This window comes from Bradyrhizobium sp. 139 (assembly GCF_023074175.1).
GTDB lineage: Bacteria > Pseudomonadota > Alphaproteobacteria > Rhizobiales > Xanthobacteraceae > Bradyrhizobium.
The window spans coordinates 330,095-373,457 of the sequence record NZ_JADPKS010000107.1; the positions used below are offsets into that span (position 1 = coordinate 330,095).

Consider the following 43,363-nt stretch of genomic DNA (forward strand, 5'->3'; position numbering starts at 1 on the left):
GCTGGCGCTGAAGCCGGATGGACGCGGTCTCACCGTCGTCGGCGACGATGCGCAGTCGATCTATTCGTTCCGCGCCGCCACCGTCCGCAACATCCTGGATTTTCCGCAAAGCTTTTCGCCCCGCGCGGAGATGATCACGCTCGACCGCAATTACCGCTCGACGCAAACCGTGCTGGCGGCGGCCAACGGCGTCATCGGCCTTGCCCGCGAGCGTTTCACAAAAAATCTCTGGACCGACCGCACCTCGTCGCAGAAGCCGCAGCTCGTCACCGTGCACGGCGAGGCTGATCAGGCCCGCTACATCGTCGAGGAGGTGCTAGCCAATCGCGAGCAAGGCGCGCTGCTCAAGCACCAGGCGGTGCTGTTCCGGACATCCTCGCATTCCGGTCCGCTGGAGATCGAGCTGACCCGCCGCAACATCCCCTTCGTCAAATTCGGCGGACTGAAATTTCTCGATGCTGCGCATGTCAAGGACGTGCTGGCGCTGCTGCGCTTTGCCGAGAATCCGCGCGATCGCGTCGCCGGTTTCCGCATCCTGCACCTGTTGCCGGGCATCGGCCCTGCCACCGCGCAGCGCGTGCTCGACCAGATGGCGGAGAGCACCGATCCGCTCGCCGCGCTCGGCCAGCTTGCGGTGCCGCCGCGCACCGGCGCTGACTGGACCGACTTCGTCCGCACGACCCAGAATTTGCGTTATTCGGAATGGCCGGCCGATCTCGAGCGCGTGCGTCTCTGGTACGAGCCGCATCTCGATCGCATCCACGAAGATTCCGAGACGCGCCGTGCCGATCTCATGCAGCTCGAGCAGATTGCGAGCGGCTATGCCTCGCGCGAAAAATTCCTGACCGAGCTCACGCTCGACCCGCCGGATGCGACCAGCGACAAATCCGGCCCGCCTCTGCGCGATGAGGACTATCTGATCCTCTCCACCATCCATTCCGCCAAGGGCCAGGAGTGGAAGTCCGTGTTCGTGCTCAACGTCGTCGACGGCTGCATGCCGTCCGATCTCGGTGCCGGCACCAGCGCCGAGCTCGAGGAGGAGCGCCGCCTGCTCTATGTGGCGATGACCCGCGCCAAGGACGATTTGCATCTCGTCGTGCCGCAGCGCTTCTTCATCCACGGCCAGCAAGCCAAGGGCGACCGCCACGTCTACGCCTCGCGCACCCGCTTCATCCCGGAGCAGCTGGTCTATCTGTTCGAGCGCACCGCCTGGCCGAAGGCCGCCGCCGGCGCGGCTCGCACCGCCGCGCAGGGGCCGAAGGTCGACATCGGCGCGCGGATGCGGGGGATGTGGCGGTAGGCCCGAAGGCCTGACGCCACGCTCAGAAATTGTAGTTCAGCCCGGCCCGGACGAGATCGATCGTGGCCGTGGAACGCGCGTTGAGAAAGCTCGGCGCGAACGGCGCGCCGGCATAGACGCTGCCGACGATTGGGTAGCTGCTGCTGCCGAGATCGACGTGGAGATACTCGACCTTCAGGCTGAGGTTCTGCGTGAAGCGCTTTTCGCCTCCGATGCCGGCGGCCCAGCCGGTCGCGATGCGGGTCGAGTTGCCGGCGAAGCACGAACTTAATCCGTAGAACGGACCGCAGGCGAAGGCATAGCCGAAATTGCCGATCGAGTTCGACACGCCCGGCGGCAGCGACACGCTGGCCGATTCACTGACGCGGCCATACGCGAAGCCGCCGGTGGCGAAGATCAGGAAATCCGGCGCGGCCAAAAATCCGATACGGCCGCGGACCGTGCCGAACCAGTCGATGTTCCGGCTGACGTCGAACGTCGCGGGCTGCAGCCCAAAAAGCATGAGCGGTGTCGACGCGCTGGATTTGAGGCTCGCCGCAGCGATATCGGCCTCTACGCCGACCACACCGCGCGCGGCGAACTGCCAGTCATAGCCGATCTGGCTGCCGCCGAGCCCGCCGTCGGCGTTGAGAGAGGCGGAGACCGGCGGAACGACAGGCTGACCGAACGACAGGCTCTGCGTAAGCGGATCTCCGGGAAGCGCCGTGACGCCGCCCCTTGCCCAGCCATAGCCGCCGTTGAGGCCGACATGGAATCCCGTCCAGTTGATCTCGCCGGCGTCTGCGGAAACGCATCCGCCGAGAACCAACAGCGCCGCCGCAAGGGCCTTCTTCATACCGCGTCCTCGTTGATGTCGCATCAGCCCGCGCGCTGGCGCGCGCGGCCAGTCCCGGGAGTCGAGCCAATCCTAGAGGATGCCGCGCCATGGTCTCGGCGCTCCGTGCAACCGGCACTGCAATCCCCGCAACGGCGCGAAAATGTTTCCCGTGTTGCGGGCACAGCACACGGACTCCGGCGCCGCGCCTGGTTCGGCGTGACGTCGGTTCGAACCGGGTTCGCGAGGCGAGCGACAAAGGCTACGGATTTTGGCGGGGCTCGATCAGTTTGACGACCAGACGCGCGACGCGTTTCCTGTTCGACACCGACGTTCTGCCGCCGGAGGACAGGCTCGCCGTCTGGATCGAGGATCTCGGGGACCAAGCCATGCGGCTCGAGATCGAGTGCGGCGACGTCCGGACCGATGAGCTGCGCGGGGACGGCAATGGTAAGTTCGCGTTCAGCTGGGTCGGGCAATCCGGCTATCGCATCCTTGGCGAAGCCGGGACGATGCCACGCGACGCGAGCCCCGGCATCCTGCTGCTCTACGGCCCCAAGGGCTCGTCCGTGATCGAGGACCGTGCCCGGCTCACCAACATCCGGCTGGACGGCGCGCTGGTCCGCACCAGGTTGCCCGACATCGACGCGCGGCTGCTCCGTCAATTGCCCGCGGACAGCATCGCGCTTCGCCTGCTCCAGGCCTATGTCGACGCACTCGTCGCAAGCGGCGTTCCCACCGATCGCGGACTCGCCTACGGCATCAACGAGCATATCGTCGATCTGATAGCGGCCTCCCTGCGGCCGGGTGACGACGATCTCGCGCGTGCCGCAGGCGGCGCGATTGCGGTGACGCGCCTTGCCGCGGCGAAGACGGATATCCGCGCCCACCTCGCCGATCCAGCTCTGTCGGCAAGACAGGTCGCACAGCGACTGGACCTGTCCGAACGATCGATCTATCTGCTGTTTGAACGCAGCGGCCTGAGCTTCGCGTCCTTTGTCACGGACGAACGGCTCAAGCGCGCCACCGCGATGTTGCTCGATCCCGGACGATGCCAGCAACGGATCGGCGACATCGCGCTCGCCGCCGGCTTCGGCGACATCTCGACCTTCAACCGGAGCTTCCGCCGCCGCTATGGGCGAACGCCGTCGAGCCTGCGCCGGCCCGGGGTCGATCGTGCGGGTTCACCCGGGACGGATTGAAAAATCGGAAACCGTGCATTTCCGAAAGCCGCCTTGTGACACCGCGGCCATCCATTAAGTCTCGCCCATCTTCCCACAGAGACCTGATCGATGACCGCACCGCTCGAATTCGGACTGGATACCTTTGGCGACGTCACCAGGGATGCCTCCGGCGCCATGCTTGCCCATGCGCAGGTGATCCGCAACGTCGTCGACGAGGCGGTGCTGGCAGACGAACTCGGCCTCGATTTCATCGGCCTTGGCGAGCACCACCGCGCCGACTTCGCGATCTCCTCGCCCGAGACCGTGCTCGCTGCGATCGCGTCGCGCACCAAGCGTATTCATCTCGGCTCGGCCGTGACGGTGCTGAGCTCGGACGATCCCATCCGCGTGTTCCAGCGCTTTGCGACGCTGGATGCGCTCTCCGACGGACGCGCCGAGGTGATCCTCGGCCGCGGCTCGTTCACAGAATCCTTTCCGCTGTTCGGCTTCGATCTGCGCGCCTATGAGGCGCTGTTCGAGGAGAAGCTCGATCTGTTCACAGCGCTGCTGTCACAGAAGCGGGTGACATGGGAAGGCAAGCTGCGTCCACCGCTGAAGGACCAGCTGGTCTATCCGCCGGTCGAGAACGGCACGCTGAAGACATGGATCGGCGTCGGCGGCAGTCCGCAATCGGTGGTGCGTGCCGCGCATTACGACCTGCCCCTGATGCTCGCGATCATCGGCGGCGATCCCGCGCGCTTTGCGCCCTTCACCGATCTCTATCACCGCGCGTTCAAAGAATTCGGTCGCCCGGCAAAACCGATCGGCGTGCACTCGCCCGGCTATGTCGCCGACACCGACGAACAGGCGCGCGAAGAACTGTGGCCCGACTACAAGACGATGCGCGACCGCATCGGCAAGGAGCGCGGCTGGCCGCCGATGGGCCGCGACGAGTTCGTCAGCGAAGCCGAGCACGGCTCGCTCTATGTCGGCTCGCCGGAGACGGTTGCAAGAAAGATCGCCAAGACGGCGAAGGCGCTCGGCATTTCGCGGTTTCAGCTGAAGTATTCGGCAGGGCCGCTGCCGCACGAGAAGCTGATGAAAAGCATCGAGCTTTATGGGCGGAAGGTGGTCCCGATGGTCGGGGAGATGATTGGATAAGCGGTTGGCGACAGCCCATCTACGCCCTTCGGGCTATGGCGTGGCAGCCTTCGCCAGCTTCGCGTGATGGTCATCTTGGCTGGCTTGCCGAGCCGTAGCTCGCGAAGCGAGCGAAGGCTGGTGGGGGAGGCAGGACTCGAACCTGCGAAGCCATAAGGCGGCTGATTTACAGTCAGCTCCCTTTGCCACTCGGGACACTCCCCCGCTCGACGGCAGCACAATCGGGCCGGACCTTGCCGGCGACCGAAGACGGCCATGGAACGTGAAGGCCGCGACAGCCCGGATGGGGGCGCGACCGGGCGCGGTTATCGGCGAAGCGGTGGGGTAAAGTCAACCGAGGCGAACAGCTAAAATCGTCCCCTTGGACGCCCAAATTGCCATATTCCGGGACCCGTGACACAAGCGAGCCCATGAAGGATCGAAAATTCACCTCGAGGGGCCCCCGCGGCGGGTCTAAGCCCTTCAACAGGCCCGGAAAATCGGCCGGCCGGCCGGTCTGGCGCGACCGCGATTCGCAACCCGACGGGCCCGTTATCCTCTATGGCTGGCACACCGTCACCATGGCGCTCGCCAACCCCCAGCGGCAGATCCGCAAGCTGACGCTGACCGAGAACGCCGCAAGGCGTCTGGCGGACGAGAACATCGAAACCCGCATCGCACCTGAGATCGTCCGGCCCCAGGAGATCGACCGGCTGCTGTCGCCCGATGCCGTACACCAGGGGCTGCTCGCCGAGGCCGATCCCCTGCCGTCGCCTGATATCGAGGATTTGGAGCAGGACGGCATGGTGCTGGTGCTCGACCAGATCACCGATCCCCACAATGTCGGCGCGATCCTCCGCTCCGCCGCCGCTTTCGCGGTGAAGGCGATCGTCACCACCGCGCGCCACAGTCCGGAAGCGACCGGCGTGCTGGCCAAGGCCGCCTCCGGCGCGCTGGAGCTGGTGCCGATGGTCACGGTGCAGAACCTCGCGCGCGCGCTGACCGCGTTGAACGAGAACGGCTTCCTGACCGTTGGGCTGGACAGCGAGGGCAGTGAGGATCTGTCAAACGTTACGCTGCGCGAGCCGCTCGCGCTGGTGCTCGGCGCTGAGGGCAAGGGTCTGCGGCAATTGACGCGCGAGACCTGCAGGGTCGTGGCGCGGCTCGACATGCCCGGCGAGATCAAGAGCCTCAACGTGTCGAACGCGGCTGTGCTCTCGCTCTATGTCGGCGCGAGCCGGCTTGGGTTGATGAAACGTTAGACTGCGGCGGCAACGCGGCTGCGCTCCCTCGCCCCGTTTCTACGGGACAGTCTTGCACTGAAAAAACAAAACGCCCGTCCGCATCATGCGAACGGGCGTTCCGAACCGATCAGGCGATCAGTAGTAGCGGCGAAGAACGCGGTGGCCGCCGTAATAGTACGGCGCGGGCGCGCGGCGTTGGGCGTAGCCATAACGCGGGCCGTAGCCGTAGTTGACGCGCGGCAGATAGCCGTGGCGCGGACTATAGCCGTAGCGATACGGGCGATAATACGGGCGGCGATAGGGATAGGCGGCGGGCGCTTCGACGGCGGCAGCGCGATAACCATAGCCATAATTGGCGGGCGCAACGACCGCGTCCTCACGATAAGTCGGATACGGCGCGAAGGCACCCGGGCCGGTATAGGTCGGGCCCTGGTTGACGTAATAATACTGCGTGGTCGGTTCGGCGAGACGCTCATAGGCGCCATAGCCGTACCCATAGCCGCCGCAGCCGGTGTTGCAGCCGGAATAGACCGGCGCAACCGGCTGGCACGGGTTGAAGCCGCAAGCCGCGGCGGGCGCGGCCGCGACGAACATCACGGCAGCCGCCGCGACCAGTCCCGAAATCATCTGACGCACTACTCTCTCCTGTTGATTTTCGTGTTTTGGATTTTGACGTTTCTTAACCCGGCGGCTTGCCGGGCACCTCTGCATGCGGTCGCGGCCGAGGACGCCGCGGGTGGTCGTTGATCTCAGGCGCAAGGATCACCGGCGGCGGATCGACGGGCACGTCCATCTGCGCCGGCAGCGGCGCGGACGACGCCCCCCAGCTCTGGTGATAGCTCTCGGCCGGCTTCGGCAATTTGCGGCTCGCGGGCGGCTCGACCTCGAGCCGGCCGTAGCCGGGCTGCAAGCCCATGCTCGGATAATAATGGCCGACATCGTCAGGCTGGCGCTCGGGGATGTAACGCCCGCCATAGATCGTCGGCTGCACTTGGACGTTCTTGCCCAGGCCCCAGACACCCTCGACGACGCTGTAGGACGCGTCGATGTTGTTGATGATGATGGGCACGCCGGGACGGCCGGGAACGACGATATCGAAGCCGCCGCCGGCAAGCGCCGTCGCGGGCAGTCCGATCAGAAAGGCAGCTAGCGCCAGGGCGCGCATGGAAAGGATCCCGGTTATCCAGTCCACAACCTATCCGATCGTCGGGCCGAGTGGGTTAAGGCATGCCGGCAAAATTCCGGTAAGACTAACGCGCAGGGATCGGAAAGGACTTAAATGCAAGCGGGCGCGCTATCGAAGCGTTAACGCGCCCACGGCGCGGCTAACGCCTCGACGGACGGGTTGCATGGCACAAAATGCACATCCCTTACGGGTTCACGCCGATGTGACCACACTTGCGCTAAATTGCGGAACGACTTGTCGACAACCGCACTTAGCAACGGTCTAACCACATGGAGAGAATGCCATGACGAGTCTGAAACTGATCGGCGCGGCCGCGATCGCTGCGACCGCGTTGGCAAGCCCCGCACTTGGTCAAGCGGCCTTCTCGAATCCCGCCGCTTGCCAATCCATGTTCCCCAGCGCGAATTGCCAGAATGTGGGACGAGGCAGTCCCTACGCCACCAGCCGTCAGGAACGACAATATCGGCGAACAGCCTACCGCGACCAGAACCGCTACAATGACGTCAACAGAGCGAACAACGGCTTCGGGCCGGTGGCTACTGCGGGCGCGGTTGCGGGCGCCGCCGTCGGCACCGCGGCAGCGGTTGCCTCGGCGCCGTTCCGCAGTTGGGACAACTCGTACGCCTATGACAATTCCGGCGACTACGGCAGCTACAACCGCGGCGAACAAGGTTGGTATGGCAATTGGGATACCTACGCGGCTCGCAACGGCATCGTTTGCCGGCCCGGCACCTGGGTCAAGGGCGCCGACGGCCGCCAGCACATCTGCCAATAAGGCGCCACAAGTAGAGCGAGACAGAACAGGCGGTCCTCGGGCCGCCTGTTTCGCGCCCTCGCAACTCGCGCAGGTTCTGGCACTTTCCAACCAAGTCTGATATTGGGACGCGCGGGCGCGGACAGCCCCGGCGCATGCCGGCCCCTGGCCCGCCTTCCAGCGTCGCCGGCTTAGCTCAGCGGTAGAGCAGCGGTTTTGTAAACCGAAGGTCGGGGGTTCAATCCCCTCAGCCGGCACCATGAATCGGCCTGAGTACCAGCGTGCGTTTCTTTCGCCGCTCGGCAAAATCGGCACGAACGGCAACGGCAGCATCGCGAGATGCGTAAAAACAGGATCCGTTGTTCGGCAAGCAGTTCTCCCGGTTGAATTAAATTAGGAGAACCTCAGATGACGCAAATTACAGCACTTGTGGCTCCGTCGGTTGCGGCTCCAAACGGCCTTGGAATTGGCGTCAACATCGCTCCCTTTTGGAGAGCTCCTCTGTTGCCCAGCCGACGCCGGCGGCATGAGTTTGCCGCTGTCTCAGATAGGCTCGAAGGCCGCATGAAGGCAGGTTAGAGGGGCGCGACCGTCGGCGAACCCGCAAGCGCCGAGTGCAATGGCAACGAGCGCCACATCAGCAGCAGTCCTCAACATTCTCAACCGTATTTGCGCGCAACGACAATAAACCGATCCTGCTCTAGCTTCAGGCGGCCGAGCAGATCACCTGGAGCGTTGATGGGCACGGGGACGCCGACGTAACGGCGATCCGCGATCGCCACGATCGGGGCCGTTTCAGGCAGGGCAAATGCCTGCTTCCGATCGGCCGGCACGAAGACCAGCACGCTCATATCGGAACGTGGCCTGATCATCTCGGTGCGCCGGCGAGCCCACGCATTGGTCTCGAAGTCGTAGAGACCGCAATATCGCAGGGCGCGTACCAGCCAGTCGGCACCCGGTCGTTCGCCTCGCTCTGGCGGAATGTAGACCGTAGCGCCCTCAAGCTCTGGAGGAACACTGGTAAACCAGAGGTCCTTCCGCGTCTGTCCAAACCGTTTCAGATCCTGGCCGAGGACGCCAATCCGGCTCCAGTCGATCCGGCCGAGATTCGGCACGAGATACGAAACTTGCCTCGTGATGGAACGATAGTTGGCAGCTTGTGCGAAGATAAGCTCGCGCGCCCGCGTGGGCACGACGTGGCCGGTGCCATCGTCCTTCACCAGTAGCTGCCCGAATGCGTTCTGGATCTGTTGCTGGTTACCGGTCTGGTAGGGCGTCATGATCTGCCGGCTCTCCCGGAAATACCCGGCGTAGCCCGCGTCCGTCAGGGCCGAAATCTCAGCCTGCGCGGCGCCGCGGGCGAGCAACACCGCGACACATACGGCAGCAGCCGAACGGGCAGTTCGCCCGCCCCTCTGCCAGATCATCGCGATCATCATCCCGCAAAGGGCCAGCACCAGCGGCTCGGTAAATATCGCGTCCTGATTGATGATCATGCGATCGAACCAGAGAATAGAAGTCACGACAAGAAGGCCGATGACCGCCAGAGCGCCGAGCGCGCGAACGGTCGCCAGGCGCGGCGACCAGAATGTCAAAACCGCGAACAAGATGAGCGGTGGCAGCAGCAGGGCCGGCGAGCTGCTGACTTGCTCCCAAAATGCGCCATATCCCGGCGAAAGGTTCGGGTCGATCACGCCGAGGAAGCACACCTTCGCGAGCGCCGCAACGAACCGGATGCCGCTCCACGGGCTCGCCATGACAAACCAGAGCGCCAGAAACGACAGCGTGAACCCCAGTGCCATCAGATTGGCGAAGGAGAAAAAGCGATAGAGCACAGACCCTGTCGGCACACATCGTCCCGCAATCCCCGGCGCGGCGATCGCGACAAGTCCGGCCCCGCAAAGCAGGAAGTTCTGGAACGAAACCCGAGTGTGGATGTACGTCGAGGGCATTGGCAGCAAAGACAGAAGCAGCAGAAAAATATAAATTCCCACCGCAGTCAGCGACACGGACCGGTTGAAGTGCCGCGAGACATCGAAAGCCGAAGCAAAGGCCTGATCGCGCCGGACCATCATGAACAGCACAAGAGCGGGCGCGAGAGCTATCGTGGGGACGATCGTCACCTTTGACGTGAAGGCGAAACCGGCGGCAACGCCGGCAGCCATCGCCAGCGCAGTTGCCGCGCGGCCTCGCTGCATCACAGCCGACGCCGCCAATGCGGTCGCCGCAGCTGCGTAGAACAGTGCAAAACTGTCGGTCCTGAAGATCAGGGTATGGAAGGCGAGCGCCCGCGAGGCCGCAATGCATAGAAAGACCGGCACGATCATCCAAGGACCCGTTCCGACCGCCCAGCAGGCCGACACCGCCAACAGAAGGGAACTGGCGATGGCAAGGTACGGCAGATGCGCGCGCAGGAAGTCGATCAACTCTGCTGTGCCGAGCAGCGGATTGGCCCACGTCTCGACCCCATGGAAGTCGCGCAGATGCAGGAGGCCGAAAGCATAGCCGACCCGGTGCGTGAGTGTGAGCAGCACATACATGCCCGCGGTCGGATGCGTGATGTGGTCCGGTGGCACGCCGCCCCTGATCAACAGGACGTCGAGCGCCGTCAGCTGATCCATGTCGTCGAGCGCGTAGTACGGGTAACGATCGACGTTGTGCTGAAAGATCGCCAAGCCGATGAACGCCACGAAAGCGATGGCCACCCACGGCAGCCATTTGCCGTGCAGAATCGAATGTTCTCGCCCCATGCAACCATTAGTTTGCTGGCGGGGGCGGCTGTCAACTCACAATAAGAATGAATCGGCGGCAGCACTTATGCAACCAGACGGCCACGCCCCACGATTTCGATTGCCCGGCGTTTTGTTCCGCCGGGAGTTTGCGTGGCCCCATGCCTCCGAAGCGCGACGGCCGGCTGTGTCTCGCCGTGCATCCTTTGAGACTCGCTGTGCAGCGCCAAAGCACTGCACAGCTCGCACCTCAGAGCGCAACGGGGTGACAGCTTACGACGGCGATGCAAGGATGCGGAGCATTGTCGCATCGCGCCTCCATACCTCGCCCTCACTCCTCCCCCACCTCGAACGCCAGCAGCACGTTGCCGGCGACGCCGTTCCACTGGCCGTAGCCGGAATTGGTGTAGAGCATGCCGCCTACGATGACCGGTCCGGGACCATCGATCGCCCCGCCATGGGCGGGGACGCCGTTGACGGCCTTGTAATCCTGCGCGGTGTCGAACTCCCAGAGCAGTTTGCCGTCGGTGCCGTAGGCGCGCAGGAAGCCGCTGACGCTGCCTGAGAACACGACACCGCGGATCAGGCTCACCGCCGCCGAAAGCGCAGGGCTGCATTGGAGACGATCGCCACAAGCGACCGGAGGCACCTCCATCACAACTATCCCGCTGGCGAGATCGAGGCCGAACAGGCCGCCTCCTTGCGTGGAATCGAGCTGCCGCGTGCCGTCGCGCCTGAAGCGCACGTCGGAGTTCGCGACATAGATGCGGTCCTGGTCGGCGGCCGAACCCCATTCGCTGCCGCCGAGCGCACCGCCCTTCCCGATCCGCGTCTGCCACAGGATCTTGCCGCCATCGTCGGGATCGAACGCGTGCACGACGCCGGATTTCTGCGCGATGGCAAGAACGCGCCTGCCGTCGCGCAAGGTCACCAGGATCGGCGACTGACCGAAATCGTGATCGGGTCCGTGATCCTCGGGACAATTGGTCTTGTCCGCGCTGTAGCACGCCACGACGTACGCGTCCTTCGGCGTGGCCTGCTGTCTCCAGAGCAATTTTCCCGCCGCAAGACCGAACGCGAGAATCGCGTCACTCGTCGCGGACGGTGGATTCGAATAGGAATTGCTGGTCGCGACATAGATCGCGCTGCGCTTCACATCGATCGTCGGCGCCGACCAGATCGCGGCACCGGACGGGCCGAAGAGCTGCGTACCCCTGGCGTTCCTGCCGGTCGGATGCGGCACTTCGGGGATCGTATAGGCTTGCCACACCGGCTTGCCGGTCGCCGCCTCGAGCGCCACCACGCTGCCGCGGAAGGTGCAGCATTCGTAACTGGCTTGCGAGCCAGAGGCTTCCTCGAGCGAGGACACCGGCACGTAGAGAACGCCGGAATGCAGCACCGGCGCGCCGGTGATCCGTGCGCCCGCATGCTCCTCGACCTTGGTCTTCCAGATCAGCGCGCCGGTCAGCGCGTTCACGGCATAGGCGTTGGCACGCAAATCACCGAAGAAGATCGCGAACTGATCGGAGCCGGGAAGCTGTGCAAAGCTGATCGCGGCGCGCACGGCGGCGTCGGTCGCGAGGGTCCACAGCGTGCAGCCGGTTCGCGCATCGAGCGCGTGCACCTTGCGGTCGGCGCCGCCGATGAACAAAAGGCCGCCCATGACCGTCGGCGGCGCAAAGGATACCGAGGCGCCGGGAAACGCGTACGCCCATCTCAGCCGCAGGTGCGGTACCTGCGCCGCGGTCAGGCCCGCCATGTCGGCCGGCTGGAAGCGGCTGTTGTTGAGGTCCACGCCCCACCCGTTCCAGCTTGGACCGTCGAGCGGTTGCGGAAAGCCGCTGATCTGCTGCGTGCAGCGGCCTTCCGCGTCGGCTGCAACGCCGCCAGTCGCGGCCTTGCCGGTAACGAAAGAAGCAATGGCGCGACGTTCGCCGTCGCTGCGCTGTTTCGCCATCGCCGCCATGCTGCCGGAGGTCAGCGTCCCCAGCACGTGATCGAACGACATCGCCTGCATGGCACCGCGCCCGGGCGCGCGGCTCTGGGCGTCGCCGCCATCGTGGCACTGCGCGCAGTGCTTTGCGTAGAGCGCGGCGCCATCCTGCTGCGCCAGGGCCGGCGCGGAGCACCAGATCAACAGGGCGGCCAAGACAGCACTTGCTCTCATGGTGGGCTCCGGCATGATCACCGCGACACGAGATCGCTTCACACAACTCGAAGTCTATCGCCGGGGCGATCACTGAAGCAATGGAAGTTGGGCCCGCACCTGTCATACATCCGTGGCAAAGCGCACACGATCGGGCAGTTCATCCAGCCGCCACAGCCCGAGGCTCTTGTCGCGCCAGCCGCCGTCGCCCTCCTCGCAACGCTCGTTGATCAGCGCACGCGGCAAGGGCCAGTTGAATGGCGCCCTCTCCATGTTCAGCGCGCGCCAGTCGCCATCCTCGCAATCGTGATTTGGATTCCATTCGGGAAATGTCGTCACCAGCAGGAACCGCGCGCCGCTGTCGGCAAAGCGGGAGGCGGCGCGGGCGATGTTGTCGAAGCTCAAATGAACCAGGCAGTCCCGGCACAGAATGACGTCCGCGCGCGGCAGCGCATCGCGCGTGACGTCGGCCAGGAGAAACCGGCCGGACAACTCGCCGCCGTCCACACGCCGGCGATTGGCTTCGATCAGCGACGGCACAATGTCGATGCCGGTGTAGTCGAGATCGAGCTTGAGGCGGCCGATCCAGCCGGCATCGCCGCAGGGTGCATCGAGCAGCGAGCGTGCGCCGAGCCGTTGCAGCAGGGGAGGAAGTTCCTCCCGGATCGCGGTCGTCGCAGGGTTTTCCGAGCCGAGGCCCGAGACCGAGGTGGCCGCACCCCAAAGGTTGGTCTGCTCGATCCGCTCGAACCGCGCGGCGAGATCGAGGTCCGCAAAGTTCTCGCGATCGGCGACGAACCGCTCATGGGCGAGCACGGGTGGGCGATTGGCAATCATCGGATGAGGCTCAAATCAGGATTCCGCCGCAGGCTCACTATACAGGCGAGGCGTTGCGTCCGAAATCGCCAGTCTCTTCCCTCAAGCCGGCTTCTGCCATTCCATGATGTGGAAGAAGGGCACGCGACGATAACGCGCATTCCTGTCGGGGTCGCCGCCATCAGGCTCCGGCTCGACAAACAGGCGCAATTGGAGACCGTGGTCGAGCAACAGCGTCATGTAGGTGCTCAGCGGACGATGCCAGTTCTGAATCCGGATCCCGCGCCAGTCGAGCCAAGTCGGCCGCTCGTCCATGTAGTGATCGATCGAGAAGCGCGAGACGCCCTCATGGTCACGCGTCCAGCCGTCGGGCGGGCCCGCGGTGTTGAAGCTGGTCAGGTTGGCGATCAGGAGCGTGCCGGCCGGCCGCAACGCTGCCACCATCTTCGCGATCGCCGCGCCGAGATCGGGCATGTCGATCAAGCTGAGATAGCTGACGACCAGATCGAACGGCGTTTCGACCTCCATTGTCTCAGCCCGGCCGAGCCGGTAGTCGCCATGCGGGTCCAGCTCCCTGGCGCGCGCCAGCAGGGCTCCGGTCGGATCGAGGCCGGTCGTGCGGATGCCGGCGCGCTGCATGATGCGGCAGAAGCGCCCCTCCCCGCAGCCGACGTCGAGCGCATCGCGAAAGCCGCGCCCTTCGATCCGCGCCCGCATCGGCGCGTCCAGCACGAAGCGGCGGCCATAGTCGCCGTCTTCCCCCTGCTCGGTGATCCAGGCGGCCGCGGACGCGGCCCAGCCGTCGCTGACGTCCTCGTTCATGGGTTGACCTTCGGGAATGGATGCTAGCCGCGCGCATCGCGCGCACCGTTACTGACCACAGATTGGATCGGAGCTCAACATGAGGTAGCTTCCGCATCCGATGCGCCCGACCACCGTCAAAGAGAAGGCCAGGATCGCCGCCGGCGCAGCGACGGCCGTCGTCATGACGGCCGTGCTGTTGGTACTCGCGCTCGGTTTCCTGCTGGCGTGATAGATGGCGCGACGGGCGAATGCCGTCGCGCCAACTTACGCCGCCCGCACGGTCCGCAAGAATTTTCCGACTTCGTCCTTCAGCCGATGCTGTCGGTCGCCAGCATCTTGGCGGTCGAGAGCACCTGCGAGGACGCCGAGCCCGTCTGCGCCGCGCTGCAACCCGCGCGAGCGATAGCGCTCACCTCGGCGATGCCTCCGTGCCCGCCTCGGACCGGCCTTGGGCCCGCGCCAATTCTTCGACGAACGCGATCACCTCCGCCCGCTTGTCGGGCGGCAGCGACAGGAACGCGCGGATGAGCCTCAGGCCCTGCGCTTCGTCCGATCGGTCTGTTTTGGCGTCCATCCCCCACTGTCGGGCGGGCGGGAAAAATATGCAATCCCCACCGAACACCTTCTTGATTCGGCCGGCCAGCTTTGCTGGAATGGCGCCGAGAGAGGTGGACCATGAAGTGGATCAGGGAGCGCGACGCACTGATCGCGCAGACAATGGCCTTCGTCCAATCGGTAACCGGCAAAAAGGATGACTTCCATCCGCCGGAGATCCCGACGGCTGCACCGGACGTGCCGGTGGGGACCGTCACAGTTGAGACGATCGAGACGCGGCAGGTCGTCCCGCCGCCTTCGCCGCTAGTGATCCCGCCAGCACGGACAAGTGGCGATTTCCGCTCCGAGATGCAGGCCCGCATCGCCAATTTCCGCAAGCATCAGGAGCGGTTCGAACGCGAACGGGAGAAATATTGCGCGGCCACCCTGACCAAATTGCGGGCCGCGATCCGCGACGCCTCCCCGCGTCCGCCGGCGCAAAAGTGAGGCGGCTACCGCCTCACAGCCAATACCAGACCAGGTAGAGATTGGCGGCACTGGCGCCGAACAGTGCCAGCGCCAGCGGCAGGAGCATATGCCCGCAGGAGGTTTTGAGGTCGGTCGTCATGGCCGGAAACATCCGCTGATTCCGCCGAACGAGTCCCAGGGATTCTTTTTTTGGGGATTCAGGACTCGTTAAGGACTCAGGCCACGCCTCCTGATCACGGTCCCGTGATCGACCATCCGCCCGGAACCCCTCGCCACGTGAAGCCGTTAACGCGCTTTCCGGGAGCGGGAAGAATGCCCTACGCCCTGTTCTGCAACGACGCCCAAATCAGCAAGGCCTATCCCAGCGATGCCGACGTCTGGAAGCTCGCACAGCGGAGCGGCCTCGTCGTGGATGTCAGCACCGACGACGAGCGCCACGGGCCGCGCCGGATCCTGGACAATGACTACGAGATCAGGCCCTGCCGGGCAGCCCAAGGCGAGGACCCCGCCAGGAACAAGGCCGAGGCCGAACAGCAGTCGAGGATGGAGCTTGCGCTGAATTCTTGAGGCTCGGCCGGAAGCTCAAGGTATCTCTCTGGAAGATATCTCAGGGGGTCGCGGTCGCCAGCGAGGCCTGCTCGCCCGCCAGCACCACGCAGGCCTTCCGGCGGTGCAGCCCGCGGATCGCACCTGTTACCTTCAGCACCTTGCCGGATGGGCAGGAGGCGTCCTTGACGAAGGCCACCTCATAGGGTGCCAGCATCAGAGGCTCGGATTTGAGGATTGTCTGTGCAGCGCACGGCAGCGAGATGAAGCACGAGAGCACTACTGCCGACACCAAGATACGCATGTCCGTCGTCCCACCTGCCCGGTCATTCTCATATAACGCGTTCCGGAGCGCCAGTTCCGTAAGCCGCAAAAATTATTTTTGCTTTACGCCAGTCCCATGACGCGCGTGAGAAGGCGCGCGCCGAACCGTTTGCTTGCAAATGACGCGCCAGATGGTTCACACAAAGCAAACAACAGGCTGGCAAACGCGGACCCGGCAAACGAAAGGCCGGTGTGAGCCGGCCTTTGTCACATCATGGTCGCTGTCGGGCGTCAGTAGCGCGGGGCTGCCGGACCGTCCCAGCCGAAGCGGTAGTTCACACCGACTTTGACGGTATGTTCGTCCTCCCGGCCCCGTACGCCGACGATGTCGGCCGGACCGGAGGTGAAGGTCGTGCTGCCAAAGTTGTAGTACTGGTACTCGGCCTTGGCCGACCAGTTCGGTGCGAACATGTATTCGAGGCCGGCACCGACCGTATAGCCGTCCTTGTTGTTGCCGGTGGTGGTGAAGGCCTGCGGCACGCCGGCGATATTGACGCCGAGCCCGTTGTTGCGCCAGGCGTAGCCGCCCTTGGCGTAGAGCAGGGCCGGTCCCCAGGTGTAGCCGATGCGGCCGGTCACCGACCCCAACTGGTCGGTGTTGGACGTCACCTGCGTACCCAGCGGGAACGTCACACCGTTGTTGTTGGTGGGGAGCCAGGAGTACTGGGCCTCGATACCCACCACCCAGTTGGGTGCGAACTGATAGTCGAAGCCGCCCTGCACGCCGCCCAGGAAGCGGGCGTCGCTGGACTGGAAGCCGCTGTCGCCAGCAAAGGCGCCGCCGACGTGGCCGCCGATGTAGAAGCCGGTCCAGTTGTAGATCACCTGCGGCGGCGTATAGGCCGGAGCCTTGGTGTAGGTACGCGGCTGCATGTCGGCCGCAGCGGCCGGCGCAGCCAGGGCAAGCAGAGCGACGGCGCCCAGCAAAATCGTCTTCATGGCCATCCCCGTTCTTTCACTTACGACACTCAGCAAACAACGTGGCGTGAATTGGGTTGCTTCGCGGCGATGCCGGAACGTTGATTGTTCGTTACAGTGACGGGGCGGCAACAACGCGATTTTGTTCCGTCACGTCTGCTTGCGCCGACAGATTTTGTCGTTTGCACAAAGCCTGCCGTAACGATTGTCGCAAGGTAAAACCGCCCGTTCAAAGCTCGCCAAAATGTGATCCCGCGGCTCCGGCAGCTTCTGTCTACCACCGGGCGATGAAGGCGGGCTTTGTGTTACCGCGTCATCTTTTCCAGTTCCGGAAAGGGTACGTAAACCGCGCCGGCGCAAAGCTCGTTGGCGCGATCGACGACGCGGTCCGCCCTCCCGTTGACGTAGACAACGGCCCGCTCGCGCATAGCCTTGTAGCCGCCGTCGGTCTCGCGGGGCGTGAAGCGCAGGCAGCTGACATAGAACCGCCGGCCGCCGAGCTCACGCAGCACTGGCTCGGCCATGCTGGCCTCGCGCACGCCGACCGGATTGTTCAGATAGGTGCGCATCAGGGCCAGCGTGTCGCTGCGGAAATTGTCGGGAAACGGCTGCGGACCTCCGGCCTGGGTCCCTTCCATCAATGTTGGACGGTCACCATCGCTGCCGAAACATGCCGCGAGCGCCAACGGCAATGCCAGGATCACCCAACGTTTCGCCAATCGTCCCACAGGTCACGCTCTCCGCTCGATCAGACTCGGAGATGTTCTAGCCCCAAGGTTGCACGAAGGGAATTCGCTTGCGGCATGGCGCACCGGCCCATCGCCGACACATCGGGCTTTCGCACAAGGCCTGACGAACGGGCCGGGCCTGAATTCCGCGCGCGGCGGCGGGGCAATGCAGGAATGCCGCCGCGCGGGATCAGTCGTTTAGCTGCGCTTGTCGGTGGTCGCCGGCTTGGTCACGTCCGGCTGCGCCTTCAGCGACTTCCTGGCCGACAGATGCTTGTGGTGGCGATGCGTGCGCACGGTCTTGTGCTCGTCGGGCGTGACCGCGGCGTTGGCGTTCATCGCCTTCGCCTTGGTATTCACCTTGGCGTCCGACTTGACGTCGGTGGCCTTGGTGTCGGCCTTCACGGCAGCGTCCGGCTTGGCGGCGGTGGTCGACGCCTTGGTCTGGCTCTGGTCCGCCTTGATCACCGGCGCGGTCGTAATGGTCTTGCCGGCCTCGGCCGCGAAGGCCGGGGCTGCAATCACGGAAGCTGCGAGCAAGGCTGCGGAAATGGTCTTCAACATGGTTGGTCTCCTCTGGAAAGGATCTCGAGGCGGCGCCCTCTCGCCAACTCTTCGATCGTAGGTGGGAGTCTAGGGCGCGCACACTGAACCCAGTCTGAAGCCCGTTGCAGGCTCCCGTTCATCTCGATGACAAGCTTGTCATCTGCGGAAGGGCGAATAGGCCGGACCAGCCGGGAATGTTTTTACCCGCCGGGTGTTCCGGTCTTCGGGCAATCGTGTAGGATCGCCACGTTCCATACGGGAGAAGATAGATGCGCAAATTTTCCATGCTTCTGGTGCCGGGACTTGTCTCGATGGCGCTGGCCGCCGGACCGGTGCTGACCAGCGCCTATGCCGCGGGCAGCGACGAGCCCTCGCCGCCGAAATCGGACACCTCGACCAAGAAAGAAAAGAAGAAGAAGAGCTCTTCTGTCAGCGATCCCAAATTCCTCGCGGCCTATCGCACCGCCTACACCACGATCTACGACGGTCACGACTACGCGAGCGCAATCGACCAGCTGAAGACGCTCAAGCGCGACGACATCGCCGACGTCGCCAATTTGATCGGCTACTCCTATCGCAAGCTCGGCGATTACCAGGCGTCGAAAGTTTATTACGAGCTGGCACTGAAGGACGATCCGAACCACGTCCGCACCTGGCAGTATTACGGCCTCTGGCAGCTCGAGCAGGGCAACCGCGAACAGGCGCAATATCACCTCAACAAGATCGCCTCGCTCGCCGGCACCGGCAGCTCCGAGTATCGCTCGCTTGCCGCCGCGCTCGACAAGCCGACCGGTGCGACGCTCGTCTACTGAGACATCGCATCTTCGAACGAAACGAACGGGCACAACCGCGGGGTTGTGCCCGTTCTGCTTTCGCGGTTAGCTTCTCGCATCAAATCTTCCCCTCACAAATTGGTGCGCAATGGACAATTGGCTGCGATCCGCGATCGACTACATCGGCTCCTGGATCGAATTCCAACAGACGACAATCCAGCAGCCGGGCGTCCTTGTCGCATTCGTCCATCGCGGCGAGGTCGTCGCCGAGCATGCGTTCGGTCTTGCCAATCTCGACGCCGGTGAAAAACTCACCCCGCGCCACCGCTTCCGCATCGCCTCGCATTCGAAGAGCTTTACCTCCGCCGGCATCATGAAGCTGCGGGAGCAGCGCAAGCTCCGGCTCGACGACCTCATCGGCCAATATGTCGGCGGCCTGCATCCGCGCGTCGCCGAGACGACGATTGCGCAGGTGCTCTCGCACAGCGCGGGGCTGACGCGCGACGGCGTCGATTCCGGCCAGTTCATCGACAGCCGGCCCTATCTCAACGCCAAGGAGCTGCTCGCGGAGCTGAAACTGCCGACCGCGATCGAGCCCGGCACACGATTCAAATATTCCAACCACGGTTTTGGCCTGATCGGCCTCATCATCGAAGCCGTGACGAAAGAGCCTTATCAGGCCTGGATCAAGCGCGAGATCATCGAGCCGGCGGGTTTGCGCGAGACCGAGCCGAACACGCCGCTTCTCAAGGGCGCGCCGTTCGCGCGCGGCCACACCCGCAAGCTGCCGCTGGGCGAGCGATGCGTGATCCCCGGCGACAATCCCGCTTACGCGATGGCATCGGCCGCGGGCTTCGTCGCCACCGCTGCCGACACGGCGCGCTTCTTCGCGCAGCTTGCGCCGAACGCCAAGAAGAGCGTGCTGTCGGTCGCGAGCCGCCGCGAGATGACGCGACACCATTGGCGCATCCCGCAAAGCTTCGAGGGGTATTACGGCCTCGGCGTCAACGCCGGCAAGACCGACGGCTGGGACTGGTTCGGCCACGGCGGCGGCTTTCAGGGTTACATCTCGCGGACCTGTTCCATCCCTTCTTGCGAGCTCGCGATCAGCATCCTCAGCAATTCCATCGATGGCGCGGCGCCGTTCTGGATGGATGGCGCGATGCAGATCCTGCGCGTGTTCAGGACTCGCGGCGCGCCTGACCGCCGCGTGCGCGACTGGACCGGCCGCTGGTGGACGATCTGGGGCGCGAGCGATCTTGTGCCGGTCGGCAATCGCGTACTCGTCGCCAATCCGCAGTTCAACAATCCGTTCATGGATGCCGCCGAGATCGAGGTCACCGGCCGCGACACCGGCAAGCTCGCCTGGGCTGCAGGCTACTCCAGCCACGGCGAGCCGGTGCGCCGTGTCCGCGACAAGCGCGGCAAGGTCAGCGACATCTGGATCGCCGGCGCCAACATCAAGCCTGCGAACATCGTGGCACGCGAGATCGCGCGTCGGTATCCGCCACGCAAGCGGCGGCCTACTCCCGCATAAGAGCCTCGACCTCGCTCCGCAATGCTTGCCGAGAGCTGTCGCGCGAGTAAAACATGTGGCCGCCGGGATAGACGACGAACTTCACACGCGACGTCGCAAAGGCCGGCAGCTGATCGAGCACCCGCTTCGAGCCGAAATAGGGCGTGGCGAGATCGAACAGTCCGTGTGCGACCAGCACGTTCAGTTTCGCGTCGGTGGCGAGGATCTGGCGCAGCTCCGACACCGACTGCGGCGGGTTGATGCCCCGACCGAAATCCCAGTGGCCTTCGACGGCGCCGTTCAGGACCTCGTAGGAGCCATCGGGCCGCCAGTTGAGCTTGCGCGTCAGGACATCGACCGCGGCGCTCGTCAGCGGCGCCTGGAGCGCATCGCCTGAGGGATCACCGAACCGCGAGCTGCTCGAATCCGGATAGGGATCGAAGCCGCGCACCGACGCGTCGTAGCGCCCCGTCACCTTGCCGTTCTTGCGGTCGAACTCGCGACGGAATTCACCGACATCGAAGCGGCCGGCAAGCCTGCGGCTCACGGCCTGATCGATGCCGGTGAGTTCGGCGACCTTGTCGGCAAGTCGATTGGTCGCCTCCTTGTCCGCCTCGCCCTTGACGAGGTCAGCCAGAAACTCGCCGCGCGCGTAAGCCTCGACGTCGGCGAGATCGGCGCGCTTGACCGCTCCCTTGACTTCGCGCGCCACCGCGACATAGCTCGGCAGCGTCGCAACATATTGCAGGAGGCTGGTGCCGGTGAATTCGCGGAAGTCCAGCAGCGGCGACACCAGGATCAGCCCTCTGACGCCGACGCCATGCTGGAGCTGCAACTGGCGCACGACTTTCGGCCCGCGAATGCCGCCATAGCTCTCGCCTGCGACATATTTCGGCGAAGTCAACCGGTCGTGCTTCTCCAGCCAGCGGCGGGCCACGAGTGCAATCGAATTGACGTCGCCGTCGACGGAGTAGAAGGACTTGCGCGCGTCCTCGCCGCTTGCAACGAAGCGGCTGTAGCCGGTGCTGACGGGATCAATGAAGACGAGGTCGGTGAAGTCGAGCCAGGTCTCCGCGTTCGGCTTCACCTCGGGCGAGGCGGACGGCGACAAGGCTTCGCCATCGAGCGGCAGCCGCCACGGACCCGCAGCGCCAAACTGAAGCCATGCCGAGGACGCTCCGGGCCCGCCGTTGAACAGGAACGTGACCGGACGGGTGGCGCGGTCTGCAACGTCGAGCTCATAGGACGTATAGGCGATGTCGGCCAGCGGCTCGCCCTTGCCGTCGAACACGCGGACCGAACCCGCAGTCGCGGTGAAGTTGAGGGCACGGCCCGGCAGATCGAGCGCCTGCTTCGTGGTCGAATCCGACGGGAGACGGTGCGGCTCGGCAGCGGACGATGAAGTCTGTGACGCGCCTGGCGCGTTGCCGCCGCGCCCCCCCTTCTGTCCGGCTGGTGCCGTCGTCTCGGCGCGCGGCTGCGGCGGATCGTCCGCGCGCGCAAATCCCGCGAGCGCGAAAGTCGATACCGCCAGCACCAGGGTCGCACGGCGGAGCGCCGGCAAACGCATGACCATGATCGTTCTCCTTGTCCGGCTGTGCGAGCCGGCGCGTCTCGAAAGACTAGCGAGAAATTGCGACGGTTTGGGGGATTACCGGCCCAGCGGCGCCTGAAGAAGCCGGGCGGGCACAAATCGACCCGGTTTCTGTCCTGAATGCGAGATGGACCGTCGTCCGTTTGCTTTGATAGGCGGTCATCCTCGACAATCGAGGCCCAGGTCGTATAGACGAGCCCGGCGGAACTTTCTCCAGCCAGCGGCCCTGCCCGGAAGCCATGATCAAGCCAGCGCGATATAACCGGATCGCCTTCGTCGCCAGCCCGAGCAGCGAGGCGCAGGCCGCCTTCAGCCAGCTCACCCGGGACTATGGCAATTGCGAGCCGAAGGACGCCGACGTCGTGGTCGCGCTCGGCGGCGACGGGCTCATGCTCCAGACGCTGCATCAGCACATGCACACGGGAAAGCCGATCTACGGCATGCACCGCGGCACGGTCGGCTTCCTGATGAACGAGTACTCGACTCACGATCTGCGCGCCCGTCTCGAGGCGGCGCTTGAATCCGAGATCAACCCGCTGCTGATGCGCGCGACCGACATCAACGACCGCGTCCACCTGCACCACGCCATCAACGAGGTTGCCCTGTTCCGGCAGACCCACCAGGCCGCGCGACTGCGGATCCTCATCGACGAGCGCGAGCGCATGACCGAGCTGATCGCCGACGGCATCATGGTGGCGACGCCGGCCGGCTCCACCGCCTACAATCTGTCCGCGCAGGGACCGATCCTGCCGATCAACGCCGCGCTGCTGGCGCTGACGCCGATCAGCGCCTTCCGGCCGCGCCGCTGGCGCGGCGCGCTCCTGCCCAACACGGCTTACGTCGTGATCGAGGTGCTGGAGGGCGACAAGCGGCCGGTGGCGGCGGTCGCCGACCATGACGAGGTGCGCGATGTCCGCCGCGTCGAGGTCCTGTCCGACAAGACCATCTCGATGCGCATGCTGTTCGATCCCGGCCACAGCCTGGAAGAGCGTATCCTGCGCGAGCAATTCGGCTCCTAAGCGCCTCGCCAGGCCGCCGATCGCAACCCTTCGTTAACTCCCGGCGCGATATGGTTAACGAAAGTTGACCGCTTCGGCCTGGGCGCCATGTTCCGCATCGATTTCAACAAGCTGCGCTTCCTCGTCTGCGACGACAATCCGCACATGCGCCGCATCCTGCGGACGCTGCTGCATTCCTTCGGCGCGCGCGAGGTCTATGAAGCCGAGGACGGCGCGACTGCGCTGGAAATGTACAGCCATTACGTGCCTGACATCGTCATCACCGACTGGGCGATGCCGATCTTCGACGGGCTCGAGCTCGCGCAGATGATCCGGCAGCCGGAATCCAAGGGCAATCCTTACGCGCCGATCATCATGCTGACCGGTCATTCCGAGAAGCGCCGCGTCACGGTGGCGCGCGATGCCGGCGTCACCGAATTCCTGGCCAAGCCGATCTCGGCCAAGGGACTCTACCAGCGCATCCTCAACGTGGTCGCCAGTCCCCGCCCCTTCATCAAGACCAAGACCTATTTCGGACCTGACCGGCGTCGCAACACCAGCTCCGCCTATATGGGTCCCGAGCGCCGCGTCGGCGAAAAGCACGAGGTGCTCCAGCAGCCCTCGCTGCTCGACAAGGCGCGGTCCTCCATCTAGCGCAACGTCTCACAAGAGGCAGGTATCATGGCGAAGAACAGCGCAAGGGACATCGAGGTCACGGCCTTCGCCACGCATCATGTCATCACGCAGCCTAATCCGCTGCGCAAGGTTCTGCGCCGTGTCGAAGGAAAAGACCTGGACGATCCGGTCGGCCGCGCCGAGCAGGCGCTGGCAGGCCTCTCCGGCGAGTTCAAGGACTGGATGGTCACCGAGGTCAACCGGCTGTCCGCCGCCTACGTCGCGATCCGCAATGACGGCTTCGCCAAGGACAGGCGGGACGAGCTGTTCCGCGCCGCGCACGACATCAAAGGCGACGCAGCGACGTTCGGCTATCCGGCGGCGGCGGGAATTGCGGAGAGCCTGTGCCGCGTCATCGAGCACGCGCCCGATCTCGAAAAGGTGCCAGCCGAGCTGTTCACGCACCACATCAACGCCATCCTCGCCATCGTGCATGAAAACACCAAGCTCGACAGCATCAGCGTCTCCGCCGAGCTCAGCCGCCGCCTGCGCAAGGTCGCCGACGACTATCTCGCCCACGTCAACCGCGACCGCCCCGAGCATCTCGAGGTGATTTTGGCACCGGGCATCGTGCCGGTGGAGTAGTTCTTTCCTCTCGTCATTGCGAGCGCAGTCGTAGGCTGGATTAGCACAGCGTAACCCACCTCTTTTATTTCCGTGGAGACAGACGTGGTGGGTTACGCCTGGCGGATTGCGCTTCGCGCAGCCGCAGAGCTAACCCACCCTACGGCATCTCATTACGCAGCGATCAGATCGTCATAGACCGGATCGATCGCCTCGTCCGCGATAAGCTCGTCGCAGAACAGCCGCGCCTCTTCGCGCGCCGACTCCGTGGCGAAGCGGCGCAGCAGGACCATCAGCGGCTCCGTGGCATCGCGGTCGGTCTCGCAATGGGTGAGCACGCGCTCGACCATGCGCCGGCGCAGCCGCGCCGCATTGTCATCGGTATCGATAAAACCCTGCTCGTGGCAGGCATCGAGCGCGACCTGGAACGCCGCGAAGGTCGCCTCGGGAAGTCCGGCGCGGCGAAGCAGCGCGTGCAGGCTATTGCCGCCACGGTCGTGCAGCAGCGAGGAGACGCGTGCCAGCGGCAGGTCGGCGAGTTCGGCGAGCGCCGCGTCGAACAGATCGAGATTGCTCGACAGCAGCGCACGCAGGATCAGGCCGGCGGTAAGCTGGCCCGTGATGCGCAGGTGGCGCACGAGGCCCTGCATGTCCTCGCCGCGCGAGCGCGCGGCGATGTTCATGGTCGAGCGGTCGCGCGCCTCGGTCGCAATGCGCTCGGCACGATCGGCGCTCAGCCAGTTCCGCGCCACGACGAATTGCGCAAGGGTCTCGGAGAGCTTGGCCACCAGAGCGGCACGCGTCGCGGCCGGCAGGTCCTCCAGCACCAGCATCGCCTCGCGGATCGCAGCGAGATGACCGTGACGCTCGACGATGCGGTCCCAGGAGAACGGCGCGAGCTCGGCATGAGGGTTCTCGATCAGTTCGAGGGCCGCCGCCGCACAGCCGACTTCGGCAATGGCGGCGCAGACGGAGGTCGGCAGCGCGATGCGGCGGGCGATCGCGCACTGCACTTGGTCGTTGCCGGTCGCGACGATGTCGACGAGATCGGCGTCGATCAGGAGCGGAGAATGTTCGAGCACCGGCAGCGCAACGCTCGGCTGGTCCGCCGACAGCGCCCGCACGATCGACGCTGGCGCATCGGTGCTGCGCGCGAAGGCCTCGGCCATGGCCTGCCGAACCAGCGGCGAGGAATCGTCGAGCAGCATCAGAAGCGCGCCTTCGGCGGCGACGCGGTCATCATGAGAGAGGTCCGAGATCAGCCAAGCCCGGGCCAACGCCCGCGTTGCCTCGGCCCGCTCGCCTGCGGGCGCCGTCCTGATCCAATTGATGAACTGCCGAACGATCATGGTGCTTCCGGCTTACGCAACGAAGACGAAGCGGTGACGGCTCGTCACCTGCAACACAAAATAAACCACGACGCTTAATAAAGCGTTCACCATAAGCGGCTGGTTTTATTGACGTTTTGTTAAGGGAACAAAGGCGGCGTATTCACACGCCGGGCTCTGCGCAGCGGCGTTTCACGCTGCGACGCGCCGGGGACACGGGAGCACGCATTAGCTGCTGAATGTGCCGCTGCGATCGCTGAACAGATCGAGCGGCTGCGGCGGACGGACGTCTGGCGTCGCTGAGGCGACGGACGTCGGCGAGGCGTTGTTGCCCCACAATTTCTGCACCGTCGTCGAGACCGGCTGCGTGGCATCGCCGGGCTGATAGATCGAGCGAAACACCGGCGTGCTTGGCGCGTTGTCCGCGACGGCCGTTGGCGCCGTCGCGCTCACCGGCGCGCGCGTGTTCGGGAAGGTCTGGAGATAGGTGGCATTGTCGATCACCGGCGCGGTGGGCTGCACACCATTGGCGCTCGCGACCTGCGTGGTCGACGGCGTGCCGCCATACATCGCTATCGCACTGCGGGTCGTCTTCGAATTTGCCGCGCTGGCGTAACGCGCGTCGAGCACCGAATAGACTTCGGAGACACTGCGGGCGCGGCCGTCTTTGGCGTAAAAGATCGAGCGGTTGGCAGATGCCGCATTCGGAAACAGCCGCGCGCCGACTGCTTGCGGATTGTCCTCGGCATTGGCGATCAGTTTCGCCGCGCCGCCGACGCCCATGAAATGCGCCATATAGAGTTCGCTGTCGCTCGGCCTGCGGCCGAGCAGCCCGGTGAGCTTGAAACTGTTCGACTGCGTCAGCGCCGCCGCCATACTGGAGGCGGCCTCCGGATCGTCGCGCAGTTTCATGATCGACCGCTTCATCGCGGGATCATCGACGCTGTAAGCGCCCGACGAGGTCCTGGTGATGGCGTCGGAATAATTGCCGTAGCCGAGTTGGGTGCCCGCCTCCTTCACCGTACCGAGCCAGGTCTGATCGATGAACTGGTAGAGCCCGTGCGCCGACGATGTGGTGGCTCCCGCCGTGGGATCGAAATCCGATTCCATCTTGGCGGTGGTCAGCATGTACTGGAAGCTGACGCCGGTAATGTTCGAGGCCTGCTTGATCGCACCGGCGACGCGCGCCCGCGACGGATCGAGAACCGCCGTCTGAGAGGCACTGGAATTGTCGACCGACATGATGAAGTGCCCGCCCCGTGCGGCATTGAGCAGCGCCGGCAATTTGGCGCCCCGTCGTCTCACCGTGGGACAGCTATGGTTAACGCGGGGTTAATTCGGGGCTCGCCGTCATTCCGGGGCGCACCGCCGGTGCGAGCCCGGAATCCATTGAGCCGCACGTGATGCCTTGCAATGGATTCCGGGCTCGCGCGTCGCGCGCCCCGGAATGACAGCTCGCTACTTCTTGTAGACCGCGCTGGGATCGAACAGCTGCTCCGCATCGGCGAAGACGAGCTTGGCGCCGCCCCCCGCGGCCTCGACCTTGCGGTAGAAGCAGGACCGGCGGCCGGTGTGGCAGGCCGCGCCGATCTGCTCGACGCGGATCCAGACCGCGTCCTGGTCGCAATCGGTGCGGATCTCGACCACGCGCTGGGTCTGACCCGAGATCTCACCTTTTCGCCACAAGGCATTGCGCGAGCGGCTGAAGTACCAAGCCTCGCCGGTCGCAATGGTCTTGCGCAGCGCCTCGTCGTTCATGTGGGCGACCATCAGCACGTCGCCGGTGGCGACGTCCGTCGCGACGACCGTCATGAGGCCGCTCGCATCGAACCGCGGCTGGAAGGAAAGCCCTTCCTCGATCTCGTGGGAGTGAGCGGACACTATAACCTCGCAAGAGCATGACCCGGAAAACTGTGCAGCGGTTTTCCAGAAAGGTCATGCCCAAACAACAAATCCTCGAGAGATCAGCGCTGCGCGCCTCGCACCAGGGACAGGAAACGGGCCTGCTCCGCCGGATTGTCGCGGAACATGCCGGTGAAGCGGCTGGTGAAGGTGGAGGCACCATGCTTGGCGACGCCGCGCACCGACATGCAGGTATGCTCGGCCTCGATCAGCACGGCAACGCCGCGAGGCTTGAGGATCTCGTCGATGGCCGCCGCGATCTGCGCCGTCATGTGCTCCTGGGTTTGGAGCCTGCGGGCGAAGATGTCGGTCAGGCGCGCAAGCTTCGACAGGCCGACGACGCGTTCCACCGGCGTATAGGCGATGTGCGCCCTGCCGTAGAACGGCATCATGTGATGCTCGCACTGCGAGGTGAACTCGATGTCGCGCACCAGCACGAAGTCGTCATAGCCCGCCGTCTCGCCGAACGTGCGGTCGAGCACCTCGGCCGGGCACTGGTGGTAGCCCTGATAGAGCTCGTCGAAGGCCTCGACCACACGGCGCGGCGTGTCCAAAAGACCTTCACGTTGGGTGTTCTCGCCGATATAGGCGAGCAGCGTCTTCACTGCCTGCTCGGCCTCGGCGCGCGCCGGGCGGGGCTGGTCGGCGCGGACGGCCGCCGCGAGGAATTCGGCAGGATCGAGCTCCGCCGGGCGGCTCTCGGGCTGCCGGTCAGAAGGCTTGTTGGGGCGGATGGATTTGATTGCAGCGTCCATATCGACTCCGTTCGACGGCCTCGCGGCCGGAGTGTCACCGGCAGACGGGGCGGCCAAGCCGCCGGACGCCTGAAGAAAACAGTTTGACGAAAAAAGGTCCCCGGGTCATCACGCCGGCAGCGCAGATCAGGATCACCACTGCCGCACCGTTGGACTATTTTTCCGCCAGTTCCGCCCCTATATAGGACCGTGGACGGCGCCCGCCAAGGCCGATCCGGTGCGGAAGTGTTGGACACCATCACATGCTGAACGACATCTATAACAAGCGGATCATCGAGCTGGCCGGGAATATTCCGCGCCTCGGGCGGCTATCGGACCCCGATGCCACCGCCACCGCCCACTCCAAATTGTGCGGCTCGACCGTGAAGATCGACCTCAAGATGGACGGAGACAAGGTCACCGACTTCGCCCATGACGTGAAGGCCTGTGCGCTGGGACAAGCCTCTTCATCCATCATGGCAAGTCGCGTCGTCGGCTCGACCGCGAGCGAACTCCGTGAGTTACGCGAAACCGTTCGCAAGATGCTCAAGGAGAACGGTGCGCCTCCTGAAGGCAAATGGGAAGAGATCAAGTTCCTCGAGCCGGTTCGCGACTACAAGGCGCGCCACGCCTCGACCCTTCTGACCTTCGATGCCGTAGTCGATGCCATCGGCCAGATCGAAGCGAAGGCCAAGCAGCCGGCTGCGGCGCAGGGCTGAGCTCTCTCCGTCATTCCGGGGCGTTGCCCACCGGATCCGGCCTAATCGGCCGGCCCGACGACAGGCTCCGCGACCAACCCGGAATCCAGAGATTGCGGATCGAGATTCCGGTTCGCGCCAGCGCGCCCGGGATGACCATCGGTTACTTCTGCGAGCCCGCGCTCGGCGCCGCGCCCGTCGGCACCGCGGCCTCCGCCGTCTTGGTCGACTTGGCGGGCTGTTGTTCGGCTTCCGCGCCGAACTTCGCCTGTGTCTTCGGCGCAAGTTCCGCCACTGCGGGCGCCGCGACGTCCACGTGCGGCAGCACGTCGGCCACCAAGTTGGTGGTCACGAGATTGGTGAGCTTCAGTTCGCCAGCATCGAGCTCGTGCAGATCTTCCCACGGCGGCACGCTGAGCGCGAGCGAGAGCAAGTCGCCGGTACCGCCCATGTCGAACGTGTATTTGGCGAGCCGGCCGATGTCGCGTTCCACGATCATCAGGTCCTGCGCGCTATAGCTCGCCGCCTTCGCGTCATCGGCGCGGTCGCCCATCCAGATCTGATGGACCCGCACATGAGCCGCCTCCGGCACGAAGCGCGTCTTCCCTGCCAGCAGCAGAAACACGCACATGGATTCGCAATAGGCTTCGGGGGCGACCGCCGGACGGACGCCCTGCCCGCCGCGGTTCTGGAGGCTGATGCCAACCGTCGTCAGCAGGCCGAGATTGCGGAAACGCCGGCCGAGCGTGATTGCGTCGTTGACGGAACCGCCGCTGGAGTCGAGCACCACGGTGGCGCCGCCGAGCTGGCGCCCGCGGGAAAACTCCTCGAAATCCTTGGGCGTATCGGCGGTGATGATGCCGACCGCGCTGACCCAGCCACGACAATTCGGCTCGCAGGCAACCCAGTTGAACTTCATCGGCAGCTTGCGCTCTTCGAGGGTGCCACCGGCGCGGGCGGTCGACCCGACGGTCGCGACGGTGCCAGCCGATACGACCCCACAAGCGGCGGCTGCCACCAGCAACCAGCCGCGAAGATTAAGCGACTTCAGAAGTTTCAAACTGGTCCCTTCCCCAAACCCCATTAGCGCGATTATCCCCGCTTCGCGCTCGATGAGTCCATCATACAGACGTATGTTTCCACGAGTGTCACAGAAATGGTATCCGGGGGAATACAGCTCGTCCATACGGACTTGCTGCACTGCTCCCTAAAAACATGCAAAATATGGCGCACGCGCAACAAGCTGTCGTTCCCTGCGCAGGAACCGCGCAAGTCGAGGCAAGGGTTTGTAGCAGGGCGCACATGAAGCATTCAGTCTCCGGAGTCGGTTCCACAATTGCTACTTCACTGCTGCGGCAGCCACGTAATCTCGGCCGCGCGCTGATCTGGCTTTATCGGCACACGCTGTCGCCGCTGGTCGGCTACAACTGCCGTCACGTGCCGACCTGCTCCGTCTATGGCGACGAGGCAATCGAGCGGTTCGGGCTATGGGCTGGCGGCTGGATGACCCTGGCGCGCCTACTCCGCTGCAACCCGTTCGGCACGTCGGGCATCGACAACGTGCCCCTCACCGCACCGCAAGGCGCGCGCTGGTACTTGCCCTGGCGTTACGCCCGCTGGCGCGGCGTCAACGCTTCCTGAGCATGCTGACCAGGAACGTTACGGTGCTTGGCGCATGGCTGTCTTGAGTGGAACCTGAACTATCCGCTCGCATTGTTTTGATGCTCCCACGGGAGGAAATAAACAATGCGCTGGAAAATCAGCCCTCATTTCCACTTCAGGCTTGGGTCATATCCTGGTTCCAAAGGCCCTCACGACCCCAGAACCATCGACATGCTCGCCATCATCGCGCTGCTGGCCCTCGTGGCCGGCTCCGGATGGTATCTCGCAACGAGCTTTGCCACGCCGCCGAGCACGACGGCCTTCATCGTGCCGAGCCAGAGCGTGCACTGGTAGTGCAGGGCTTCCAGCACCAGCCTATCTGCGTCCGATCCGGCGACACAGATCATGAGATAGCGGTCGCGTTCATGCGTGCTTGACGTCAGCAAGGCCGCAGCCGTCGGGGCCAACATCCGCCAGGCGCGGATCGCCAAGGGCCTGACGCTGGACCAACTCGCCAGACAAAGCGATCTCACGCGCGGCTACATTTCCCTGGCCGAGCGCAACCTGAAAATCCCTTCGCTCGCCGCCCTGCTGCGGACGGCCGCCGCCCTCGAGGTCAATGTCGCGAACTTCTTCGACCCCAACGCCGAGCCCGCGCCGCGCTACACCCTGTTCCGCCGCGAAGGCGGCAACGTGCCGCTGTTCCAGGACACCTTTGGCCTAGTCCCGCTGGCAACCGGGCGCACGCGCAAGATGATGGAGCCGTTCCTGCTGAGCCCGCCGCACAAATCTGCGACGCGCGCCTCGCACGCGGGCGAGGAGTTGCTGTTCGTCGTCAACGGCAAGATCGCGATCAAGCTCGACGGCGAAGAACTCGTGCTCGGCAAGGGCGACTGCCTGTATTTTTCAGGCGAGACACCGCACGAGGTCAGGAGCCTCGGCCGGCACAAGGCGGAGGTGCTGGTCGTCGTCGCCCAGAGTCCGGCGGGGTAGGACCATCCTAGCGGAACCAGAAAAAGCGTCCGGGCGGCGGCGAGATCGGCTCGGGCGGACGCGGCCGTTTCGGGCGCGCTGGCTTTGGCGGCGGTTCGGCGGATGACGTGGTCTCCCCAACCGGTGCCGTTTCGCTTCCCGGCACCCTCACCGACAGCAGCAAATTCGATTCATGCATCTGCCAGCGATAGCCGACGCCGAAATCGATCGGCTGGGCGCGCGTGAACAGTTCGGCGTAACGCTCCTGATAGCGACCGGGGAATTCGCCGATCGGTCCGAGATAACGCCCGAACGGGAAGAACCGCCATTGCCGCGCATTGTAGTTCGCAAGCGGAATGCCGGAATCGTCCTGGAGGATGGTCGCGCTGTTGGCAAGCAGCCAGTCGCGCGCGACGGTGAAGTTGCCGGAGTGCAGCAAATAGGATGCGCTTTTGATCAGGCTGTTGCCGGGGCCGAGCGTCTCGCAGAACTTCAGGAAGCCGGCTGCGCGTGCACCGGAATTGGAAAGATCGGTCGCGAAATAATACAGCGTGCGAACCTCGCCGTCTGCGCCGGCAAAGGTGATGCGAGCGCCGCGCGTTGCGTTCGATCCCGGATTGTCGTTGCCGACGTGCATCCCGCCCTTGTCGTCGAGCGCGACCATCTCGACGTTGCGGATCGTCTTGCCGGAGCGCGCGAGGAAGACATAGAGGATCGGCAACGTGCCGTTGACCTGGTTGGGGTGCAGGTCGAGCTTCATCTGTTTGGTGATGAAGAAGGAGAAACTCAGGATCGAGCCGAGCGAACGCTCGACATTGTAGAGCGCGGCACCGACCGAGCCGCGCGGCAGCCGCGTCAGGTCAGGCACCGCGCCGACCGGTTCCAATGCTGCGAGCACATAGGTGCTGGCCTTGGAATAAAAGGCATTGGCGTAGAGGAAATCCGGGCCGCTGAACAAGTAGAACATGGTCGGCCGGGGTGCAGCCAGGTTGACGTCGGCCCAATTGCGGATCTTCGAGAGCTGCCGCTGCTCGAGCTGGGCGAAGGCGCCGTCGAAGAATTCTGCGTGGCGCTGCCAGCCCGGATCCTTCGTGAGCGGCACCAGCGGCGAATCCGCCGAAGGCTGCATGCCCGCAAGGAAGCGCGCGGTATCATCGAAGGTGACATCGGCGGCACGTGCAGACGAAACGGCCGCAGCCCACAGTGCAAGAGCGACGGCCGCAATTCTCATGGGTCGAAACATGTCTATTCGCGGTGCGATGACGTGCCAGCGGCGACCGGCCGCCTGCGGAAAACAGCATAGATCAACAGGCCCGTGAGCATGACGAGCATCCCCGACAGCGACTGCAGCGGCCGCTCGGTCAACAGATAGTACATCATGAACGCGGTCACGAGCAGGAAAACCAGCGGCGTGAACGGGTATCCCCAGGCGCGATAGGGCCGCGGCAGGTCGGGATCGGTGATGCGCAGCTTGATGACGCCGGCGACCGTGAAGAACGAGCAGAACAGCAGCGCGAACTGGATGAAGTCTAGCACCGCCTCGAAGCTGCGCGTGAACAGCAACAGGTTGGCGACGGCAAGCTGAAACAGGATGGCATAGGCCGGCGCGCCGCTCACCGATCGCTTCGAGAACACGCGCAGGGCCGGAATGTCCTCGCCCATCGTCATCATCACGCGCGGGCCGATCCACATCATCGCGCTGATCGAGGAGATCAGGCCGACGCAGATCATCGCACCGACGATCCGGCCACCGAGACTGCCGAAGATCGCGCTGCCGGCGACGCTGGCAACATCGAGCTGGCCGGCGAGCGCGCCGACCGGCGTCGAATAGAGAAACACCGCATTCAGCGCGACGTACAGGACGAGCACGATCAGCGTGCCCGCGAGCAGCGCACGCGGCAGGCTCTGCTGCGGTGTGTTCATCTCGCCGATGATGTAGGTCGCAGCATTCCAGCCCGAGAACGAGTACATCACGAAGACGAGCCCGATCGCGAAGGGCGCGCTGACGATGTGCGCGAGATCGCCCGGCTGCGGCGTGAAGGCGATCGGCTGCGGCACGCCGATGACGAAGCCGGCAACCAGGAAGGCGACGATCAGCACGACTTTCAAAATGGTCGAGATCAATTGGAAGGTCGATGAGTGCCTGACGCCGGTCAATTGCACGATCGACACCAGCCACACCACGGCGAGGGCAAGCGGGATCGGCGGCACCCCGGAATAGACCGATTTCGCGTATTCGCCGAACGCCATCGCCGCAAGCGCGACGGGCGCTGCGAAGCCAACCGTCGCCGAGACCCAGCCGGCGAGAAAGCCGAAAGCGGGATGATAGGCGCGGCCGAGGAAATTGTACTCGCCGCTCGAGCGCGGAAACATCGCGCCCAGTTCGCTATAGGAGAACACCCCGCACAACGCGACGATCCCGCCGATGGTCCACAACGAGAGGATCGAGAAGCCGGACGGGATGTCTTTGACCTGGAAACCGAGGCTGGTGAAGACGCCGACCCCGATCATGTCGGCAACGACGATGGCGGTTGCCACGAGAACGGAGATCCCGGACCCGCTACCGGTCACCCGGGCCGTCCAAGGCGCGGCTCCCGCATCTGATGCCGTCATCGGGGTCCTTAACCTCTGGCGTCGCGCCTCGTGGGAAGCATCGAGCAGGTTGGTGCAGTCAATTCAAGCAGGGTTAACAAGGGTTAAATGTGGCGGGACGAAGAGGTAGATTAGCACCTCTTACGTGCATCCTTGGGCAACAAAGCTGCGCAAGCGCGCCGAAATCCGCTTTTCACCCCCACAATCACGACACGATTACGTGGTCACTTTGAGCGTTCCGGATGTGGGGAAGTTTGTCCGGACACTTAACGTCGCCTAAACGCCCGTCGGCTCAATTGTCTTAATGATCGCCGATGGACTTGTGGTCATGACTTGGGGTCACGGATGGATGGTCGGGGCCGTTCTGAAACTGAGAGCTGACATTCGTGCCGATCGCACGCTGTCCGGTGCGCGCGTTCGCGCGCTCCGGATCGTGCTGATCTCAGCCTTGGTGCCGCTGTCGTTCACGCTGGTTCAATGCGGCAAGGCGCCCGACCCGACGGCGCTCGCGGCGAACTCGCAGGCCAATGTCCAGGTGGTCGCCAAGAGCAGTCCGAAAGTTGCAAGCGGCGATACGTTCGAGGATCGCTTCCCGGCCCCGCAGTTCAGGGAGCGCTTCCCGTCGACGAGCGAGAGTTTTCTGCAACGGCAGATGTCGGACTTCTCGCCCAAGCGCGCCGTACAGCAGCAGCCTCAGCCGGAGCAGGCTCCCTACAAGGTGGCCTCGCTCGCGCCGCAGGTCCCCTACCAACGTCCGCCGCGCGAGGACCTGACGACGCTCGTCAGCATGAAATCGTCGGCCTTCCCCTATTTCGGCAACAACCCCGCCTCAGATGTGCCGTTCCTCAACATCGCCAAGGGCGACCGTCGCGGCCACCGCAGCTATTCCGGGCGCGTGTTCTGGCAGGACGAGACTTACAGCGACAACCGCGTGCTGATGCACGTGCCCGAACATTTCGACGTGCGTAAGCCAGGCGTGATCGTGGTGTTCTTCCACGGCAATGGCGCAACGCTCGAGCGCGACGTGCGCGACCGCCAGCTGGTGCCGCAACAGGTCACCGATTCCGGCGCCAATGCCGTGCTCCTCGCACCGCAATTGGCGGTCGATGCCGCCGATTCCAGTGCCGGCAAGTTTTGGCAGGCGGGCGGCCTCAAGCGCTTCATGGAAGAGTCGGCGAACCATCTGGCCCGGCTCACCGGCGATCCCAACAGCGCCCGCGCCTTCGCCAACATGCCGATCGTGATCGTGGGCTACAGTGGCGGCTTCCTGCCGACGGCCTGGAGCCTCGAGGTTGGCGGCATCAGCGACCGCGTCCGCGGCGTCGTCCTGCTCGACGCCGTCTATGGCGAGATGGACAAGTTCGCCTCGTGGATCGAGAGCCACCGCTCTGGCTTCTTCGTCAGCTCCTATACCCGCCACACCGCGCGGCGCGACCGCGAGCTGATGAGCATGCTGCGGCAAAAGGGCATCAGCGTCTCCGAGGACATGGACGGGCCCTTGCGTCCCGGCAGCGTGGTGTTCGTCGAAACCGGCGATAGCATCACACATCGTGATTATGTGACGCGCGCCTGGACCCGGGACCCGCTCAAGGACGTGCTGGTGAAGATGTCGGCGACGCCGTCGTTGGCATTGACGCGCGTTGCGTCCACCAATCCAGCCGCATCGAGCCGCTAGGCGATATTGGCGCGCCGGCATTTGGCTGCGCTGCCCGCAATTGTCCCAGGCTTTGATCAAAATGTGATGTTGATGGCCGATATCCCCGGGACGGACCGGATTGCTTCCGCTCGCAACGGGGCCGTGCCGAGCCGGATCAGCGAGGAGCCGTGCGGCTTCCAGACCTCAGCGCTTGATCCTCAGGTCTTGATCGTCATGTCTTGATCGTCATGTCTTGGGCAGTTTCGGAATGCTCTCGGCAAAGCCGTTGAAGCAGGCCAGCCGCTCGTCCTCTTCCTTGAAGAAACGGCAATCGGCGTAGCCCTTGGCCTTCGCCGGCTTCGGCTTCGGCGTCGGCGCGATCACCGCATCGTAGCAATTGAGCCGGTCCTTGGTGCCGTCATCAAGCTCGAGGCAGGCCTGGAGCCGCGCCGCGATTGATTGCGGCTTTCCCTTCGGCGCCGCGGCCGGCTTGGCCGCCGCCTCCTTGATCCCTTTGGGCTTGACCTGCACCAACGGCTTGTCCCCGATCATCGGTGGCTTGTCGGCTTGCGCAAACGCGGAGGCTGAATAGAGCACCGCGGCAACCGCCAGAATCATCCTCATTTCAGTCAACTCTCCTTGGTCCCCATGCCTCGCCTTCTAGCGCTCCCGCACGCGGTTTGCCAAGCACCTTCACGAACACGAAAACGCGGAGTTCAGGCAGCAGCCGGCTGGGACCGGGTCAGGACCACCAGGATCAGCGCCAGGATGACGAAGCCGACCGCGACGAAGCCGAGCGGATGCAGCAGGTCGCGGGCGAACAGTAACCCGCCAATGGCGGAGCCGACAGCCTGGCCGATATAGAGGACGGAGGTGTTGAGCGCGACGGTCGCCGACGCAAGCGGCGGCGCAGCCGCGACCAGTCGCACCTGCTGCATCGAATTGGTCGAGGCAAAGCCGAGACCCCAGATCGCGACCGCGATCGCCATCAATACAAGGCTCCCCGCACCGAGTGCCCAGCCGGTGATGCCCGCAAGCAGCAGGCAGGTGAACAGCAGCGAGGTTCGGTAAGGTCCCCAGGTGTCGACGAAGCGAGTGGCGATGGCGACGCCGAGGAAGCCGCAGACGCCATAGATGCCGAACACCATGCCGATCGCATCCGGGCTCGCCCCGGTAAGCTTCTTGAGCAGCGGGCCCATGAAGGTGAACACCACGAACTGCCCGGACATTTGCAACATCGTAATCGCAAGCAGCAGCAGGATTGTCCTGCTACGGCCGACCGCGCTCCAGGTCTTCAGGTCCACCGGCGTGCCCTTCAGGCCCGCCGGCAGGCGCAGCAGCAACAACACGAAGCTGATGCAGCCGAGCGCGCCGATCCCGCCATAGGCCGCACGCCAGCCATAGCGGCTGGCGATGAAAGTGATCAGCGGAAGACCGACGGCGGCCGCGAGCGACCAGCCGAGAAAGATGTAGGCGATGGTGCTACCCCGCCGCGCCGCCGGCACGATCAGCGCCGCCGTGCCCGCAGCCTGCGGCGTGTAGAGCGCACCGACCGCCAGCATCACCAAGCGAATGATGAGGAGGCTCGTGTAGTCAGGGGCAACTGCCGAGGCGAGATTGCCAATCGCGAGCACCGCAAGTGTCGTAGCGAGCAGCGTCCGGCGCTCGATGCGGCTCGTGAGCCAGGCTGTCAGCGGCGAGCCGATGCACAGCGTGACCGCGCCGAAGGTAATCAGAAGCCCGGCCGCATGGATGCTGACGTCGAGCCCCGTCGCCAATTCCGGCAGCATGCCCGCGGGCGCCAGCACCGAGCAGCCGGTGATGAGATTGCCGAGCATCAGGGCGGTTGGCGCGATACGGCTGGCGACACGCGAATTTTCCATGCAAATGCATCTAGAACGGACCTGCGGCCATTGAAAGGGTGCCGCGCGAAATAGTTAGTGCACGGTCCCGGCTTTGGCGCGCCACTTTCTTGGAAATGCCGGATTGCACAGGCCGAATCGCCTGATATATCGCTCGTTCCCGCTTACCTGCGCTCGTTCGCAGGAGTGAGCCTCAGGAGAAAAGCAATGACCGACCAGCCCAAGGACCAGTCCAAGTCCGACCAGTCCAAGTCCGACCAGTCCAAGTCCGACCAGTCCAAGTCCGACCAGCTCAAATCCGAACAACCCAAATCCGAATCCGGCTTCCAGTACAGCCTCAGCAATTTGAGACCCGTGACCCCGCCGGAAAAAATCACCCTCACCTTCCCCGATGGCGCCCGGCGCGAATACGCCAAGAGCATCACCGGCCTCGATATCGCCAAGGGCATTTCGCCGTCGCTGGCCAAGCGCACGGTTGCGATGGCGCTCGACGGCGTGGTCTCCGACCTCGACGATCCCATCGAGTCCGATGCCAAGATCGAGCTGATCAACCGCGACGATCCGCGCGCACTCGAACTGATCCGCCACGACTGCGCCCACGTGCTCGCAGAGGCCGTGCAGACGCTGTGGCCGGGCACCCAGGTCACCATCGGCCCGGTGATCGAGAACGGCTTCTATTACGACTTCTTCCGCAACGAGCCCTTCACGCCGGAAGACTTTGCCGCGATCGAGAAAAAGATGCGCGAGCTCATCGCGCGCGACAAACCCTTCACGAAAGAGGTTTGGGATCGCGAAAAGACAAAACAGGTGTTCCGCGACAAGGGCGAGGCCTTCAAGGTCGAGCTGGTCGACGCCATTCCAGGCGACGAGCCGATCAAGATCTACTACCAGGGCGACTGGTTCGATCTGTGCCGCGGCCCGCATATGACCTCGACCGGCAAGGTCGGAGGCGCCTTCAAATTGATGAAGGTGGCCGGCGCCTATTGGCGCGGCGACAGCAACAACCCGATGCTGACCCGCATCTACGGTACGGCGTTCGCCAAGCAGGAGGACCTCGACGCTTACCTGAAGCAGCTCGAGGAAGCCGAAAAGCGCGACCATCGCAAGCTCGGGCGCGAGCTCGACCTCTTCCACTTCCAGGAGGAAGGTCCGGGCGTGGTGTTCTGGCACGCCAAGGGCTGGACCATCTTCCAGCAGCTGATCGCCTATATGCGCCGACGGCTGGCCGGCGACTATAGCGAGGTCAACGCGCCGCAGATCCTCGACAAGTCCTTGTGGGAGACCTCCGGCCATTGGGGCTGGTACCGCGAGAACATGTTCGCGGCGCAGTCGGCCGGCGACGAGGCCGAGGACAAGCGCTGGTTTGCGCTCAAGCCGATGAACTGCCCCGGCCACGTGCAGATCTTCAAGCACGGCCTGAAGAGCTACCGCGACCTGCCGCTGCGCCTTGCCGAGTTCGGCGTGGTGCATCGCTACGAACCCTCCGGCGCCATGCACGGCCTGATGCGCGTGCGCGGCTTCACCCAGGACGACGCGCACGTCTTCTGCATGGAGGACCAGCTCGCCGACGAGTGCCTGAAGATCAACGACCTGATCCTGTCGACCTACGCGGACTTCGGCTTCACTGGCGATCTCACGGTCAAGCTGTCGACCCGGCCTGAAAAGCGCGTCGGCACCGATGCGATGTGGGATCACGCCGAGCGCGTGATGGCCACCGTGCTGAGCCAGATCCAGGCGCAGAACAACCACATCAAGACCGAGATCAATCCGGGCGAAGGCGCCTTCTACGGGCCGAAGTTCGAATATGTGCTGCGCGACGCCATCGGCCGCGACTGGCAGTGCGGCACCACGCAGGTCGACTTCAACCTGCCGGAGCGGTTCGGCGCGTTCTACATCGACCATGACAGCGGCAAGAAGGCGCCGGTGATGGTGCACCGCGCGATCTGCGGTTCGATGGAGCGTTTTATCGGCATCCTGATCGAGCACTATGCCGGCAACTTCCCGCTCTGGCTCTCGCCGGTGCAGGTGGTGGTCACCACCATCACCTCGGAGGCCGACGAGTATGCCAAGCAGGTGCTGGAGCAGGTCCGGCGCGCGGGGCTTCGGGCCGAGATCGATCTGCGCAACGAAAAGATCAACTACAAGGTCCGCGAGCATTCGCTGGCCAAGATTCCGGCGCTGCTGGTGGTCGGCAAGAAGGAAGCCGAGACGCACTCGGTCTCGATCCGGCGGCTCGGCAGCGACGGGCAGACGGTGATGCCGACGGTGGAAGCGCTCGCCGCGCTGGTCGAGGAGGCCACCCCGCCCGACGTCAGGCGGGCGCGCGGAGCGGTCTGACTTCTGAAATCGGTCTAAACTCGCTTTCGGTTGCGGGCGTGCATTCCTATGTGGGGACTGCACGCCCGACGACCAGCCGAAGAGGAAACCGCAGTGCCCGACGCCATCGAACTCCTGAAGATCCGCCGCTCGGTGAAGCCGCGCGAAATGACCGGTCCCGGTCCCTCCCCGGCCGAGCTCGAGACCATTTTGACCATCGGCGCGCGCGTGCCCGACCACGGCAAGCTCGCGCCCTGGCGCTTTATCATTTTCGAGGGCGACGCACGCGAGCGTGCCGGCGAGGTGATCGCGAAGGTCTTTGCCCGCAAGAATCCGGACGCGCCGGCGGCGAACATCGAGACCGAGCGCAAACGCCTCGCCGACGCCCCTCTGGTGATCGGCATCGTCAGCTTCACCAAACCGCATCCGAAGGTGCCGGCCTTCGAGCAGGAATTGTCGGCCGGCGCCAGCGTCATGAACATCGTCACGGCCGCCACCGCGCTCGGCTACGGCGCCTGCTGGCTGACCGGCTGGTTCTCCTTCGATCGCGACGTGCTGGATGGCCTCGGCCTGAAGCCGGATGAAAGGCTCGCCGGCTTCGTCCATATCGGCACGCCGACCAAGGCGAGCGAGGACCGTCCGCGACCGGTCCTTTCTGAAATCGTGACGCGATTTTAATCGAAGTCTTGTTGACGCCCCTGATGTCTTGCGGCTTTGTTCCCGGCGAGGGAGGAAGCCCGGATGAAACGCCGCGAATTTCTGGTCGGGGCCGCCGCGCTCTTGGCCGGCACCATGGCGCGAGGCCGCGCCGCCGACATCCCCGCGCCGTCGGCCGACGGGCTCGATCGCATCACCGCATTCTTCGACAACGAGGTGACGAGCGGCCGGGTGCCGGGTGCGGTGATCCTGGTCCAGCAGCACGGCAAGCCGGTCTATCTGAAGAGCTTCGGCGTACGTGACACCAGGACCGGCCTCGCCATGACGCCGGATACGATCTTCGCCATCCACTCGATGACGAAGCCGATCACGTGTCTCGGTGCGATGATGCTGATCGATGAGGGCAAGCTTGCGCTCGGCGACCCCGTGTCGAAGTACATTCCTCTCTTTGCCGACACCAAAGTGGGTCTTGAGGTCACCAATCCCGACGGCACGCTGAAGGTGGATCTCATAGCGCCGGTCCGTCCCGTCAACATCGAGGATCTGCTGCGGCACACCTCGGGCATCAGCTACGATTATATCGGCGGCAAATGGGTCGAGCAGGCCTACAAGGCCGCCAATATCTTCGAGGGTCAATTCAGCAACAGGGAATTTGCCGACCGGATCGCGAAACTGCCGCTGGCGCGGCAGCCGGGAACGCTGTGGCGCTACGGCCATTCCACCGACGTGCTCGGCAGTGTCATCGAGATCATCTCGAGCCAGACGCTGTACGAGTTCCTCAAGCAGCGCATCCTCGATCCGCTCGGCATGAGCAGCACCAAATTCGCACTGGCGACGGAGGATGAGCTTGCGCGGATGGCGCGGCCGCTGCCGAACGACTTCATCCTGCTCGCCGCCGAGCGCGACCGCCTCGACCATCCGGAATGGCAGTCCGGCGGCGGTGGGCTGCTCTCGACCATCACCGACTACCAGCGCTTTTCGCAGATGCTGCTCAACGGCGGCAAGTTCGAGGGCAAGCGCTATCTGAGCCCCGCTGCGTTCAACGCCATGACGGCCGATCACGTCGGACCTGGCTCCGGCGTCGAACGCGATTATTTCTATTTCCCGGGCGATGGCTATGGCTATGGCTACGGCGTTGCGGTGCGGACCGATCCTGGCAACGCCAAGCCGCCGCCGCCGGGATCGCTCGGCGAGCTGAAATGGGACTCAGGCAGCGGCACCTATTTCGGCGTCGATCCCAAGCTCGATATGGTCTACCTCATGATGCAGCAGACCCAGAACGAGCGTAGCCGCATCACGCCCGCCTTCAAGGCGTTGGTCTACGACTGCTTCCCGCCCGCGCTACGCCGCCCGTGAGGCGCGCTGGCCGAAATCAGCGAGCAGCTTTGCGTCCGAGGCCCTAACTGCTTCAACACCGTCATTGCGAGAGTGTGGGCAAGAGCCGCGCTCTTTTAATTCGCATTTCAACTGCAGACACACCTTCGCCCTCTCGCGGCTTGTTTCGCCCGAGCTTTGCTTCGTCGCCTTGCCCTCGGTGAAAGAGGGCGCAGGGAAGACCGGGTGCCGGCTGGCACCCGCGGTCCACTGTGCGGAAATTGCAGTACGAAAGCTGCACAGCGGCATACAGGTGAAGCCAAACATCCGGCCTTCCCTGCGCAGTGGTTTTACGGCTTATGTCGCGCTCTCCCCGGGGAGCGATGCACTATTGCCCCCGTCGCCCTGCGGATGACTGATGCGCGCGCCCGGTTGGGCCGCCACATCACCGCAACACTTGGCGCACAGACCCCGGGCGCCAGGACCACACGATTTTGCCGTACGCGAGCTACACCGGTCGTGCGTGCGACGCCATCGCTCACGGCTCTCCGCCCTGCGATCACCTTCGCACCGATGTGGCCCACGTCCACCGCCGTCCGGCCCGCGTTCGTGACGATCGCGATACGCCCCTCTTCCTTGGGCCGGGTTGCGGCGACACATACGCCGTTTCCGAATTTCGGTAAAGTAGAATATTCTTGACGGTGCTCATTGACCTGCGGCTCGTGTGTTTTGCCCGACAGGCAACGCAACATCTCGTAGCCCGAATGGAGCGCAGCGTAATCCGGGAATTCCCATCCAAGACGCGCGAAGGTCCCGGATTGCGCTGCGCTCCATCCGGGCTACGGAGCTGCGCCTGTTGGCGCTGCACGCGAACGCGACTAGACGATCGTTTCCTTGATTCGAATCATATTCAGGCGGCCTCGGCAAGTTTGTAGGACCAGGTATGGATGACCGGATGGCGGTTGACGTCGTCGATGCCAGCCATGATGCGTGCCTTCAGTTCGTGTTTGGAGGTTACACGGATGTGGCGCAACACCGAGCGAGCAAACTTGGAGAAGAAGCCTTCGATCAGGTTGAGCCAGGAGCCGTGCTTGGGGGTGAAGGTGAATTCGAAGCGTCCGACGGGGCAGGCGTTGAGCCATGCTGTGGTTTCTCTCGAGATGTGCGCGGAATGATTGTCGAGGATCAGCTTGATTGCGGTGCCTCTCGGATAAGCGGCATCGAGAAGCTTAAGGAATTCGACAAACTCTCGGCTGCGATGGCGATCCCTCACGAGAGCATGGACCTTGCCGGTCAGCAGATCGATCCCGGCCAACAGACTGAGCGTGCCATGACGTTTGTACTCGTGATCCCGCGCAAAGGTGGCGTGAGCGCCAGGCTCGGGCGGCAAATCCGGCGCCGTGGTTGCGATAGCCTGGATTCCCGGCTTTTCGTCACAGGAGACGATTG

Annotated in this window: 43 protein-coding genes and 2 tRNA genes (1 of these 45 only partly in view); 21 read left to right on the forward strand and 24 right to left on the reverse strand. The window is 64.3% G+C overall.

Annotated elements, in window-relative coordinates:
* A protein-coding gene (locus IVA80_RS25760) for an ATP-dependent helicase (protein WP_247437008.1) crosses the window boundary here: on the forward strand, positions 1-1,300 show its 3' portion. The gene continues 758 nt to the left of window position 1, outside the view; the window shows 1,300 of its 2,058 coding nt (coding positions 759-2,058); its start codon lies off the left edge, out of view; it ends in the stop codon at positions 1,298-1,300.
* Between the two features lie 22 nt (positions 1,301-1,322).
* Here the strand turns inward: IVA80_RS25760 and IVA80_RS25765 are convergent, their stop codons facing one another.
* Entirely contained in the window at positions 1,323-2,135 is an 813-nt protein-coding gene (locus tag IVA80_RS25765) for an outer membrane beta-barrel protein (RefSeq protein ID WP_247437010.1), read from the reverse strand.
* 269 nt (positions 2,136-2,404) lie between these two features.
* Here IVA80_RS25765 and IVA80_RS25770 point away from each other — a divergent pair, with 269 nt between their 5' ends.
* Both IVA80_RS25770 and IVA80_RS25775 read left to right on the forward strand, forming a co-directional pair.
* Positions 2,405-3,316, forward strand: coding sequence for an AraC family transcriptional regulator (locus IVA80_RS25770; RefSeq protein WP_276007833.1), 912 nt, complete (start codon positions 2,405-2,407; stop codon positions 3,314-3,316).
* Positions 3,317-3,406: 90 nt separating this feature from the next.
* Positions 3,407-4,438, forward strand: coding sequence for an LLM class flavin-dependent oxidoreductase (locus IVA80_RS25775; RefSeq protein WP_247437012.1), 1,032 nt, complete (start codon positions 3,407-3,409; stop codon positions 4,436-4,438).
* Positions 4,439-4,556: 118 nt separating this feature from the next.
* Here IVA80_RS25775 and IVA80_RS25780 read toward each other — a convergent pair.
* Positions 4,557-4,642 (reverse strand) — tRNA-Tyr (locus tag IVA80_RS25780).
* 206 nt (positions 4,643-4,848) lie between these two features.
* Between IVA80_RS25780 and rlmB the strand changes: the two genes are divergently transcribed.
* Positions 4,849-5,679, forward strand: coding sequence for a 23S rRNA (guanosine(2251)-2'-O)-methyltransferase RlmB (gene rlmB / locus IVA80_RS25785; RefSeq protein ID WP_247437014.1), 831 nt, complete (start codon positions 4,849-4,851; stop codon positions 5,677-5,679).
* Between the two features lie 117 nt (positions 5,680-5,796).
* Here rlmB and IVA80_RS25790 read toward each other — a convergent pair whose 3' ends face one another.
* Complete coding sequence (locus IVA80_RS25790; RefSeq protein WP_247437016.1) at positions 5,797-6,297, reverse strand: hypothetical protein; 501 nt, start codon at positions 6,295-6,297, stop codon at positions 5,797-5,799.
* Between the two features lie 43 nt (positions 6,298-6,340).
* Positions 6,341-6,826: a hypothetical protein gene (locus IVA80_RS25795; RefSeq protein ID WP_247437019.1), complete on the reverse strand. Its 486-nt coding sequence runs from the start codon at positions 6,824-6,826 to the stop codon at positions 6,341-6,343.
* A 304-nt stretch (positions 6,827-7,130) separates the two neighbouring features.
* Here IVA80_RS25795 and IVA80_RS25800 point away from each other — a divergent pair, with 304 nt between their 5' ends.
* The gene (locus IVA80_RS25800; protein WP_247437020.1) at positions 7,131-7,622 is read left to right on the forward strand and encodes a hypothetical protein; all 492 of its coding nucleotides are present in this window, start codon (positions 7,131-7,133) and stop codon (positions 7,620-7,622) included.
* Between the two features lie 164 nt (positions 7,623-7,786).
* Positions 7,787-7,861: transfer RNA gene (locus tag IVA80_RS25805), tRNA-Thr, on the forward strand.
* 399 nt (positions 7,862-8,260) lie between these two features.
* On the opposite strand, the gene IVA80_RS25810 is transcribed toward IVA80_RS25805, so the two are convergent.
* From IVA80_RS25810 to IVA80_RS25830, 5 genes are all read right to left on the reverse strand, one after another.
* The gene (locus IVA80_RS25810; RefSeq protein WP_247437022.1) at positions 8,261-10,306 is read right to left on the reverse strand and encodes a hypothetical protein; all 2,046 of its coding nucleotides are present in this window, start codon (positions 10,304-10,306) and stop codon (positions 8,261-8,263) included.
* 355 nt (positions 10,307-10,661) lie between these two features.
* Positions 10,662-12,497, reverse strand: a complete 1,836-nt coding sequence (locus tag IVA80_RS25815; RefSeq protein ID WP_247437025.1) for a PQQ-binding-like beta-propeller repeat protein — start codon at positions 12,495-12,497, stop codon at positions 10,662-10,664.
* A 102-nt stretch (positions 12,498-12,599) separates the two neighbouring features.
* Positions 12,600-13,313 (reverse strand): class I SAM-dependent methyltransferase, encoded by a 714-nt coding sequence (locus IVA80_RS25820; RefSeq protein ID WP_247437026.1) that lies wholly within the window; start codon positions 13,311-13,313, stop codon positions 12,600-12,602.
* Positions 13,314-13,394: 81 nt separating this feature from the next.
* Positions 13,395-14,114 carry a class I SAM-dependent methyltransferase gene (locus IVA80_RS25825; RefSeq protein WP_247437028.1) on the reverse strand — a complete coding sequence of 240 codons (720 nt, stop codon included), beginning with the start codon at positions 14,112-14,114 and terminating at the stop codon, positions 13,395-13,397.
* A 391-nt stretch (positions 14,115-14,505) separates the two neighbouring features.
* On the reverse strand, positions 14,506-14,670 hold the full coding sequence (locus IVA80_RS25830) for a hypothetical protein (RefSeq protein WP_247437030.1): 165 nt from the start codon (positions 14,668-14,670) through the stop codon (positions 14,506-14,508).
* Positions 14,671-14,771: 101 nt separating this feature from the next.
* On the opposite strand from IVA80_RS25830, the gene IVA80_RS25835 reads away from it, so the two are divergent.
* Complete coding sequence (locus IVA80_RS25835; RefSeq protein ID WP_247437031.1) at positions 14,772-15,137, forward strand: hypothetical protein; 366 nt, start codon at positions 14,772-14,774, stop codon at positions 15,135-15,137.
* A 294-nt stretch (positions 15,138-15,431) separates the two neighbouring features.
* The gene (locus tag IVA80_RS25840; RefSeq protein ID WP_247437034.1) at positions 15,432-15,686 is read left to right on the forward strand and encodes a hypothetical protein; all 255 of its coding nucleotides are present in this window, start codon (positions 15,432-15,434) and stop codon (positions 15,684-15,686) included.
* Positions 15,687-15,726: 40 nt separating this feature from the next.
* Here the strand turns inward: IVA80_RS25840 and IVA80_RS25845 are convergent, their stop codons facing one another.
* The 4 genes from IVA80_RS25845 to IVA80_RS25860 form a co-directional block, all read right to left on the reverse strand.
* Positions 15,727-15,969: a DUF6719 family protein gene (locus tag IVA80_RS25845; protein WP_247437036.1), complete on the reverse strand. Its 243-nt coding sequence runs from the start codon at positions 15,967-15,969 to the stop codon at positions 15,727-15,729.
* 251 nt (positions 15,970-16,220) lie between these two features.
* Positions 16,221-16,928 carry an outer membrane protein gene (locus tag IVA80_RS25850; RefSeq protein WP_247437038.1) on the reverse strand — a complete coding sequence of 236 codons (708 nt, stop codon included), beginning with the start codon at positions 16,926-16,928 and terminating at the stop codon, positions 16,221-16,223.
* A 284-nt stretch (positions 16,929-17,212) separates the two neighbouring features.
* Positions 17,213-17,608 carry a hypothetical protein gene (locus tag IVA80_RS25855; protein WP_247437099.1) on the reverse strand — a complete coding sequence of 132 codons (396 nt, stop codon included), beginning with the start codon at positions 17,606-17,608 and terminating at the stop codon, positions 17,213-17,215.
* A gap of 225 nt (positions 17,609-17,833) precedes the next feature.
* Positions 17,834-18,199: a hypothetical protein gene (locus IVA80_RS25860; protein WP_247437040.1), complete on the reverse strand. Its 366-nt coding sequence runs from the start codon at positions 18,197-18,199 to the stop codon at positions 17,834-17,836.
* Positions 18,200-18,450: 251 nt separating this feature from the next.
* Here IVA80_RS25860 and IVA80_RS25865 point away from each other — a divergent pair, with 251 nt between their 5' ends.
* On the forward strand, positions 18,451-18,993 hold the full coding sequence (locus IVA80_RS25865) for a tetratricopeptide repeat protein (RefSeq protein WP_247437042.1): 543 nt from the start codon (positions 18,451-18,453) through the stop codon (positions 18,991-18,993).
* Positions 18,994-19,102: 109 nt separating this feature from the next.
* On the forward strand, positions 19,103-20,491 hold the full coding sequence (locus IVA80_RS25870) for a serine hydrolase domain-containing protein (RefSeq protein WP_247437044.1): 1,389 nt from the start codon (positions 19,103-19,105) through the stop codon (positions 20,489-20,491).
* On the opposite strand, the gene IVA80_RS25875 is transcribed toward IVA80_RS25870, so the two are convergent.
* Entirely contained in the window at positions 20,478-22,046 is a 1,569-nt protein-coding gene (locus tag IVA80_RS25875; protein ID WP_247437045.1) for a peptidase S10, read from the reverse strand. The two genes, IVA80_RS25870 and IVA80_RS25875, sit on opposite strands and share 14 nt — an antisense overlap.
* A gap of 257 nt (positions 22,047-22,303) precedes the next feature.
* On the opposite strand from IVA80_RS25875, the gene IVA80_RS25880 reads away from it, so the two are divergent.
* The 3 genes from IVA80_RS25880 to IVA80_RS25890 all read left to right on the forward strand — a co-directional run bounded on the left by IVA80_RS25880 (position 22,304) and on the right by IVA80_RS25890 (position 24,322).
* Positions 22,304-23,083 (forward strand): NAD kinase, encoded by a 780-nt coding sequence (locus IVA80_RS25880; RefSeq protein ID WP_247437048.1) that lies wholly within the window; start codon positions 22,304-22,306, stop codon positions 23,081-23,083.
* 87 nt (positions 23,084-23,170) lie between these two features.
* The gene (locus tag IVA80_RS25885) at positions 23,171-23,716 is read left to right on the forward strand and encodes a response regulator (protein ID WP_129267984.1); all 546 of its coding nucleotides are present in this window, start codon (positions 23,171-23,173) and stop codon (positions 23,714-23,716) included.
* 27 nt (positions 23,717-23,743) lie between these two features.
* Positions 23,744-24,322, forward strand: a complete 579-nt coding sequence (locus IVA80_RS25890) for an Hpt domain-containing protein (protein ID WP_247437049.1) — start codon at positions 23,744-23,746, stop codon at positions 24,320-24,322.
* Positions 24,323-24,474: 152 nt separating this feature from the next.
* On the opposite strand, the gene IVA80_RS25895 is transcribed toward IVA80_RS25890, so the two are convergent.
* From IVA80_RS25895 to folE, 4 genes are all read right to left on the reverse strand, one after another.
* Positions 24,475-25,650, reverse strand: coding sequence for a DUF2336 domain-containing protein (locus tag IVA80_RS25895; protein ID WP_247437051.1), 1,176 nt, complete (start codon positions 25,648-25,650; stop codon positions 24,475-24,477).
* Between the two features lie 207 nt (positions 25,651-25,857).
* Positions 25,858-26,913, reverse strand: a complete 1,056-nt coding sequence (locus IVA80_RS25900; RefSeq protein ID WP_247437101.1) for a lytic transglycosylase domain-containing protein — start codon at positions 26,911-26,913, stop codon at positions 25,858-25,860.
* Positions 26,914-27,087: 174 nt separating this feature from the next.
* Positions 27,088-27,510 carry a phosphoribosyl-AMP cyclohydrolase gene (gene hisI / locus IVA80_RS25905; protein WP_247437053.1) on the reverse strand — a complete coding sequence of 141 codons (423 nt, stop codon included), beginning with the start codon at positions 27,508-27,510 and terminating at the stop codon, positions 27,088-27,090.
* Positions 27,511-27,593: 83 nt separating this feature from the next.
* Positions 27,594-28,286, reverse strand: coding sequence for a GTP cyclohydrolase I FolE (gene folE, locus IVA80_RS25910; RefSeq protein WP_247437054.1), 693 nt, complete (start codon positions 28,284-28,286; stop codon positions 27,594-27,596).
* A gap of 242 nt (positions 28,287-28,528) precedes the next feature.
* Here folE and IVA80_RS25915 point away from each other — a divergent pair, with 242 nt between their 5' ends.
* Entirely contained in the window at positions 28,529-28,984 is a 456-nt protein-coding gene (locus IVA80_RS25915; RefSeq protein ID WP_247437055.1) for an iron-sulfur cluster assembly scaffold protein, read from the forward strand.
* Between the two features lie 142 nt (positions 28,985-29,126).
* On the opposite strand, the gene IVA80_RS25920 is transcribed toward IVA80_RS25915, so the two are convergent.
* Positions 29,127-30,023, reverse strand: coding sequence for a hypothetical protein (locus IVA80_RS25920; protein WP_247437103.1), 897 nt, complete (start codon positions 30,021-30,023; stop codon positions 29,127-29,129).
* 164 nt (positions 30,024-30,187) lie between these two features.
* Here IVA80_RS25920 and yidD point away from each other — a divergent pair, with 164 nt between their 5' ends.
* The 3 genes from yidD to IVA80_RS38685 all read left to right on the forward strand — a co-directional run bounded on the left by yidD (position 30,188) and on the right by IVA80_RS38685 (position 31,558).
* Positions 30,188-30,604 carry a membrane protein insertion efficiency factor YidD gene (yidD, locus tag IVA80_RS25925; RefSeq protein ID WP_247437056.1) on the forward strand — a complete coding sequence of 139 codons (417 nt, stop codon included), beginning with the start codon at positions 30,188-30,190 and terminating at the stop codon, positions 30,602-30,604.
* Between the two features lie 192 nt (positions 30,605-30,796).
* Positions 30,797-30,919, forward strand: a complete 123-nt coding sequence (locus tag IVA80_RS38430) for a hypothetical protein (protein ID WP_256467520.1) — start codon at positions 30,797-30,799, stop codon at positions 30,917-30,919.
* A 75-nt stretch (positions 30,920-30,994) separates the two neighbouring features.
* Positions 30,995-31,558 carry a cupin domain-containing protein gene (locus IVA80_RS38685; protein WP_247437057.1) on the forward strand — a complete coding sequence of 188 codons (564 nt, stop codon included), beginning with the start codon at positions 30,995-30,997 and terminating at the stop codon, positions 31,556-31,558.
* Positions 31,559-31,565: 7 nt separating this feature from the next.
* On the opposite strand, the gene IVA80_RS25935 is transcribed toward IVA80_RS38685, so the two are convergent.
* Both IVA80_RS25935 and IVA80_RS25940 read right to left on the reverse strand, forming a co-directional pair.
* Positions 31,566-32,780: a hypothetical protein gene (locus IVA80_RS25935; RefSeq protein WP_247437058.1), complete on the reverse strand. Its 1,215-nt coding sequence runs from the start codon at positions 32,778-32,780 to the stop codon at positions 31,566-31,568.
* 2 nt (positions 32,781-32,782) lie between these two features.
* Entirely contained in the window at positions 32,783-34,150 is a 1,368-nt protein-coding gene (locus IVA80_RS25940; protein WP_247437059.1) for an amino acid permease, read from the reverse strand.
* Between the two features lie 328 nt (positions 34,151-34,478).
* Here IVA80_RS25940 and IVA80_RS25945 point away from each other — a divergent pair, with 328 nt between their 5' ends.
* Entirely contained in the window at positions 34,479-35,804 is a 1,326-nt protein-coding gene (locus IVA80_RS25945) for an alpha/beta hydrolase (protein ID WP_247437060.1), read from the forward strand.
* Between the two features lie 207 nt (positions 35,805-36,011).
* Here IVA80_RS25945 and IVA80_RS25950 read toward each other — a convergent pair whose 3' ends face one another.
* A complete protein-coding gene (locus IVA80_RS25950; RefSeq protein WP_247437061.1) occupies positions 36,012-36,389 on the reverse strand; it encodes a hypothetical protein in 378 nt (125 codons plus the stop codon).
* 92 nt (positions 36,390-36,481) lie between these two features.
* A complete protein-coding gene (locus tag IVA80_RS25955) occupies positions 36,482-37,648 on the reverse strand; it encodes an MFS transporter (protein ID WP_247437063.1) in 1,167 nt (388 codons plus the stop codon).
* A 186-nt stretch (positions 37,649-37,834) separates the two neighbouring features.
* Between IVA80_RS25955 and thrS the strand changes: the two genes are divergently transcribed.
* From thrS to IVA80_RS25970, 3 genes are all read left to right on the forward strand, one after another.
* A complete protein-coding gene (gene thrS, locus IVA80_RS25960) occupies positions 37,835-39,964 on the forward strand; it encodes a threonine--tRNA ligase (protein WP_247437065.1) in 2,130 nt (709 codons plus the stop codon).
* A 93-nt stretch (positions 39,965-40,057) separates the two neighbouring features.
* The gene (locus tag IVA80_RS25965) at positions 40,058-40,621 is read left to right on the forward strand and encodes a nitroreductase (protein ID WP_247437066.1); all 564 of its coding nucleotides are present in this window, start codon (positions 40,058-40,060) and stop codon (positions 40,619-40,621) included.
* A gap of 63 nt (positions 40,622-40,684) precedes the next feature.
* Positions 40,685-41,956 (forward strand): serine hydrolase domain-containing protein, encoded by a 1,272-nt coding sequence (locus tag IVA80_RS25970; protein WP_247437067.1) that lies wholly within the window; start codon positions 40,685-40,687, stop codon positions 41,954-41,956.
* Positions 41,957-42,824: 868 nt separating this feature from the next.
* Here the strand turns inward: IVA80_RS25970 and IVA80_RS25975 are convergent.
* A partial coding sequence (locus tag IVA80_RS25975; protein WP_247436179.1) for an IS630 family transposase occupies positions 42,825-43,363 on the reverse strand: 539 nt, incomplete at its 5' end.

What these genes read in the sequence shown, in the direction of transcription:
- IVA80_RS25765 (WP_247437010.1), bottom strand. Translation starts at nt 2,135, where the DNA reads ATGAAGAAGGCCCTTGCGGCGGCGCTGTTGGTTCTCGGCGGATGCGTT.
- IVA80_RS25775 (WP_247437012.1), top strand. Translation starts at nt 3,407, where the DNA reads ATGACCGCACCGCTCGAATTCGGACTGGATACCTTTGGCGACGTCACC.
- rlmB (WP_247437014.1), top strand. Translation starts at nt 4,849, where the DNA reads ATGAAGGATCGAAAATTCACCTCGAGGGGCCCCCGCGGCGGGTCTAAG.
- IVA80_RS25795 (WP_247437019.1), bottom strand. Translation starts at nt 6,826, where the DNA reads ATGCGCGCCCTGGCGCTAGCTGCCTTTCTGATCGGACTGCCCGCGACG.
- IVA80_RS25800 (WP_247437020.1), top strand. Translation starts at nt 7,131, where the DNA reads ATGACGAGTCTGAAACTGATCGGCGCGGCCGCGATCGCTGCGACCGCG.
- IVA80_RS25815 (WP_247437025.1), bottom strand. Translation starts at nt 12,497, where the DNA reads ATGAGAGCAAGTGCTGTCTTGGCCGCCCTGTTGATCTGGTGCTCCGCG.
- IVA80_RS25820 (WP_247437026.1), bottom strand. Translation starts at nt 13,313, where the DNA reads ATGATTGCCAATCGCCCACCCGTGCTCGCCCATGAGCGGTTCGTCGCC.
- IVA80_RS25825 (WP_247437028.1), bottom strand. Translation starts at nt 14,114, where the DNA reads ATGAACGAGGACGTCAGCGACGGCTGGGCCGCGTCCGCGGCCGCCTGG.
- IVA80_RS25830 (WP_247437030.1), bottom strand. Translation starts at nt 14,670, where the DNA reads ATGGACGCCAAAACAGACCGATCGGACGAAGCGCAGGGCCTGAGGCTC.
- IVA80_RS25835 (WP_247437031.1), top strand. Translation starts at nt 14,772, where the DNA reads ATGAAGTGGATCAGGGAGCGCGACGCACTGATCGCGCAGACAATGGCC.
- IVA80_RS25840 (WP_247437034.1), top strand. Translation starts at nt 15,432, where the DNA reads ATGCCCTACGCCCTGTTCTGCAACGACGCCCAAATCAGCAAGGCCTAT.
- IVA80_RS25845 (WP_247437036.1), bottom strand. Translation starts at nt 15,969, where the DNA reads ATGCGTATCTTGGTGTCGGCAGTAGTGCTCTCGTGCTTCATCTCGCTG.
- IVA80_RS25850 (WP_247437038.1), bottom strand. Translation starts at nt 16,928, where the DNA reads ATGAAGACGATTTTGCTGGGCGCCGTCGCTCTGCTTGCCCTGGCTGCG.
- IVA80_RS25860 (WP_247437040.1), bottom strand. Translation starts at nt 18,199, where the DNA reads ATGTTGAAGACCATTTCCGCAGCCTTGCTCGCAGCTTCCGTGATTGCA.
- IVA80_RS25865 (WP_247437042.1), top strand. Translation starts at nt 18,451, where the DNA reads ATGCGCAAATTTTCCATGCTTCTGGTGCCGGGACTTGTCTCGATGGCG.
- IVA80_RS25870 (WP_247437044.1), top strand. Translation starts at nt 19,103, where the DNA reads ATGGACAATTGGCTGCGATCCGCGATCGACTACATCGGCTCCTGGATC.
- IVA80_RS25875 (WP_247437045.1), bottom strand. Translation starts at nt 22,046, where the DNA reads ATGGTCATGCGTTTGCCGGCGCTCCGCCGTGCGACCCTGGTGCTGGCG.
- IVA80_RS25880 (WP_247437048.1), top strand. Translation starts at nt 22,304, where the DNA reads ATGATCAAGCCAGCGCGATATAACCGGATCGCCTTCGTCGCCAGCCCG.
- IVA80_RS25885 (WP_129267984.1), top strand. Translation starts at nt 23,171, where the DNA reads ATGTTCCGCATCGATTTCAACAAGCTGCGCTTCCTCGTCTGCGACGAC.
- IVA80_RS25890 (WP_247437049.1), top strand. Translation starts at nt 23,744, where the DNA reads ATGGCGAAGAACAGCGCAAGGGACATCGAGGTCACGGCCTTCGCCACG.
- IVA80_RS25895 (WP_247437051.1), bottom strand. Translation starts at nt 25,650, where the DNA reads ATGATCGTTCGGCAGTTCATCAATTGGATCAGGACGGCGCCCGCAGGC.
- folE (WP_247437054.1), bottom strand. Translation starts at nt 28,286, where the DNA reads ATGGACGCTGCAATCAAATCCATCCGCCCCAACAAGCCTTCTGACCGG.
- IVA80_RS25915 (WP_247437055.1), top strand. Translation starts at nt 28,529, where the DNA reads ATGCTGAACGACATCTATAACAAGCGGATCATCGAGCTGGCCGGGAAT.
- yidD (WP_247437056.1), top strand. Translation starts at nt 30,188, where the DNA reads ATGGCGCACGCGCAACAAGCTGTCGTTCCCTGCGCAGGAACCGCGCAA.
- IVA80_RS38430 (WP_256467520.1), top strand. Translation starts at nt 30,797, where the DNA reads ATGCTCGCCATCATCGCGCTGCTGGCCCTCGTGGCCGGCTCCGGATGG.
- IVA80_RS25935 (WP_247437058.1), bottom strand. Translation starts at nt 32,780, where the DNA reads ATGTTTCGACCCATGAGAATTGCGGCCGTCGCTCTTGCACTGTGGGCT.
- IVA80_RS25940 (WP_247437059.1), bottom strand. Translation starts at nt 34,150, where the DNA reads ATGACGGCATCAGATGCGGGAGCCGCGCCTTGGACGGCCCGGGTGACC.
- IVA80_RS25945 (WP_247437060.1), top strand. Translation starts at nt 34,479, where the DNA reads ATGGTCGGGGCCGTTCTGAAACTGAGAGCTGACATTCGTGCCGATCGC.
- IVA80_RS25950 (WP_247437061.1), bottom strand. Translation starts at nt 36,389, where the DNA reads ATGAGGATGATTCTGGCGGTTGCCGCGGTGCTCTATTCAGCCTCCGCG.
- IVA80_RS25955 (WP_247437063.1), bottom strand. Translation starts at nt 37,648, where the DNA reads ATGGAAAATTCGCGTGTCGCCAGCCGTATCGCGCCAACCGCCCTGATG.
- thrS (WP_247437065.1), top strand. Translation starts at nt 37,835, where the DNA reads ATGACCGACCAGCCCAAGGACCAGTCCAAGTCCGACCAGTCCAAGTCC.
- IVA80_RS25970 (WP_247437067.1), top strand. Translation starts at nt 40,685, where the DNA reads ATGAAACGCCGCGAATTTCTGGTCGGGGCCGCCGCGCTCTTGGCCGGC.